Below are 57,671 nucleotides of genomic sequence, written 5' to 3' on the forward strand. Positions count from 1 at the left end.
CAAGTAAAGCATATCAGGTTAACAATGGAAGAGATGAGAAGAAACTATGACGAAGCTATTATGCTACAGCGTAAAAATGAAAAGTTGTATAAAAGTCTCGGAGTGTTGTTTGGATTAACAGTCGTAATTGTTTTCTTTTGATTTATACAAAAGGTTAAATAGAGGAGGTAAAATCATGATTATGAATGTAGATTTAATTTTTAAAATAGCGGCAATTGGCATTGTTGTGGCTGTTTTAAATCAGGTGTTAATCCGAGCAGGAAGAGAAGAACAGGCTATGATGACTACTTTAGTGGGAATTGTTGTTGTGTTGACCATGGTTATTAATCTAATCAATAATCTATTTGACACAGTTAAAACAATGTTTCAATTGTATTAAGGATGTGATGAAATGGAAATTTTTCAAGTTGTTGCTATAGGCTTGGTTGCTGCTATTTTATCAGTCGTATTGAAAAATCAGAAGCCAGAGATTGGTATGTACATTAGTATTGTTACTGGGCTTATCATCTTCTTTTTTATTGCAACTAAACTGCAGGCAGTTATTGAAATCTTAAGTCAGCTAGCAACTAAAATTAATCTAGATAGTGTCTATCTTTCTACGATTCTGAAGATAGTGGGGATTGCATACATTGCTGAATTTGGATCACAAGTTTGTAAGGATGCCGGTGAAGGATTAATTGCTTCTAAAATAGAATTTGCAGGTAAAATTTTGATAATGGTGATGGCAGTTCCAATTTTGGTTTCGTTGATGGATTTAATTATAAATATGGTGCCCTAGGATGTGAAGCATATGAAGAAGCTTATTTTTCTTGTAATAGGAATAATGATAATGATGTTATCAGTAAGCTGGGCTGATGAAGGAAGCTTAACTACAGATGACATCATTGCAAGTCAAATTAACAAATTAGATACCGACGAATTACAACAGATTATGAATAGCATTAACCAAGATGCAGAAGGATATTTTCCTAGTATAGAAATAAAACCACTCATCTTTAAAATCATTAAAGGTGAAGAGGTCTTATCCCTGAAAGAGATCAGCCAAGCTGTTTTAGGATACTTATTTAAAGAAGTTCTCATCAACTGGAGATTACTTGGACAAATTGTTATATTGGCGGCTATATATGCTGTTTTAAGTAATTTGCAAAGTGCATTTGAAAATGATGCTGTGGCTAAGCTAGCCTATACTGTATGCTATTTGGTCATCATTTCTATCACAATACAAACCTTTATGATTGCTATTAATATAGGAAGAGACGCAATTACATCAATGGTCACTTTCATGCAGGTTTTATTACCCATACTACTTGCATTATTGATGGCCATGGGAGGCATCGCAACCTCAGCTTTTTTTCATCCCGTATTATTAGCATCAATCGGTTTAATTGGAACCATTATACAAAATGTAGTTCTACCCTTAATCTTTTTTTCGGCTATTCTGGCAGTTATCAATAACTTTACACACAAGATCCAAATCACAAAGCTAGCTAGTCTACTGAAACAAGCAGCCATAGTCATTCTTGGGTTCGTACTAACGACTTTTGTTGGAATCATTACAATCCAAGGGATAACAGCATCAACGGTGGATGGCATTACCATTAGAACAGCAAAGTTCGCTGTAGATAAATTTATACCTGTTGTGGGTGGGTTCTTATCAGATGCTGTTGATACTGTAATCGGCTGCTCTTTGCTACTAAAGAATGCTGTTGGCGCCATTGGATTGCTCACTATATTCTTAATTTGTTTGATTCCCATGATCAAAATTTTAGCATTGGTCATTATTTACAAATTAAGTGCAGCGATTATAGAACCCATTGCAGATAAACAATTAGTTGATTGTCTCAACAGTATGAGTAACTCATTGGTAATACTTTTTGCAACTGTATCCTCTGTAGCCATTATGTTTTTCATAACCATAACAATTATTGTTGCAACAGGTAATATCACAGTGATGATGAGGTAGGTGATAAGATGGAAATGATTAGAGAATGGGTTGTAACGATATTGTCTGTCATTATTTTTGTAACCTTCATAGAAATTTTAATCCCTAATTCAAATTACAAAAGGTATGTCAATGTCGTAATAGGGTTATTGGTGATGGTTATTATTCTAAGTCCTCTCAATAAGCTAATAAGAGGCGACGTAGATATGACGGAAAGTATGCTTGAGACCTCTCAAAAAATAGAACATTTAACGATGGAAAAAAGACTTGATAGCTATGAAGCACATCAAAGTGAAATGATTATTGGAGTATATGAGGATAATCTAAAGAAACAGATTAAAATGCGAATCGAAGATAGAATGGATTATCGTGTGGCATCTATAGATTTAGACATTGAAGTAAAGGATCAAGCAAATCTAGGACACATTAATGAAATATCATTAACTTTGCATTCCCAAGCAAATGAAGTGATTGAAAATGCAAATATAGAGCTCGTAAAAGTTAGTGTTCAAATAAGTGAAAAAAATAATAATACTCAGGACATTAAAAGCATATCCATAAGTAATGAAGAAGAGGATGTAATAAGGGAACTAAGTGACTATTACAACATAGCAAAAGACAACGTTTTTGTACAAATACTTAAGGAAAATTAGAGAACAAGGGGAGGATACAAATGAGTGAGAGAAAATGGGATGAAGTACTAAAGGGGTTACTGTCAAAAAAGTATGTGGCTAATATAATTGTACTTATGGCGATAGCAGTTATTGCATTAATTGTTTCCAGTGATTTTCTTGCCCCAAACACGAAGCCAAATAACATTCAAAGCGACCCATTGGGAGACACACTGGTTCAACAAAATCAAGGTAATCTAACAGATGAAGAGCGGATAGAAGGGAGGCTAAAGGCAATATTAGAGAATATTCGTGGAGCAGGAACTGTAGAAGTCATGATTACCTTTGAGATAGGACCTGAAATTATTCCTGCTTCAAATGTTGTACAATCTCAGGATTTGACTGAGGAAAAAGATGCCAATGGCGGCGAAAGGACTATCACTTCAACAAACACAAATGAGACAATCGTCACCACAAATGATAGTGGTGGGAATAACCCCCTGGTATTGAAAGAAATCAAACCACAGATCAATGGCGTGATTGTCGTTGCACAGGGGGCGGAAAATGCTGAAGTGAAAAGGAAACTGTATGATGCAGTTAGAACCGTTTTACAGGTGTCTGGACATAAAGTCCAAATTTATCCTAAAAAATAATAGAATTGATTGAGGGGGAATGGAAATGAAAATTAACATCCATAGAAGAAAAAACTTTGTAATATTGTCCTTGATTCTGATGTTGGGTCTCATTGGATATGTCAACTATAGTCTAAATAAGCAATCCTTACTTCAAACATCTAATGAACTTGAAAAATACGAACTGGGTATGTTAGAAGAGAGTGGAATGCTACGGGAGTTGTTAGATGATGAAGAAGAAGTGTTTAATGAAGAAGACCCCGAGGGGATAGAGGATGAATTAGGAGATATAGAGACAGAAGAATCAGGCGATGTAGAGACAGAAGAAATGTCTTTTGACGAACCACGTATGAACAATGCCACCATAGTAGATAGTTTAGACAATAATCAAGTAATAGATATTGCACAAGAAACCAGTGCAGAAATTGCACAAGTGATTACAAGTAAGGAAACCATGAGAAGTTCTGCCTATTTCATTGAAAGTAAGCTAGAAAGAGACAAAAAACGTAGTGAAATGATGAATAGCTTATCTGAGATGATAAATAATACCAATACCAGTCAAGCCATGAGAGGTCAGGCAGAAGACATAAAGCTACAGGTGATTGTTAGTACAGAAACAGAAGTATTTATAGAAAATATGATTATGGCAAAAGGCTTTAATGATGCAATTGTATACCTATCAGATGAATCAATTAGTATTGTGGTTCAAAGTCAGCAATTAACAGAAAAAGATGTTGCTCAGATCGTAGACATAGTCAGAAGAGAAACCGATATTACCATGGATAAAATAATTATAATGAATAAAGATTAGAACTGTTTGTCAATAAAGTCGGAATTTGGTATAATGAAGCTATAAAGAACACTCAGGAGGTGAAGAAGTGGATCATGTGGATAATTTAGAGTATGGAGAAGTGAAAATCGCTGATGAAGTAGTTGCCACCATAGCAGGCTTAGCAGCTACTGCAATAAAAGGTGTTGCCGGAATGAGTGGAGGATTAGCTGGTGGTATTGCTGAAATGCTCGGTAAAAAAAGTTTATCAAAGGGTGTAAAGCTAGAAGTGAAAGAACGCGATGCATCAATTGATCTATATATTATCTTAGAATATGGAACAAAGATTCCAGATGTTTCTTGGGAGATACAAAACAATGTAAAAAAAACCATTGAAACCATGACAGGTCTTTCGGTATTAGAAGTGAATATACACGTACAAGGAATCAACTTTCCAAAAGAGGAAAAAGAACAAGAAGTAAAAACGCAACCAAACAAATAATGCTAAAACTAACCCTCTGATACCAGAGGGTTAGTTTTAGCTATTCAACAAAATGGACAGGCTATATGGGGGTATCATACATCACTGGAAACTATTTTATCCCATGGTGTTTAAAATGCTTCACTATATCGAACAATATATACTAATAATATAGAATAACTGAGTGTTATATTTAGGAGGGAAAAACGTGAGTCGTAAATTAGCAAGGGAATTTTGTATGAAAGTTTTATTTGAAATGGAAATGAACAATGAAATGAATGTAGAAAGCATCAAATTATACATGGATAGAGAACCACAAAAAATAGAGCAACAGGAATATGTACATACCAGCATTACTAAAACAATAGAAAATTTAGAAGAAATTGACACCTATATAAAGCAGTATTCAAAGGGCTGGAAGTTGAATCGAATTGCAAATGTAGATTTGGCTATATTAAGATTGGCCTTAACAGAAATGCTGCATATGGGTGAAATTCCCTATCGTGTATCGGTCAATGAAGCCATTGAATTAGGCAAAAAGTATAGTGCTGAAGAGTCTGCCTCCTTTATTAATGGGATTTTAGGAAGATTTATAGAAGAAGAAGAAGGAATTAAGAATGACGACTAGGAAGCAGGCTATACTTGGAATTGATACTTCTAACTATATGACTTCACTAGCTATTATGAATTTACAAGGAGCCCTTTTAAGTGAAGAAAGAAGTCTCTTACCTGTAAAAACAGGAAATCTGGGATTAAGACAGTCCGATGCTTTATTTCATCATATTAAAAACTTGCCGGTGCTATGTAAAAAACTGATGCAACAAGTTGATTCCATTAATATTGTTGGAATCAGTGCCTCGGTAAAGCCAAGACCTTTGGCGGACTCTTATATGCCTGTGTTTTTAGCATCACAGTCTTTTGCAACTTCAATGGCAAGTTTGATGAATGTCCCATTCTATTCTTTTAGTCACCAGGAAGGTCATATTGAAGCTGGTTTCTGGTCACAAGCGAGAACCTGCACCCAAGAATTTTTAGTTTTACATATATCTGGAGGAACAACAGAAATGTTAAAGGTAGTACCCTATGACAACAGATATGATATAGAGATTGTTGGAGGTTCTAAAGATATTAGTGCGGGACAATTAATCGATCGAATCGGTGTCAGGTTAGACATGCCTTTCCCTGCAGGACCTCATTTAGAAAGTCTTAGTTTGGAATGGCAGGGCCCTAAAATAAAACTTCCTATATCAGTTAAAGAAGGATGGGTTAACTTTTCTGGATTAGAAACCCATATTACAAGATTGCTGAATCAAGAGTATAGTAGTCAACAAATTGCCAGTTCTTTATTTCATACAATCGGTCAATCTTTAGTGTTGATGATTAAGACTGCCAAGTTTCAGAGTCTTATTAAAACTGCACTGGTGGTTGGAGGTGTTGCATCGAACCAACAGATTAGGACTTTGATAGAAAAAGAATTATCTAGTGAAAACATCGAAGTACTTTTTGGACAAACCCAATATTGTTCAGATAATGCAGTGGGAATTGCAGCATTAGGAGTAAAGTCATATCTCAATAGAAATCAGACCCATTCTGAAAAATCAGAAACCTAATTATATTTACAATATCAATTAATAAGTTGAGTAATGGAGGATATTAAAAATAATGCAGATAAAAGCGCTGAGTGTATCGGAAATTAATCACTATATTAAGCGAATTATGATTAACGATCCAATCCTTTCTAACGTTTACATAAAGGGAGAGATCTCAAATTATAAACTCCATAGTAGTGGACATATATACTTTACCTTGAAAGATGAAAAGAGCAGAGTCAGTTCTGTGATGTTTAAAACCAATACGGAACAATTGAAATTTTTACCTGAAGAAGGAATGCAAGTCCTATGTAGGGGATACATATCCCTTTATGAACGAGGGGGACTGTATCAATTTTATGTAGATCACATGGAAGCTGCAGGTGTGGGTGCGTTATATTTAGCCTATCAACAGCTTAAAGAAAAGTTAGAAAAACAAGGTTATTTCGATGGAAAATTTAAAAAGGAAATACCACTTATTCCTAGAAAAATAGCTGTGGTGACATCGCCCACCGGGGCAGCGGTTAGAGATATTATCTCTGTTATAAAGCGAAGATTTCCCCATGTGGAGATATATTTGTTTCCAGTATTAGTGCAAGGGGACCGAGCAGCACCGTCCATTGCAAGGGCAGTGGAGTTGTTGAATTTGTTTGGAGGAATTGACGTTGCTATCATTGGTAGGGGTGGGGGATCTATAGAAGAACTCTGGCCATTCAATGAGGAAACTGTGGCTGAAGCAATATTTTCCAGTCAAGTCCCAATTATCTCTGCAGTAGGCCATGAAACTGATTTTACCATTGCAGATTTTGTTGCGGATTTAAGAGCACCCACTCCTTCGGTTGCAGCTGAGCGAGTTGTACCAGATGTAAAAGAGGTAGTAGAAAGATTAAATACACTTAAAGATAGACTAAATAAAACCTTAGTAAAAAGCATTGACGCAAAACGAAATCAATTGGGTATTATAAAAAGCAATTATTACTTTAAAAATCCTCTAAATATGATATATGATCGACAACAACATTTGGATATTCTGATGAAGGACTTGACAAGAAACATAAATGTTAAGAATAGTCTTTACTCAAATAACGTACATAGATTAGGAGAACGACTAAACAGCGTAAGCCCACTTTCTGTTTTTTCAAGGGGATATGCCCTTGCAGAGAACAAAAAAGGAGAACGAATTAAGACCATTAGTAATGTGAAATTAAAAGAGAGTATTACTGTTCAGTTAATAGATGGACAATTGTCATGTGAAGTGACAAATATTTTAAAGGAGGATAAGTTGGTTGGCAAAAATCAAATTTGAAGAAGGTATTAAAAAATTAGAAGAAATTATTAATCAATTGGAGAACAAAGAACAAGGCTTAGATGATGCCCTTGAACTTTTTCAAGAAGGGGTACGATTGTATCGGATTTGTAACGAGAAACTAACAGAAGCTGAAGAAAAAATTTCAGTTATGATAGAAGAAGGCAATCAATTGGTTGAAAGACCTTTTGAGGGTGGGGAGGAATAAAAATGGAATGCAAAGCGATCATGAAGGAATACCAAATTTTAACGGACAAGAAACTGCACCACTACCTAGACGTCAAAGAAGATAAAAACAAAACGGTCATAGATGCAATGAGATACAGCATTTTTGCAGGAGGTAAAAGACTAAGACCCATCGTAGCAATTGCTACTTATAATCTCTTTAAAGACAACCTAGAAGAAGTATTACCCTATGCCTGCGCACTGGAAATGATTCATACTTATTCATTAATCCATGACGATTTACCAGCCATGGATGATGATAACTACAGAAGAGGAAAGCTAACTAATCATAAGGTTTATGGAGAGGGAATTGCAATACTTGCAGGTGATGCGCTTTTGAACTATGCATTTGAAATTATGATTTCCCATGCTCGAACACAATCAAACGCCAATGTCCACCTTCAAGCAATAGAAGAAATTGCAAAGGCTGCTGGGATGAATGGCATGATTGGAGGACAAGTTGTAGACCTAGAGAGTGAGAATAAACAGGTCGATAAAAATACACTCAATTATATCCATTATAATAAAACTGCTGCTCTTATTATAAGTGCCTTCAAGGTAGGCGCAATTATTGCAGAAGCTACGGAAACAGACATTGCCCATATGAATTCTCTGGGAAAGAATATTGGATTAGCTTTTCAGATACAAGATGATATTCTAGATATTATTGGAGATGAAAAAAAATTAGGTAAGGATATTGGAAGTGATGTAGAAAATAATAAATCTACATATCCATCACTATATGGATTGCAAACTTCCATTGATGAGGTGAAGCGATTAACAACTAATGTAGATAAAGTACTCAATATCTATGGAAAAAGGTCACGCTTTTTACATGACTTGAGTCACTACTTGGTGAATCGAGAGGTCTAGTAAGGAGGAACAGTAGTGGGATTTTTTCATGGTATTGGTAATAATAAAATATTAGGGACTGCATTATTAGCTTGGTTTATTGCTCAAACGATAAAGGTAATTCATACCTTTATCGTAGATAAGCGATTTAACTTATCTAGATTTGTTGGCTCTGGAGGAATGCCTAGTTCTCATTCTTCCTTTGTAATGGGATTAACCACTGCGATCGGATTAGACAAAGGTTTTGATTCCGCTATTTTTGCTGTTTCCTTAGCGTTCTCTTTAGTGATTATGTATGATGCAGCTGGGGTTCGTAGAGCTGTTGGGAAACAGGCGATTATTTTAAACAGAATGATTGAGGATATCCATCATAAAAGAAAGTTAAAGTTAACAGAACAACGATTAAAGGAGCTTATAGGACATACTCCCATTGAAGTCCTAGCAGGAGCTATATTAGGGATTGTGGTGGCTAAACTAATGATTTGATAAATCCATTAAAATATGGTATAATATTAGGTGTTTTAGTAGTAGTGGTGCAGTATTCTAGTCAATTAACCTAGTTTGGAAGGCGGGGCTAAAAATCCGTTGAAGGGCACATCGATGAAGTTCCTGGTTTTGGCTGCCGACGCCCAGTTGGGGGTTATTTCTGGGAGTAAAGAGATGGGGGCGATCCACAATGGCATGTGGGCGATGACCCTCCCTCTGTGGAGACTACCTTAGAAACATTGTTTTAAAAGTGGGAGAAACCTGCAGAATATGAAAGACATAAACTGTAGTGTAGCCTGCCTTGAGTGGCATAGGTGGATAAGTAGATCAGTTTCTTGAAATCAGGGCCCGACGGAGAGGATCATCGCTATTTGAAACCTATGCTGCAAAAGAGGCTAAGAGTTAGCTTAATTGCTGAGGAAAACTCCTAGACTGTTCTTTTCTAGAAGTATATTAAGGATTACAGTGCGGACTAAGTGGTAATCCAGTCCTATCTCTGGCGACAAGATAGATATCATTTTAAAGGGAAACCGCTACTTTGGCGACAGGTAGTAGTGATTTGGGAAATCCAACTGGACCTAAGCCGTAAGATTTACTTAGTATACTACCACTACTATCAGCTGATAGCATAGAAGCTATCAGCTTTATATTTACATAAAACGAGACTTAATATATATAATCTTAATAATACACCAAATATAGGCGGTTACAATAATCATTTACAGGGGGGTATAATTTGTCCGATAAAAGCAACGGCGCTAAAAAAAGTAACTATAAATTGACTCATTACTGGGAAAAATATAACTTGAAATGGAGCGTTGTGATATCGATTTGGACTTTTTTCTTAGCAATGATTATAAGTGTCGCAGCTGAATTAATACTACGTAATACTGAAGTGCTTTTTTCTTTTTTTATACTTTTAATAATCATATTTGTTGGGGTGCTTAGCGATATCGTTGGTATAGCAGTTACCTCATCCTCTATAAAACCTTTCCATGCCATGGCTGCAAATAAGGTGGCCGGAGCCAAGTATGCAATTCAATTGGTGAAGAACGCTGGTCCAGTTTCTAATTTTTGTAATGATGTAGTGGGAGATATTTGTGGCATCATTAGCGGTGTTGCTGGAGCCAGTATTATATTACAAATGCCAAATCTACTGTTTCCTCTATCTAAGACCGTCTTAACAATTGTGATGAGTGGATTTGTCGCTTCATTAACAGTAGGAGGAAAGTCTATAGGGAAAAGTATTGCAATAGATCACTCAGAAAAAATTGTTTTTCAAGCAGGTAGATTTCTCAGTTTTCTTAATCGAAAACTTGATATAGAAGTGATTCCTAATAAAAGGGTAAATAAGAGGAAAGAGAGATGAGAAAAGTGTATCGATATTTAGAACAGATAAACTCTCCAGAGGACTTGAAGAAACTTAAGGAAAATGAAGTGAGATTATTAGCACATGACATTAGAAAATTCTTAGTTCAGTCAGTTTCAAAAACAGGGGGGCACTTAGCTTCAAATCTTGGGGTTGTCGAGTTAACATTAGCATTGCATACAATATATGATACACTGAAGGATAAAATCATTTGGGATGTGGGACATCAAGCCTATGTTCACAAAATATTGACTGGAAGAAGAGAGCAATTTAAAACATTGAGACAGTACAAAGGACTTAGTGGATTCCCTAAACGACATGAAAGTTCTCATGATCATTTCGACACGGGACATAGTAGTACATCCATTTCAGCTGCCCTAGGGTTGGCTAGTGCCCGGGATCTAAAAAAAGAAAAGCATGAGGTTGTAGCAGTAATTGGTGATGGCGCATTGACTGGCGGTATGGCATTTGAAGCCTTAAATCACGGAGGTCAAAGTAAAAAGAATATCACAGTTGTATTAAATGACAATGAAATGTCCATTTCACAAAATGTAGGTGGTTTATCTAACTACTTGAGTAAAATACGCACAGCACCTATCTACGCTAAAGTTAAAGATGATCTGGAGTTATTGTTGGGTAATATACCAGCAATAGGAAAAAGCGTGAAGAAAACAGCAGAAAAAGCAAAGGATAGTATCAAGTATTTTTTCGTACCAGGGATATTATTTGAGGAGCTTGGGTTTACATATATTGGGCCAATTGATGGTCATGATTATAATGCCTTATGTACAGCCATTAAAAATAGTAAGAATATCAAAGGACCGAAACTAATTCATGTGATTACTAAAAAAGGAAAAGGATATAAGCTAGCTGAAAAGTCACCAGCTGAATTCCATGGAGTCAGCCCATTTAAAATCGAAACAGGCAAGCCTATTTCTTTAACAAAAAACCTATCTTTTTCAGAGGTTGCAGGAAACACTTTAATAGAAGCCGCAAAAACCAATCCACGTATTGTTACGATTACAGCTGCCATGCCTTCAGGAACAGGACTGGCTGATTTTGCTGAACAGTTTCCTGAACGTTTTTTTGATGTTGGCATCGCTGAACAGCATGCTGTGACCTTTGCAGCGGGTATGGCTGCTGAAGGGTACAAGCCTTTCTTCGCTGTGTACTCAACGTTTTTGCAACGGGCTTTTGATCAAGTGATTCATGATGTATGCATACAGAATCTTCCTGTTACATTTCTCATCGATCGAGCCGGATTAGTTGGAAATGATGGAGAAACCCATCATGGTGTTTTTGATATTTCATTTTTATCGTGTATACCTAATCTGACTATTTTAGCGGCAAAGGATGGCAATGAACTTCAGGCCATGATTCAGTTTGCTGAAAAGCATGAGGGACCTGTAGCCATTCGATATCCAAGGGGCACCACGGCACTTGATAAAGAAAAGAGCATTTTGCCTATTCAACTAGGTAAAGGGGAAGTAATCTGTGATTGGGGTAAAGATGCACTTATTCTCACTGTAGGGAACATGAATGAAATAGGAGTGGCATTATGCCAGCAATTGAACAATAAAGGAATTGGAGCAACAGTCATTAATCCTAGATTTATTAAACCGATAGATCAACATTTAATTTTACAACATGCTAAATCTCATAAACGCATTTATGTACTAGAAGATAATGCTAAAATCGGAGGATTTGGAGAGCAAATTAGGTCTTTCTTAAATGAATACGAAGTCTACAAACCAGTCAAGCTTTTTGCTCTTCCAGATGCATTTATTGAACAAGGAAATGTTGCTCTTCTTTATAAGGATTGTAAATTAAATCAAGAAGAAATATTCACTGAAATTTATCAAGACTTTACAAAGGGTATCATAGGAAAATTGGCAATAACACGATAATTAGGAGTGTGCTTATGGGTAAGAAAGTAAGGATTGATTTGCGATTAGTAGAAGAAGGCTACTTTGATAGCAGGGAAAGAGCTAAAAGCTCTATTATGGCAGGGGTTGTTTTAGTTGATCAGCAGGTGATTGATAAACCTGGTACAAAGGTTGACGAAGATCTGCCTATTAAAATAAAGGGTAATCCCATACCCTATGTAAGCCGTGGTGGCTTAAAGCTACAAAAGGCCATGGAGGAGTTTCAATTGAATTTGCAAAATAAAGTTTGTATGGATATTGGAGCTTCTACCGGAGGATTTACAGATTGTATGCTTCAAAAAGGTGCTAAAAAAGTGTATGCAATTGATGTTGGATATGGTCAACTAGACTGGAAGCTTAGACAGGATGAGCGTGTCATCTCGATGGAAAGAACAAATATTCGTTATGTGACTCCTACAGATATAACTGAAGAGCCGGACTTCGCATCAGTTGATGTATCCTTTATATCCCTAAGGCTTGTTCTACCGGTCATCAAAAATCTCTTGTGCTCCAATGGAGAGATTATTGCATTAATCAAACCTCAATTTGAAGCAGGTAGAGAAAAAGTTGGGAAAAAAGGTGTTGTGCGTGATATTCAAGTGCACGAAGAGGTTGTGAAGGAAATTTATGACTTCGCAAAGGAACATGAATTGTATACCCACGGATTGAGTTACTCACCAATTAAAGGGCCTGAAGGAAATATAGAGTATTTGATATATTTGAAAACCAACAGTGAAGGATCTATTATTAGTGAAGATCAAATAAAAGCGGTCGTTCAAGCTTCTCATAGCCAGCTATAGTGGGAGATAATTAAGTGATTTATGAAGAAATTTGAAGGAATTTATTTTCCTGTGGAGAATAGTTAATCGTAAGGTATATGATTATACAAAAAATTCCATACTTAAGATGAATAATGATAGGATTAAATCATTTAAGAGGAGGCTTATTATGAAATATAGCAGGCATGCGAAGATATTGGAAATTATTGATACCATGGAAATTGAAACACAGGAGGAATTATCAGAAGAATTACGAAAAATTGGATTTAATGTAACCCAGGCTACAGTATCAAGAGATATAAAAGAGCTACGCTTGATAAAAGTTTTATCCAAAAGCGGTAATTATAAATATGCTACTTTACGAAGTCAGGAAAATGTCTTATCAGATCGACTGGTTAGACTATTTAAGGATTCAATCTTATCTATTGAGTATGCTGGAAATATAATGGTTATGAAAACCTTGGCAGGTGCTGCCCAAGCTGCTGCATCAGCAATTGATGCAGTAGATTTAAAAGGCGTAATGGGAACGATTGCAGGTGACGATACAATATTTGTTGTAGTTAGAGATCAGGATCAAATGCAGGAGATTGAAGAGAAATTTAGAAGGTTAACAAAATAGATTGGAGGGGCCGTATGCTGTTAGAACTAGAGGTGAGCAACTTTGCATTGATTGATCAATTACATATACAGTTTGAAAACGGCCTAAATATTTTAACTGGTGAAACCGGTGCAGGAAAATCCATTATTATCGATGCGGTCAATATGGTCATCGGTGCTAGAGCAGACCGAGAACTAGTTAGAACAGGGGCTAATAAGTGTACAATACAGGGAATTTTTAGCTTGGAAAATAAGGTAGAATTAGTAAGAATGCTTAGTAATTATGGAGTTGATATAGATGAAGAGGAAAATTTAATTATTACAAGAGAAATTTATGCCAGTGGCAGAAGCATATGTCGTTTGAATGGTGTCATTGTTCCACTGAATATATTAAATAAAGCCACAAGAAGACTGATCGATATCCATGGACAACATGAGCATCAATCTTTACTTGAAACCCACAATCATATTGATATGTTAGATGCCTATGGAGGCGAAAAAACTGCCGACTATTTATCTAAAATCAATGAGAGATATCAGCGACTTATTCAAGTGCAAAACAAACTAAAAAGTATTTGTTATGATGAAATGGAAAGAGAGCGTCAGATTGATCTCTTACGATTTCAAATAGAAGAGATTGATATGGCGGCCCTCATTCCTGGTGAAGAGGAGGATTTGTCAAAACAAAAAGAAATTGTTGCCAATAGCGAGAAAATTTTTTCTACTCTTTCAAATGTATATAATAACTTGTATGGAGGCACATCGGATTCTGCCATAGTCGATACCCTTGCCACAATTATAATTGGAATTGAACAGATTGCAAGCTATGATCCTGCACTTCGAGAATTTCATGAGTCTTTGCAAGAATTGCAATATAAAATAGAAGATATCACAATGGGTGTTAGAAACTATCGTGATACAATTGACTTTGATCCATTATTATTAGAAGACATTGAACAAAGACTCGACACCATTAACCATCTAAAAAGAAAGTATGGTGTATCCATAAAGGAGATACTAAATTACCGTCATAATATTCAAGCTGAATTAGAACAATATGAAAACAATGAATTTGAAATTATAGGACTAAAAGATGAAATAGTGCTTATGAAAAATGAGTTGAAGGAACTTGCTTTAGCCATGAGTCAGCTTAGGATAAAAACAGCTGATATATTTGAAAAACAAATTACGGCTATATTAGAAACCCTAAATATGGGGAAGGTTTCTTTTGAAGTATCCATTATCCAACGGCAAGATCATCTAGGCGAAATGCTTTTTACTTCTAAGGGAATAAATGATGTGGAATTTTTGATTTCAACTAATTTAGGAGAGCCATTAAAATCATTATCAAAGATTGCCTCTGGTGGTGAAATGTCTAGAATTATGTTAGCATTCAAAACAATTCTGGCTGATGTAGACCATATGCCGACTTTAATATTTGATGAAATTGATACAGGAATCAGTGGCAGGACAGCACAAATCGTAGGGGAAAAATTATATGACATTTCTAAAAAACATCAAGTGCTTTGCATTACACATCTTCCACAAATAGCAAGCATGGCAAATTATCACTATTTAATCGAAAAGAAGGAAAAAAATGATACAACACAAACAACAATCAGTAAATTAGATAAAGAACACCGGGTTCAAGAATTAGGAAGATTGTTGGGGGGAGAATTAACCGAAATCACCCTAAAGCATGCAGAAGAAATGATTAATCAAGCTTACCTTAAACGAAACGCTTAGGTTTCAGGTAAGCTTTTTTTATGTTTGAAATCATAAAATACTGAAAAATAAAAGTTAAAAAAGGAGGATAGTGACAACTTTAATATATTTTATATATTATAATCAATCTCCAAATAAGCCAAATTAATAGTAATCATAAAACAATGCTTTTTATTTTAAAATGATTACATTTGGTAGGAGCGTGATTCCTGTGAATTATTTCAAAAGAAAATCAATATTTGCTATTTCTTTTTTTTGTATAATAATTATCGCACTGGTTTATGGATTTACATTTCAAGTATTAAAGCAAATTCCACAAGAATACAATATCTCCGTAGGGGATGAGCATATACTCAATGCACATTTCCCTCTTAGTTTTTCTATGACAGTGGATACTGAGTCAATTATAGAATTAACCAAGTTAAATCAGAAAAGAAGAATCCAAAATCAATTTGAACTTAGAACCGTGGATAAGGGAACTGCACATTTAGACTTGAAAATATTAGGGTTTGTACCCTATCGAACCATTAAAGTTAATGTGGTACCGAAATTACACTTAATACCAGGTGGGCAATCTATTGGCGTAAAACTGAATACAGAAGGCGTTTTAGTTGTGGGTATTGCAGAAATCCAAGATGATAACAGTATCAATCACAATATAGCAGAGGCAAACGATATACGTATAGGAGATTCTCTGATGTACATTGATGGAAAATCCATTAATGACGCAGGACATGTGGCTGAATTAGTTCAAGGAAGTGATGGATCGGAGATGAAACTTACTTTTAAGAGAAATGGAAATGAGTTCACAAAAAATATTAATCCAGTCAAAGCTGCTGAAGGAGAAACTTATCGTTTGGGATTATGGGTTCGAGATAAAACTGCAGGAGTGGGAACGCTTACATTTTATGATCCAGTAAGCTACAAATTTGGTGCACTTGGCCATGGCATTACAGATATAGACACAGGAAATTTAGTAGCCATTAGAGATGGAGATATGATGAAATCTAGAGTTATATCTGTTGAACAAGGGCAAAGAGGTAAGCCAGGAGAAATAAGGGGCGTATTTCATGAAATGCATAATCCTATCGGGAGATTAGAAAAAAATACTGCTTTTGGAGTCTATGGAGAACTTTTTTCTAGTCTTGACAGTGATTTATATAATAATCCACTTCCCATAGCATTTCAACATGAAATTCAACAAGGACCTGCCCAGATACTAACCACAACAGAAGATAACGAAGTAAACATATATAATATTGAAATCGTAAGATTAAACGGTCAAAGCAAAGCTGACTCAAAAAGCTTAGTGATTAAAGTAACCGATGATACTTTATTGGAAAAAACAGGAGGTATAGTTCAGGGAATGAGCGGAAGTCCAATCATCCAGAATAATAAAATTGTGGGTGCAGTAACCCATGTGTTAGTAAACGATCCAACCAGAGGATATGGGATTTATATCGAATGGATGCTGGAACAAACCAATTATTAGAATAAAATGTTGTAGTATTTACAAGAATAGTATCGAATAAAGTATTACGCTTTTTTGGATAAAATTTCTGTAAAGGAAGGAAAAGATACTACATTGTCGAATCAATAAATAGAGTAGAGAAAAGAAAAGAGAAATTCAGGGGGGTTTATAGTGAAAAATAATATTAAAGTTTTAATTGCCGATGATAATAAAGATTTCTGTGATATTTTGAAGGAATATCTCCAAAGGCAAGCAGATATCGAAGTGGTTGGGATTGCAAAAGATGGTCTTGAGGCTGTAGAGCTTATTCAAGAAATGACACCAGATTTAGTTGTGTTAGATATCATTATGCCACATCTTGATGGACTAGGGGTATTAGAGCGATTAAATAAGCTCAATTTAGAAAGTTTTCCTAAGGTAATCATTCTATCTGCTGTTGGACAAGATAAGATCACCCAAAGAGCGATTAACCTTGGCGCTGATTACTATGTTATTAAACCATTTGACTTTGAAGTATTTATAGAAAGAATCAGAGAAATGACCAGTGGCATATCCCTACCAACAGAAAACAGAAGATACAATATGTCTGGGCAGACACCATTAGTAACGAATAACAGAAGCCTAGAAGCGGAAATTACAAACATTATACATGAGATTGGAGTTCCAGCTCACATCAAGGGATATTTATATTTAAGAGAGGCAATTACAATGGTTGTTGAAGATGTAGGACTTTTAAGTGCCGTTACTAAGGAATTGTATCCTTCCATTGGTAAGCGTTTTAACACAACCTCGAGTAGAGTAGAAAGAGCGATTCGCCATGCAATTGAAGTTGCGTGGAGTAGAGGTAAGGTAGACACAATAAACAACTTATTTGGATATACAGTTCATAATGATAAAGGAAAACCAACTAATTCAGAATTTATTGCAATGGTAGCAGATAAACTAAGGTTAGAACAAAGAATTGGATAGGACAGATTAAAATCACTGTAATTGAAAATGTATAAACACTTGATAATATTGGTGGTAGATTAATATTATCAAGTGTTTATTTTTCATGAAGATGTTAAAGAATAGTAATAGCAAATGAAAATTGAAATAGTAGGTGATTATAGAATATGAAATATATTATATTTGATTTTGAATTTAATTCTGCATTCCGAATAGATAGGAAGACAAAAAGACTGATGAAAGGAAATACAAATCCTTTATGTCCACAAGAAATCATTGAAATTGGTGCAGTCAAAACAAACGATGAATTTGAGATTGAAGAGACATTTCAAATGTTTGTTAGGCCTGTACTGTATACCAAACTCCATCCTAAGGTAAAGAAGAAAACGCAAATAACAAATGAGGATTTGTTAGGCGGAAAGTCCTTAAATTCTTCAATTACAGCACTACAACATTGGATTAATGAAGATGAATTCATTATGTGCTCCTGGGGCAAAGATGATATAAATGAATTAAAAAGAAACTGTAGTTTTTTTGAAATCCAAACCAATTGGATTGATAAATATTGTGACATACAGAAAATGTGTATGAATTACTTGGATTTGCCCAAGGGAAAACAAATAGGATTAAAAAAAGCAGTAGAAACTTTCAATATAGAAATAGACAGTCGTTTCCATAAGGCTTTAAATGACTCTATTTATACTGCTAAGATACTAAAGAAACTCAACTCTGATTGTTTGCTGTAAAAAGGTTATGTAAACTAATCGAGTGACCCTTTGAATTCGTTAAAGTGAGTGAAAAACATAAAAGATCCCTATGTGAGTGTTCATCCTTACATAGAGATCTTTTTATTAATCCAACAATTGTCTTGTGATCTGGGAAATAAGATCTTTCTCAAAGCCTTTTTGGTATAGTTTAGAAGAAATGATCTGTTTTAATTGGTAATTATTATCTACCTTGCTTTGGTGTTTTTGCAACACTTTTTCACCGATTTTTAATGCTTCTGTTTCATAGATATCTGATTTAGAAAAAATGATTGATTGCACTTCGGTATCGTGATCTAAAAAATTCTGGCACTGGTGAATAATCTCCCAGGAAAATCCTTTTGATGACAAACGAGCACTTAGTTTATTCTTCAGTTCTTTAATGGGTAGATTAGATTTGGCTAAAAAGAATTTTTTGCTTAGGTTCTTGGCAATCAAAATCTCGTCTTCTAGAGGTATGGTTTCAAGAGCTTGCTCTATATGTTCGTTTTTTACGCCCTTCTTCATCAGATCCTGTTTAACCAAAGACTTCCCCTTTCCTTGGTAGTTGATCTTGCTCTTTGTAAAGTCTATTGCAAACTGCTGATCATCTATATATTGATAATATGATAACTTAGCTAGTACCTCCTGAATTATTTCAGTACGATACTCTTTCTTTTCTAAATAATCATAAACTTCTTGCTTAGTTCTAGAACGATAGGATAAGTATGTTAAGGCTTTTTGAAATCCTTTTTTAATCTCGTCTTCTTTTATAATCTGTGAGAGCCTCACTGAATCCACTTGATCTCCTGTATGAATATGAAATTTAATGATCACTTCTTTATGGCATGAAAAAGCATATTTTTGATCAATATACACATTAACTCTGGTATCAGTTGATTTTTGAGGCTCAATTGCAGTTATTTGATTCAATCAATCACTCCCTTTTTGTAAAACGCTTTCACTTTTCAGTTTCGAACTGCCACTACCCTTATTATATTGAAAAAAAGTACAAAGTAAAAGGATGAAATCGTAATTAAATACAAAGCTCCTCAAACAGGTTCTCAGCTATCTTACCATTGTTTTAGAATATAAAAGTGATGCTAAGATGGAATCCTGAGAATGTTTATTAAAATTATACAAATACTAACTATAGAAAAAAGTGGAGGTAGCATTGATGATAATAAAGGGCAGAGTCAAAATGGATGAGAAAACCAAAGTATTGGTCAGTAGAATCAATACTGGCGAAATAGCAGTAATAAACCATAGGGACATCGATGAAGTCGCTGCTAACTCACTAGTCAAAAAAAAAATTGCTGCTGTTGTCAACTGTGAGCCTTCAATAAGCGGGCGTTATCCTAATCTAGGTCCTGGTATATTAAATAAAGCTAATGTTCCAATTTTTGATGTGAAGGAAGGAGATTTATTCAAAATACTTAAGGAAGGTCAGCTAATTAAAATTGAATCAGATAGCCTCTTCTATCAAGAAAAAAAAATTGCTACAGTTGAAGAGTTAACCAGTGCGAAAGTTGAAAGGTTACTCTGTGTGGCGGAAGAAAACATTGAAAAAGAATTAGGGAAATTTATTGTGAACACACTACGGTATGCATACAAAGAGAAAGATTTTATATTAGGAAAGTTATTGATACCAGATGTTAAAACCAGAATTAAAGGAAAGCATGTTCTTGTTGTGGTTAGAGGACAAAATTATCGTGAGGACCTAGGCACGATTCGCTCTTATATTAGTGAAGTCAAACCAGTTCTAATTGGTGTAGACGGAGGAGGGGATGCATTGCTTGAGTTTGGATTGATCCCGGATATGATTGTTGGAGATATGGATAGTATTACGGATGAATGTTTAATAAAGAGTAAAGAAATTATTGTGCATGCCTATCCAGATGGAAGAGCCCCAGGGATGGAGAGGGTACAGGATTTAAATCTAGAAGGGATTATATTTCCTGCACCAGGTACAAGTGAAGATATTGCCATGCTACTGGCATACGATAAAGGTGCAGACTTAATTGTGGCAGTAGGGGCACATTCAAACATGATCGATTTTTTAGAAAAAGGGCGTAAGGGTATGGCTAGTACTTTTTTAGTTCGAATGAAAATCGGTGGGAAATTGATTGATGCCAAAGGGGTTAATAAATTATATAAAAGTGTGTTTGAATTTAAACACATTATATGGCTAGTCTTAGCAGCCCTAATTCCTGTACTCATTATATTACTCATTTCACACCCCATACAAAGCTTAGTTAGGTTGTTGAGTATCAGGATTAGAATGTTTTTAGGTGTATAGATGGAGGAATGAGCCATGCTTAACATAAAATATTTTGTCATTTCTATTGCTGCAATATTTATAGCCCTGGGTATTGGTATGTTCATCGGGTTTAATATGAATGGACAAGAAATTTACTTTAAACATCAGGAGGCTTTAATAGATAGTTTAGAAAATCGCTTTAGTGAGTTTAAGATAGAAAAAGAGTTGTTAGAACAAAACATACAACAAATAACCATTGAAAACAATAAGAAGGATAATTTTATTGAAAAAGTATATTTAGAAGTTATCTCTGAGCGACTATTAGGAATCAACGTAGGGATTATTCAAACAACAGATCAGTTTTATTATAACAATATTAGAGAAACCTTAGAAAATGCTGGTGCATTGATTCCAATGGAAATCGTTTATACAGATAAACTCTTTAATGTTTCTGAATCCTATATTGACGAAATCAATTTAGTGTATCAACTAGATCTTGTGGGTAGAAGTGATTGGTTATCTTATGTGAATCATCAAATAACAGGATATGTAAAAAGTGGCGAAGCCAGTCATTTTATTGTTGAATTGGTTGATAATCAACTCATTCAGGTAGTGACTTATTATGATGATCTAACAGTCTATCCCATTAATCAAGTAGTACTTGCAGGAGGACATATTAGTGAAGACAAAAACAAACCCAATATGATTGATATAGATTTGATTAATCGGTTTAGAGAAAATAACTTGCCAACCATAGCTGTGGAGCGTTTAGACGTAGGGTATTCTTATATTTCATACTATAAGCAAGCTACTGTTTCAACGATAGATAATGTAAATACAAAAATCGGGGAAATCTCATTGGTTTTAGTGCTAAATGGAGCTGATGGGAATTTTGGAGAAAAACCCACGGCTGATGAGCTCGTCCCTTCGGTAACAAATATTGAAGAATAGGGGGCTAAAGGTTGAAAAATCATATTTCCATCGTTATTCCTGCTTATAATGAGGAAAAAAGAATTATTAAAACCCTAACAACATTAAAGAAAAGTAAAATGGTTGATGAAATAATTGTGGTAGATGATGGCTCTACCGATAAGACCTATGAGTATGCCTCAAAAGTCGAAGGAATTCAACTACTTAAACAATTAAAAAACCGTGGGAAAGGTTATGCACTGACAGTGGGCATCAATGAAGCATTGAAAAATTCAAATATCATTCTCTTATTGGATGCCGACCTAGAAGAAAGTGTCATAGATTTCTCTAAACTCATTCTTCCCATCAGCGAAGGAAGGGCTGATGTGACAATAGGCAAATTTCCACCTTCAAAGAAAAAAGGAGGCTTTGGATTTGTTAAAAAATTAGCCAAATATGGTGTTTATATACACACAGGTCATAAACTAGACACTGTACTTTCAGGACAGCGGGCCTTAAAAAGTAATGTATTGAAAAATATTAATACAAACTTTCAAGGTTACGGTGTTGAGCTTGGTATGACAATTGACATATTAAAGAAAGGATACCATATAGAAGAGGTTGAGGTGAATATGCTTCATAATGAAACCGGAAGAAACCTCACGGGATTTATTCATAGAGGAAAGCAGTTTTGGCAAATACTATGTGTTCTACTAAAACATTCTTTCAAAGAAAAGCAAAGGTGATAAAATGGAAATAATGTTACTAATCCTAAGTGCAACCCTGACTTATGTCATGAAACCCTATTTAAGACAACTGTTAATCGAATCAGGAATGATTGGTAAAAACTATGAAAACAAAGAGATCCCAGTAGGTATGGGTCTATTACTTATCCCGATTATGACCATTCAATTATTCTTAATCCAAGCCATATATCCGTTTTACTTTAAAGTTGAAAGGTTTCAACTTAATGTACTTCTGTTGTTTTTCATTGGTATATTAATGATGGCCTTTTTAGGCCTATTAGATGATACAGTAGGGAGTAGAGACACTTTAGGCTTCAAGGGACACCTTGGACAATTAGTAAGGGGACGATTAACCACAGGGGGCTTAAAGGCAGTCTTAGGGGGTCTGACGGCTTTACTGATCAGTAGCATATTATCCAGTAGTATTATAGAACTCATCTTAAACACCTTATTGTTAGGGTTATTTACTAATTTAATCAATCTACTTGATTTAAGACCAGGTAGGGCTATGAAGGGATATATTAGTCTATTGATGGTGTTTTTAATCCTTGGAATCACATATGAGTCTAGAATCATTTTCTTCACGATACTTGGATATTGTATTGTGTACCTTCCTCAGGATTTACGAGCAGAGTATATGATGGGAGATGTAGGATCTAATACACTGGGAATGACATTGGGTATTATGAGTATGTTAAGTTTTTCAAGCATCGTAAAGTATTTGCTATTGTTTATTTTAATCATCATACATATGATTGCAGAAAAATATTCAATATCAAAAATAATAGACGGTAATTCGATATTGAGGTTTATAGACAATTTAGGAAGAAAGACACATTGATATAAAGCCAGTGGCTTAATAGATGATTTAAGTGAGTAAAGATTGCAAAAGTGGGATATATAGCTAAAGATATGAGAAAAGTGGTGAAAAGATGATGATGAGTTTGAGAAGAGGTATTGTAACGTCACTTGAAAGAAAATTTAAGGGACGAACAGATATTATGGTGAAAATCAATGAGAATGAAGAAAGAGCCATCAATTATAATAATTTAACAGGAGAAGTGGAATTCAATGACGAAGTAATATTAAATACAACAGCTGTTGACTTGAAACTAGGGACAGGTGGATATCACTATGTTGTTGCTAATTTAAGATATTCAGAAATACCACTTCACGGACAAGGACATATTATGAAGTTAAGGTATACACCCTATCAGCTAAAAGTGCTAGCAGCTGAGGAACAAACCAGTCCTCACCACGATGTTTTCAAGAATTTCAAGTCATTAGAAGGATTACCAGTCATTGTTGCCACATTACACAGCATGTTAATCCCGATTGCATGCACATTGAAACAATTGAATCATCGTATACGCATTGCTTATATTATGACTGACGGAGCAGCATTGCCTATTGACTTTAGTAATACAGTGTACGAGTTGAGGTCGAAAAAAATAATTGACCACACGATTACCATAGGACATGCCTTCGGAGGAGAATTAGAGTGTGTTAATATTTACAATGGACTCATTGCAGCTAAGGAATTAACACAGTGTGATGTCATCATTGTATCCATGGGGCCTGGTATTGTGGGTACAGGAACAACCTATGGATTTAGTGGTATAGAGCAAGGAAGCATCTTAGATGCAGTTGATTTGCTAAAAGGAACAGCAATAGCTGTTCCAAGAATAAGTTTTGCAGATCCAAGAATAAGACATAAAGGAATGAGCCACCACTCCCTTACAGTGCTAGATAAAATTACTAGAAGTAAATCCAAGGTTGTGCTTCCTCATTTGAACAAAGAACAAAAGGGTTGGATTAGTCATCAGATTCAAACGTTAGGTTTAGATTCAAAGCATGAATTCATAGTGGAAGATGGTAGTATACTTGAAGATGCATTACAAAATTTTAATTTATCTGTCAATTCAATGGGGAGAAGCTTTTCTGATGATCCAGCTTTTTTCTTAACTTGTAGTGCCGCGGCTACTTATGTTCATAAGATGCGGTATGGCTTTGAAGAAAATCTGCAAGTGTAATTTGTTGGCCCTTAAAATTTGTAAGCATTTGTCTTAGTATGCCTACCTTACCGCAATAGAATAATTTCTCACGAGAGATTTTTAACACGTTAATCCACCCCTATTTTTAATTGATGTTTGTCCTATTATATTCATTGGGAGGTTAAATTATGACCATGGAAGAAAAAACGATGAAAACCGAGCGGGTTTATGAAGGGAAAATTATAAACTTGAGAGTGGATACAGTTGAATTGCCAGATAAAAAATACTCTAAAAGAGAAATTGTAGAGCACTCTGGGGCCGTAGGAATTATTGCCCTAACAGACTCAGGAAATATTGTACTGGTTAAGCAGTTCAGAAAACCTGTAGAAGATAGTCTATTAGAAATTCCTGCAGGAAAGATTGAGAAAGATGAAGAAGCTGATGCGTGCGCATTAAGAGAACTTGAAGAAGAAACAGGATACCGTACTTCTAATATGCAAAAGCTTATTTCTTTCTATACAACACCTGGTTTTTCAAATGAGGTCATACACCTCTATCTTGCCTTAGATTTGGATAAGGGAATCGCAACACCAGATGAAGATGAATATATTGAAGTAGTTGAATTAAGCATTCAAGATGCCCTTGAGATGATTGAACTTGGTGAAATTAAGGATGCAAAAACAATTATCGGTATTTTAACTGCCAATCAACGTTTTTTAAAGAAAGCCAACTCGTAAAGGACAAGGCATAAAAGTCTCCTTCTAAGCATAATGATTTTAAAAGTGATGCATTTAGAGGGGGAATAAATATGAAAAACAATCGTATAATCACATGGGTTGAGAAACACATTAAAGAACATATCTTTATATACGCCCTTGTGATTTTATGCTTTCTGATAGGAATTTCTGTAGGTGCCTTTACGGTTAAAGCGCTAGATGTCCATCAAAAACAAGAGCTTGTTTCCTATTTGAAAGGTTTTTTTCAGTTGTTTGACGCTAATGAATTAAATGGTGTGACGATTTTCAAACAATCCTTTACCAACAATTTTCAGTTACTAGCACTTAATTGGATACTAGGGATCACCGTGATTGGTATTCCTTTTGTGTTTATGATTGTTGGATTCAAGGGTTTTGTGATTGGATTTACCGTGGGGGTCCTCATTGAAGAATTTAAAATGATAGGGTTTCTATTATTTTTATTTGCTATTTTTCCACAAAACATACTCATCATAGGAATCTTTATTTTGTCAGGTGTAATCTCAACGTCTTTCACAGTACGATTAATTAAATCAAAGGTTAATAAAGTAAGAAACTTTAGCTTCGGAAAACAATTTATTCAATACAGTATACTCAATCTCATTCTGTTCGGTCTCATTATCATTCCAGGCTTGATAGAAGCATTTTTAGCGCCGATTTTTATACGGTTAATCAGTCGGTATATCTAACAAAAGCCATCAATGAAGACATAACCTAATATTAAAGCGCATTCTTAGCAGGAAATAAACACAATATGTAGAATACGTATATATATGTAAAATACTAGATTCAAGTAACGTAAATACATGCCGTATAGGGGAGTTTTCGTATGGATATATTAATAAACAATTTTATCATTTACTTAAAAAATGAAAAGCATCTGTCAACAAATACATTGGAGTCATATAAAAGAGATGTCAAGCAATTTACAAGCTACTTAGCAGGAAGTGATATCCATGATATAGAAGAAACAACAAAAACCACGATTATTACGTATCTATTTTACTTACAAAAGGAGGGGCGTGCTGCCTCTACGATTTCAAGGAGTTTAGCTTCCCTTAGGAGCTTTTATCATTATTTATTACTACATAAAAAAGTGGATATAGATCCTACGTTTAATTTAGAATCTCCTAAGATGGTGAAAAAACCACCTAACATATTAACACTTGAAGAGGTGGAATTGTTGTTACAACAACCATTAAATACTACGCCAAAAGGAATAAGGGATAAAGCTATGTTAGAATTGCTCTATGCCACCGGAATTCGTGTGACAGAGTTAATCTCATTAAATCTAGAGGATGTTAATGTAAATCTTGGATATATTAGATGTTGTAATAATACTAAAGAAAGAGTGATACCTATTGGGACCCTTTCTTTGATCGCTTTACAGAAATACATAAATTATTATCGGGATGCTTTTACTAAAGATAATGAAGAAAAAAGTTTGTTTCTTAATTATCATGGGGGCCGTTTAACGAGGCAAGGGTTTTGGAAAATTATAAAGGTTTATACAAAGCAAGCAGCTATCGAAAAAAGTATTACACCCCATACATTAAGACACTCCTTCGCAACACACCTCATTGAAAACGGAGCTGACCTTAAATCTGTGCAAGAAATGTTAGGCCATTCTGATATTTCAACAACTCAGGTATATGCACAGTTAACTAAACATAAAATCAAGGATGTATATAATAAAACCCATCCCAGGGCCTGATATCAGGTCCTGTTTTATGGATTAAATCTCTCTTATAAAAGATAAGGTGATAAAGTTCATTTTCACTTGGGTATAATAGAATTAAAAAGAGGAGGTAAGTGATGATTAATAGAGTTGTTTTATTCATTATGGATAGTGTAGGAATTGGCGCTTTACCAGATGCTGACCAATTTGGTGATGTTGGTTCCAATACCTTAGGCAATATTTCTAAGGTAGAACAAGGGATTGCCCTCCCTAACTTAACAGCATTGGGCCTTGGTAATATCGAAGACATTCAAGGTGTGAATCCGGTTGAAAGTCCCAAGGGGGCCTATGGTAAGTCAGCAGAAGTTTCTAATGGAAAGGATACAACAACAGGTCACTGGGAGCTGGTAGGCTTAGAGGTCACCGAACCCTTTAATACCTATCCACAAGGGTTTCCAGCTGATGTGGTTGAAAACTTTGAAAAACAAATCGGGAGGAAGATGTTAGGCAATAAGCCTGCTTCGGGAACGGTTATTCTTGATGAACTGGGAAAAGAGCATATGCAAACGGGCCATCCAATTGTTTATACATCTGCTGACAGTGTGTTTCAGATTGCAGCCCATGAAGAGGTGATCCTCCTAGGGGAGTTATATAAAATGTGTGAAATCGCTAGGGAGATTATGAGGGGCGACCATGCCGTTGCAAGGGTAATTGCTAGACCCTTTGTTGGGGATCCAGGCAATTTTATTCGAACATCAAACCGTAGGGATTACTCACTAGATCCATTTGGGAAAACCCTGTTAGATATAGCAAAAGAGGCAGGCAAGGATGTGATAGGTATTGGGAAAATCGAAGATATCTTTAACGGAAATGGCATTACAGAAGCAATACATACCAAGGATAATATGGATGGTATTGATCAAACCATAGCATATTTAAAAAAGGAGAATAAAGGAATTATTTTCACGAATCTAGTTGATTTTGACTCGAAATATGGCCATCGTAGAGACCCAAAAGGATATAAACAAGCTTTAGAAGAAATGGATCGTCGTATTCCTGAAATTTTAAGCCATTTAAATGATGAGGATTTAATTATATTTACTGCTGATCATGGAAACGATCCTACTTTCAAAGGGTCAGATCATACAAGGGAGTATATTCCTATTGTCATTTACGGAAAACAGGTTAAGGCCGGTGTCAATATTGGCACAAGAAAGTCTTTTGCAGACATAGCTGCAACGATTTCAGACATTCTCAATATCGATGATACAGGCAATGGTGAAAGTTTCAAAAAATTCATTTTAGAGTAGAAAATTATTAAATGTAACTAAAATGTGATATAAGGAGTTTAATATAATGGAAAATTCATATCAACAAATCAATGAATCTATTCAATATATAAAATCAAGGATTAAGAATAATCCACAAATAGGACTCATTTTAGGATCCGGGCTAGGTGTTTTAGCTGAAGAAATTAAGAATCCTGAAGTGATTGCTTACCAAGATATTCCTAATTTCCCTGTCTCTACAGTAGAAGGCCATGCAGGAGAATTGGTCATGGGAGAAATAGAGGATAAATACGTGATTGCAATGAAGGGACGTTTTCATTTTTATGAAGGCTACTCTATGAAAATGGTGACATTTCCCGTACGAGTGATGATTGCTTTAGGAATTGAAAACTTAATTGTAACAAATGCTGCTGGCGGAGCGAATTATGATTTTACTCCTGGAGACTTAATGATCATCACAGATCATATTAATTTTTCGTTTGATAACCCCCTTATCGGTATTAACGATGAGAGGTTTGGCGTCAGGTTTCCTGATTTATCAAATGCATACGACGAAGGCTTGATCGATATTGCAAAAAATGCTGCCGTTGATTTGGACATGAATATTCAAAATGGCGTCTATGCTTTTATGACTGGTCCAACCTATGAAACGCCAGCTGAAGTAAGAATGATGCGAATCCTTGGAGCTGATGCAGTGGGGATGTCAACTGTGCCCGAAATAACCGTAGCTGCCCATGGAGGGGTTAAGGCACTGGGTATTTCATGTATTACAAATATGGCCGCAGGGATACTAGACCAACCATTAAATCATGATGAGGTAATGGAAACCGCTGCCAAGACAAGAGATAACTTTGTGAATTACATCAAACGAATTATTGAAACCATTTAAGGGGGAGCTGCGATGAAGGACTTACTAGCTAAAATTCAAGAGTCAAAAGCATTTATCCTGTCAAAAACTGCATTAAAGCCAAGTATTGGTCTCATATTAGGGTCAGGATTAGGGACATTAGCAGATGAAATTGAGGATAAAGTCATAATTGATTACAAAGAGATACCCCATTTCCCCACTTCTACTGTTGAAGGTCACGCTGGACAATTAGTGCTTGGCCGATTAGAAGGAAAGTACGTTGTAGCTATGCAGGGAAGGTTTCACTACTATGAAGGGTATTCCATGCAGGAGATTACTTTTCCAGTACGTGTTATGAAGGCAATTGGGGTGGAATTGTTATTGGTGACCAATGCCTGTGGCGGGTTAAATGCAAAACTCCATCCAGGAGCACTAATGGTCATTGAAGATCATATTAATCTTACAGGAGCCAATCCGTTGATCGGCCCAAATATGTCTGAACTTGGACCAAGATTTCCAGATATGTCATCGGCTTATGATCGAGAGTTAATTGAATTAGTCCATCGGGTAGGGGCTAAACACCAGATTGAGATTCATCAAGGTGTTTATCTTGCAATCAGTGGACCAAATTACTTGTCTAAGGCGGAATTAAACATGGTGAGAATTTTAGGGGCAGATACTGTAGGTATGTCGACAGTACCCGAGGTAATTGTAGCTAGACATGCTGGCATCAAAGTCTTGGGATTATCCTGTGTAACAGATATGGCGATCCCTGAAGAACTAGAGTCGGTTAGTCATGAGCAAGTCATTGCAATTGCAAATAAAACACGTCCCCAGTTCATTTCTTTAGTGAAGGGGATTTTAAACGAGGTGTTAGAAGGGTGAGAATGGTAGATATTATTTCTAAGAAAAAGGAAGGATCTGCTTTATCTAGGGAGGAAATCATTTATTTTATAGAGGGTTATACAAATGGGAATATTCCAGATTATCAAGTTTCTGCACTATTAATGGCAATTTTCTTTCAAAAAATGAATAAAGAAGAAACTGTATATTTAACTGAAGCCATGATGAATTCAGGAGATTTGATTGACCTCAGTGATATTGAAGGAATTAAGGTGGATAAACACAGTACCGGAGGCGTTGGAGACAAAACATCCATTGCCCTAGGAGCTATGGTAGCCGCCTGCGGTGTTCCAGTAGCCAAAATGTCAGGAAGAGGATTGGGACACACCGGAGGAACCATTGATAAACTAGAGGCAATCTCAGGCTTTACTGTAGATATGACAAAAGAACAATTTGTTAATAATGTGAATGAGATAAAGTTGGCCATCGGAGGTCAAACTGGAGATTTAGCTCCCGCAGATAAAAAGTTGTATGCATTAAGAGACGTGACTGCAACTGTTGATAATATTTCATTAATTGCAAGTAGCATTATGTCTAAGAAACTGGCTTCAGGAGCAAATGCCATTGTTTTAGATGTCAAAACAGGTAGTGGTGCTTTCATGAAAGACTTAGATGACTCATTTGATCTTGCTCAGGAAATGGTTCAAATAGGCTGTCAAATGAATCGAGAAACTGTTGCCTTAATTACGGATATGGATCAACCCTTAGGGTGCGCGGTTGGAAATAGTTTAGAGGTAAAAGAAGCCATTGAAACCTTGAAGGGTAATGGACCTAAAGATTTCACAAACCTATGTATACACCTAGGTGCATATATGCTATTGCTAGCAGAGAGGGTTGCCACTGTAGAGGATGGAAAGAAAATGATACAGGATACAATTGATCAGGGCACGGCCCTTATGGTATTTGAAAAGTTCATTCAAGCCCAAGGCGGCGATCCAAAGGTGATCTATAATACTGATTTATTGTCTAAATCCAAGGGCATTTATAGACTTCAAGCCCTAGAGCAAGGTTATATACATAAAATTCAGGCCGATATCATCGGAATGAGCGCATTAGTCCTAGGGGCTGGACGAGAAACAAAAGAGAGTGTGATTGATTTATCCGTTGGGATTGTCTTGAATAAGAAGATTGGCGATTTCGTTGAAAAAGGCGATATCTTAGCCTACGTTCACTATAATGACGAATCTAAAAAAGAAGATGCTTTACAATTACTTGAAAATGCATATGAAATAAATGAAATAAAAGTTCAGCAAAGACAACTGATTTTTGGGATAGTCAGTAAAGAGGGAATGAAGAGACTGTAAGTACAGTCTCTTCATTTTTTTATATCTCTTTGTGTAACAGGAGGGTAATTTTTACATTAGCTGTGTCTTCTTCTCTCTGTATAACTATGTTTCCTGTTGGAGAATATAATATTGACAAAACAATAAGGAGGAGACGATATGCAGAGGAAAAAGTTTTTAAAGCTGATGAGTGGGTGTTTGATCTTAATGACAGTACTGGCATTAAATACCACAACCCTATTGGCTCAGCCCTTTGAATTACAGAGTAAAGCTGGAATTTTAATTGATGCTGCCACAGGTGAAGTCTTGTATGAAAAAAACATTCATGAATCATTACCACCAGCCAGTGTTACTAAAATTATGACAATGCTCTTAACTATGGAAGCGTTAGACACAAATAGAATTACTTTGAATGACAAAGTAGTCGTTAGTGAAAGAGCATCTAGTATGGGTGGCACCCAGCTTTATTTAGAACCTGGTGAGGTTAAAACAGTAGAGGAATTAATGAAAGGAATTGCCATACGATCAGCTAATGATGCCTGTGTTGCAATAGGTGAGCATATTTCAGGCTCAGAAGATGCTTTCGTTCAAAAGATGAATGAAAGAGCTAAGGAGCTGGGAATGAAAAACACGACTTTTATAAATACAAATGGACTCCCAGCAGAAGGACATGTGACTTCAGTTTATGATATCGCTTTAATGTCTAAGGAACTACTCAAGTACCCAGATGTGCAGAAATGGTTGACAACATGGATGGATACAGTGGTTGTAGGTAAAAGAGAATCAACCCAAGAGTTAGTAAATACAAATCGATTAATCCGTACTTATAAAGGTGCTACTGGACTAAAAACAGGATTTACACAAGCAGCCCTACATTGTTTATCTGCTTCAGCCACAAGAGGCAATAACACATTTATAGCTGTTGTGTTAGCGGCCCCAACCTCACAGGTTAGATTTAGTGAAGCTGCTCAATTACTTGACTTTGGATTTGCAAATTATAATACAATAGAAATTGCTGAAAGAGATGTCTTCATTGGTAATATCAACATTCAAAAAGGTCAAGAATCAATCGTTAGAGGTGTAGCAAAGGAGGACCTAAAGGTTCTTGTGAAAAAGGGTGAAGAAGACCAAGTACAAAAGGAAGTGATCTTACCACAGTTTGCTAATGCCCCTGTTCTAAAAGGTGATAAAATGGGGGAAGTGATTGCCACTATCAATGGGAAGGAAGTAGGGCGAGTAGACATTATTAGTGAGAGTGACATAGAAAAAGCTAATGTGGTCAATATGTTTACTAAAATGATAAGAAGTGTTGTTGGAGAGTAGAGCAGTGTACTATACTGCTCTACTTTTTCTTAGGAATGATTTATGCTATAATTAAATAATGTAGTGCAAAGGGGTGATGTAATTGAAGGTAATTATTAGTCATGAAAATTTAGATTTTGATGGATTGGCTAGTATGGTAGCTTGTTCAAAGTTGCATCCTGATGCAAGATTATTCTTTTCTGGCAAATTGAATGATTATGTAAAGCAATTTTTTAATTTATACAAAAATTCACTATCAATCAATCATGCTAATCAGGTGGATTTAGATGAAATAGAGGAACTCATTATTGTAGATGTGAGTACACCAAATCGAATTGGTAAGTTTAAAGAGCTCGTGGATAAAAATATAAAAATAACAATTTTTGATCATCATATTCAGGGTGATAATGTGATCGATTGTGAAAACAAAATAATTAAGCCCTATGGTGCATGTACAACTATATTGGTTCAGGAAATCATAAGCAAAGAGATCTCCTTGACTTCTTTTGAGGCAACATTACTTGCTATTGGTATTTATGCAGATACAAACTGTTTAACATTTAATGGGACAATTGATAAGGATGCGGAAGCTGTTGCCTTTCTCTTAAGCCAGGGTGCTAACATACAAATCGTTTCACAATATGTACAGGCATCTTTAGAGTATGAGCAGAACCAATTATTAAATGAATTATTAATGAAGTGTCAAGAGATTAATATCAAGGGTAATGAAGTTGTCATAGCTGTATCAACCTATGATCACTTTATTGGGGGATTAGGAAGTATCGCACATAGAATAATGGATATTAAAAGATGCGATGGGGTTTTTCTAATCGTTAAAATGGACAAGAATTGTTATGTAGTTGGAAGAAGTGGAAGTGATAACCTTAATATTCCTTATATTTTAACCCCATTTAATGGAGGGGGTCATGAACGGGCGGCCTCTGCAACTGTAAAAGAAGCAGATCCCCTTGATCTAAAAAATCAACTCATAGAATCATTAAAGGAAAGAGTTAATCCCCAATTAACAGCTGGAGAAATGATGAGCCACCCCGTAAAAACAGTGTATGAGCACATGAAAATACAAGAAGTAAATAAAATTATGCTAAGATATGGACATACTGGAATGCCGGTTCTTGAAGGAGATCAAATGATCGGTATTATTTCTAGAACTGATGTAGATAAGGCCATTATTCATGGATTAGGACATGCACCAGTAAAGGGTTTTATGACTAAGAATGTGAAAACAATTAACCCTAGCACTACCCTTAAAGAGATGAACCTATTACTAACTCGTAATAATATCGGAAGACTACCTGTAGTAGAAGATAACCAATTAATTGGAATTGTCACCAGAACAGATGTTTTGAAAATCATGTATGGTGCCGGGAGTCCCTACTGGTATAAAGAAACCTATGAAAAATCACTGAAATCCTATAATTTTAAAAAAGAGCTAGCGCAACTCCCGATGGATATACATACTATGTTCCAACAGGTAGGGCAGCTAGGAGATACAATGGGCAATGATGTTTTTATTGTGGGTGGTTTTGTAAGAGACTTTTTATTGGGTGAAGAAAATCAAGACTTGGATTTTGTTGTGGAAGGAGATGGGATTGCCTTTGCTCAAGCTTTAAATGAGATTATTCAAGGACGCCTAACGATCCATGAAAAATTCGGTACTGCAACAATCCAATTGCCAGATAAAAGGACATTGGATGTTGTCACAGCCCGAAGAGAATATTATGAGTATCCTGCAGCAATGCCCCAAGTAGAAAAGAGCTCTATTTGGAGTGATTTATTTCGAAGGGACTTTACAATTAACGCCATGGCAATTCAATTAAACAAATCCAAATTCGGTCAACTGATTGACTACTTTGGGGGAATTCAGGACTTAGAGGATAAGAATATTAGGGTTTTATATAATTTAAGCTTTGTTGAAGATCCCACACGAATATTTAGAGCAATTAGATTTAGTACACGACTTAACTTCAACATCGAAGATGAGACCAAGACATTTATACATGAAGCCATAAAAGATGGCATGTTAGATAGACTGAGTGCTGAGCGTTTAAGAGAAGAGATTTTAAACACGATTCTAGAAAAGAACATCCAAGAGAATATACTTTCACTTGATCGTTTTAAGGTATTAGAAATAATCCACCCTAAGCTTCAAGCCTCACAGGCAAATGTTGAAAAACTACAAACCTTAAAAGAGACAATAAACTATTTTAGGACATATGAGTCCAGGCCTGATGAAATTGAGGTGGTCTTAATCGTGTTAATGCACCTTTTATCTGATTTAAATGAGCATGACTTAGTGGAGAGTCTAAACAAATTGATTGCAAATAAAGGAAACTATTCAAAAATAAAAGAAACATTGGAAAATAGAAAGATCATTTATGAGCAATTAAAGCAAGAAGATCTCAATAGCTATGATCTATATCAACTCCTTAACCAGTTTTCATTAGAGAGTATCATCTATTATTATAACGACTGTGATCATTCCTATGTGAAACATTATTTACTGTTCTATGTTTTAAAGCTAAAGGAGATTCACGTAGAAATATCAGGTGAAGATTTAATTAAATTGGGGATTAAACCTGGTCCGATTTTTAGGATTGTATTAGAGAGGGTACTGGAGGAGAAGGTGAAGGGCAACATTTACCGTCGAGAAGAAGAAATTCAATTTGCTCAGCAACTTTATAGGAGCCTGAAGGGGGAGAAGAATGCCTAGTTTAGATTTAAATAGAATTTTAATGACCTTGCCAGGCATATTAATTGCATTGAGTGTTCATGAGTTTGCCCATGGATATACAGCCTATCTCTTAGGTGACCCCACTGCAAAACAGTATAAAAGATTAACACTAAATCCAATTGCCCACATTGATATAATTGGATTTTTAATGCTAATATTTGCAGGATTTGGTTGGGCTAAGCCCGTTCCCATTAATCCAAATTACTTTACAAGAAGAAAGTTAGGATACTTTCTTGTTTCCATAGCAGGACCTTTATCTAATGTCCTTTTAGCAATTTTCTTCTCCTTCGTTCTAGGGTTTCAAGTTCAATACTTTAGCAATGCCATTCTCAACAACATTTTGGTTTATACTATCTTTATTAACCTTGTTTTAGCTGTTTTTAACATGTTTCCTATTCCACCGTTAGATGGCTCTAAGTTGCTCTTAATTGCTCTACCAGATAAATATGAAGCAAAGTTTTTTGGATTAGAAAAATACTCCTATATTATTTTAATTTTACTCTTAGTATTTAATATTATTGATAAGGTACTTTTTCCTATTGTCAATTTCCTATTCCAATTACTGATGATTATGCTAATGTACGTTTTTTAGGAGGGATCTTATGGCATACAATATTAAAATAGAAGCATTTGAAGGGCCCTTCGATCTTTTGTTCCATCTTTTAGAGAAAAATGAGATTGAAATATATGATATCCCTATTCATGATATCACTGAACAATATGTGGATTATCTAAAACAAATGGAGCACTTGGACCTGGATGTAACAAGTGAATTTTTATTAATGGCAGCTACATTGTTAGAAATAAAGTCAAAAATGCTACTGCCTCGACCTATAATAGATGATCAACAGCTTGAAATAGGGGAAATAGACCCGAGAGAAGAACTAGTGAAACGGCTCTTGGAGTATAAAAAGTATAAAAATGCAGCTGGAGAATTAAGAGATAAAGAGGATTCTTTGAATAGGCTTTATTTTAAACCAAGGGAAGAATTCATAATTGAAAAAGAGATATATGATGAAGTATTAGAGGGTATGGATCTAACGGATTTGATAGGTGCCTTCGAAAAGATAATCCAGGGTAAGTTCAAACATCACGTTAAAGTCCAGCAAATTAGAGAAATGCAACGTGAAGAAGTATCCATTGAAAAAAAAGTTCAAGATTTGATTCATCTGATTAATGAGAACGGAACGGTAAGTTTTCACTCATTATTTAGTGACACCACTAGTAAGATCGAGGTAATTACAACTTTTCTAGCTTTACTAGAATTAATCAAAATGAATAAAATCATTATCCAACAAACAAAAAGTTTTGAAAGTATTATGATCAAAGAGAAAAATCTGTCACAATAACATAGAGGTGTATGAAATGGATAAAAACTATATAAAAGCAGCGATAGAAGCAATCTTATTTGCTTGGTCAGATCCGATATCCTCAAGTGAATTAAGCAATATACTCGATATCAAGGTAACTGAAACAAAAGAAATAATGAAGGAAATGATAGATGAGTTCAACTTTCACAAAAGAGGAATCCAAATTATACAGATGAATGATCATTATCAAATGTCTACTAGAGCGGAGTATCATGAAATTTTGCAGAAATTATTTGAACCTAAGCAAAATAAGGGCTTAACCCAGGCATCTTTAGAAACCCTTGCGATCATCGCATATAGACAACCGATTACTAAGACGGAAATTGAAAGTGTACGAGGTGTAAAATGTGATAAAGCAATTAGTACATTGTTTGAAAAAAACTTAATTGAAGACAGAGGAAGACTAGAGAAGACAGGAAGGCCCATTTTATTTGGGACGACACTGCATTTCTTGAAAAACTTTGGTCTTAAATCACTAGAGGATCTTCCGAAAATCACAGAGATAGATCAAGCAAATGAGGAAGAGTTAATTAAAGATATATATAATCAGCAATTAAAGGGGCGATAGGAACAATGAAACAAAGGATTGGATTTATTGGAACAGGAAACATGGCGACTGCCATTGTTCAAGGGTTAGTCAAAGATTATGTGGGCATGGAGAATTATATATCTGTAAACAACAGACCTACAACTCAAGATAAAATGTCAAAGGCTGAAAGTTTACATAAAAAATTTAATGTAAACCTAGAAGCCAGTAATCTTGATATTGTAAAAAAAAGTAAGATAATCTTTTTAACAGTAAAGCCAAACATCTACCCAAAAGTATTAGAGGAAATCAGAGAATTTATCACATCAGAGCATGTTATTGTATCGGTAGCAGCGGGTGTGAGTATTGCATTAATAGAAGGTTTTTTTGATAAGCCTGTCAAAGTAATCCGAACGATGCCTAACACACCTGTCTTTGTAGGTGAAGGAATGACGGCGGTTACACCTAATAATTACGTCACTGATGATGAGTTAAGGACAGTTGTTGAAATATTTAGTAGTATGGGTGAGGTTGAGATAATAGGGGAGGGAATAATGGATGCAATTCCAGCTATTAGTGGTAGTAGTCCCGCCTATGTTTATACATTTATTGAAGCATTGGCAGATGGAGGCGTGTCATTGGGCATTCCCAGAGATAAAGCCTATAAATTTGCAGCCCAAGCAGTTTATGGTGCCGCGAAGATGGTCTTAGAAAGCAATGAACACCCTGGAGTGTTAAAGGACCAGGTATGCTCTCCAGCAGGGTCTACCATTGAAGCACTTTATGTTTTAGAAAAAAATGGATTTAGAGGAACCATTATTGAAGCAATGAAGGCATGTACCCATAGAGCCAAGGAATTAGGCCTTAGTGAGCACAAGACACATATCGAATAAAAAAGTAGAGCAGAAATCGCTCTACTTTTTTATTGTCTTGATTTAAGTATGGATTTTATAAATAAATAACTCAATAATCTAAGTTGTTTCTAAATTTTCTTTTGACAACGATTTTAATTTATACAATTGAGTAGAATCATCTGGAAGCTTACTAAAAGACTTATAAGTAATTGTTTTGTTAGGTGATCCGCTGTGTAGTCCTAAAGCGATGGCCACATATCCTAAATTGATTTTCATAAATACTTCACCTCAGCCGTTATAGAATGTATGATAGACCTATTCATATGAATGGTACGTGATATTCATTATCAATTGATAGGGTGGTATTGATAAAACAATTAATTTCGACATCCGCAAAATAGAGTTGGAATTTATGTCGAACTTTAAAAAGCAATATTTAGAAATGAAGTCGAAAAATCATGTCGAATGAAAATGATATCGACAAATCGACACGACAAACATAGACAAAGTATTTGTCGAATAAAACTAAAGCGTTTGTCGAAATTCAGATATGTCAGTTTAAGGATGGTTATTGTCGAATCACTAACATTATGATAACCAGCAATTCGTATTCATAACCGGAGTTTTAAAAGAAAGTTACTTAAATGCGTAGTTGTTTGTAGTTGTTTGTAGTTGTTTATAGTAGCTATGGTAGTTCAATGATGATTCAAGAGGGCTTCATAGATAAACTGACAATTACATGGTAAGCGTAGACAGATTTGGTAAGATAGGTTATAATTGATACACCCTTAACTATTCTTTAAATGCATATTTAGGGAATAGTTAAGGGTGGATTAAATTGGGGCTTGCTAAATTCCCCGTTTATACTACACACGCCTACTACCATCATTTGTGGTGTCTCTACTTTACTTATTCGTTATTTGTGATAAAATTTTTATAGTTGATGCTCTTATATGTCGTCAACGTTCCCTAGTCTTTTTAATAAGCCCCAAAGGAGTGAATGTCATGTCTAGAAAAAAAAACATCTCAGTTCATAATAAGTCAGATAAACCAGATAATATTGTCACAAAAGAAAATGAAATCATTGAACAATGTTTGAAAATTGAGTCACAACTCCCCCCTTTTATGAAGGATTTCTTCTTATACTTAAAAAATGGCGTTGCCCTTACCACGCGATTGGCCTACTCAGAGGATGTCTTATTTTTTTGTAAGTACCTGGTAAGTCATACGGAATTAACTGATGCAGACCATACTACTCTTATTAAAATTGAAACGTTTCAGCAAATGACAGCCAAAGATATTAATCGCTATTTAGGTGATTTTTGTTCTAGATATAGTATAGAAAAAGAAGAATCAATTAAAATAATGGAGAACCATAATCGAGCCTTAGCTAGAAAGAAATCCTCTTTGGCGGTTTTATTTAAGTTTTTATACCGTGACGGATTAATCAAACAAAATATTTCAGATGGATTGAATCCGATTCGACTACCAAAGCCACAGCCTGATGCAATTAAGCGATTAGAAATTGATGAGGTGGCTCGAATGATTGATTGTGTGGATCTAGGTGAGGCGTTTACCGAAAAGGAAAAGACATATTGGCAAAAAACTAAATTAAGAGATAAGGCCATTTTAATGCTCTTTCTTACCTATGGGTTAAGATTAAGTGAACTTGAGCAATTAAACATTTCTTCTTTTAACTTTAATAGAGGTGAGTTCAAAATATATAGGAAGCGTGGAAAAGAAACTGCAATGCCTATTAATCGAACCTGTGAGACGGTCATCAAAGAATACATGGCAAATGAAAGACCTCAATCAAGTGCATTAGATGAGGAGCATAAGGATGCCCTCTTCCTATCGCTACAAAGAAAACGAATGACCACCAGGGCCATACGGAATATGGTGAAAAAGTATACTGCCCTAGTATTAGATACCACTGCTAAAAATGGCTATAGTCCCCATAAATTACGGGCAACTGCTGCTACGTCCCTAATTCAGCAAGGATTCTCAATTTATGATGTTCAAAATTTATTAGATCACGATGATGTCACTACCACACAGTTGTATGCAGCTCATAAAAAGGATGTTAAAAGACAAATTGTTAAAAACTTTGAGTGGCTTGATTAATAGGTTGATTAACAAAACATACAATCCGAACAAATGTTTGATGTTTCAATAGGCTTATGATATAATATAAAAAAATAGTTTAGGAGGCAGGACTCCATGTATGAGGATTTAAATGATAATCAGATTAAAATATTGCATTATATGAAATCGGAGATCAGTCAAAAGGGTTATCCCCCTTCAGTTAGAGAAATATGCCAAGCTGTTGGATTAAAATCGACTTCTACTGCCCATGGGCACTTATCGAAATTGGAGTTGAAAGGGTATATACGTAGGGATGCGACAAAACCTCGTGCAATTGAAATTTTAAGCCAGGGAGATGAACAATCCCCTTATATCCACAAGGAAATTATTAATGTCCCTATTGTTGGAAAAGTGACTGCTGGACAACCAATCTTAGCTGTAGAAAATATCGAAGACACCTTTCCTCTTCCAATCGATTTTGTTGATAGTGAGAGTACATTTATTTTAACAGTTAAAGGAGATAGCATGATTGATGATGGTATACATGAAAATGATTATGTTGTCGTCCGGCAACAATCTGATGCTCGAAATGGTGACATTGTTGTCGCATTAATTGATGATTCAGCTACAGTAAAAAGATTTTATCGTGAAAAAGATCACATTCGATTACAGCCGTCTAATACGTCCATGTCCCCTATTTTAGTTGATGATGTCACTATATTAGGTAAGGTTACTGGGGTTTTTAGGAAGATTTAGTTACTTAATAAGGAGAACTATAAAAGTAAAATAAAAAAGAAAGGAGATTTTATTCTCCTTTCTTTTTTATTTTACTTTTAGGCGTTTGCGAAACGCCATAACCCGCATTATTGCGGGACTTTTTTTAAGCATAAAAAATATAACTCCTCACCAGATTGTGGTAAAATTGAATTGTCAAGAAACAATTCCACACCATCTGAAAGGAGTTATATATGTCTATTTTAACACATAAACAGCTTTCTTTGGCTGAAATTCATTCCGATTGTGCCAATTATTTTGGAAATGATAAGCATCACTTTCTTTCTCTTTTAAAAGAAAACCTTAATCTTAATGAGATAATACCTCTTTCTTTTCATCGTAATTACTATGCATCCACTGGCAGACCTAGAAAACATCATCTTACATCAATGGTTTGGGCTTTGCTTCTGCAGCGGATTTTCTCCATTCCAAACGATACATTGTTGCTTACTTTTCTTCAGTTTTCTAAGGAACTTAGAGATTTTTGTGGTTTCACCAATGTTCCTGATGCTTCTAGATTTACTAGATTCAAACAAGATTTTTTGCTAGACTTACAATCATTCTTTGAGCATCTTGTGGATGTCACTGAACCTATTTGCCAGGCTATTGATCCTCATAAGGCCTCTATGACTGTCTTTGATACTTCTGGCATTGAAGCTTTTGTTACTGAGAACAATCCTAAATATGCTAATAAAATTATTAAACAACTTAAAGCTTTTAAAAAGAGCCATAACCTTGGTGATTCCTATGATCCATATAAAGTAGCCTATGGTTCCATGCCTTCTCATGCAGCTGCTAATCCAGAGATCAAGCAACTTTACATCAATGGTCATTTTTGTTATGTCTATAAATTTGGGATGATCACCAATGGTCTTGGTATTATTCGTGATATTACTTTTTATGACCAAGATTTTATGAATGCTCATCCTAACATCGTTGTTGACAAAAAGTCGGATTCTCCTGATGAGGATAAGTCCCTTGGTGATGCAAAAGCTCTTTTACCAGTGTTATCTGACTTTTTTAATAAACATCCACTCATTCAACCTAATATCTTTATCGGAGATGCTGCTTTTGATACCATTTCTATCTACAAAGGAATTTTTTCGGATTTAAAGTTCAATAAAGCTTATATTCCCTTAAATCCTCGTTCTTCCCTTAGCAGCTCTGAATACACTCTTACTGAAGATGGGATTCCCTGTTGTCCTCATGATCCAAAACTGCCTATGAAGCCTGAAGGCAATACTTCTCATCTTCGCTGTGGTATTCCTACTTTCAAGTTTGTCTGTCCGAAAATGTCTTGGACTAAATGTGAAGACGGCAAGTACCGACGCCGGCATAATTGCGATAATCCCTGTACTTCATCACCTTGTGGTAGAATGATTTATGTGTATCCTGAAAAAGACTTACGGGCATATCCAGGCGCCATTCGTGGTACCGATGATTGGGATAAAACCTATAAAGCCCGAGGTGTCGTTGAGCAAACCATTAACCATTTCAAAGATAGCTTTTGTATTGCTAATCGAAGAACACAGAATGCTAAAACATTGCATGCCGACCTGATTATTGCTGGTATAACGCAGCTTGTTACAGTTATCCTTGCTGACAAAATACATCAACACAAATATATCAGAAGTTTAAAACCACTTATTGCATAGTTAACCGGTACGCCTTGTCTCTTTAAAAAATTTAATCAGCACTCAATTTTCTGCCCTTCTAACTACTTTTCAAATTTAGTTTCGCAATTACCTATTATTTTACTTTTCTGAAACCAGTTCACTCTAAATAGTATATATCAAAATACTATTCATTAAGATCATAAATTGTTTGTAGTGCCTTCAGTGCTCCTAGTTTAGCATGTTCATAGGTTAATCCGCCTTGGAAATAAACAATATATGGAGGCTTGATAGGTGCATCTGCACTGAGCTCAATTGAAGAGCCTTGTATAAAGGCCCCAGCGGCCATTATAACAGACGAATCGTATCCAGGCATAGCCCAAGGTTCTGGTGTCACAAATGAGTCCACAGGCGCCGCTGATTGAACTCCTTTACAAAATGCAATTACCTTTAATTCACTACCCAATTTGATAGATTGTATGATATCACTTCTTGGGTCGTTATACTTGGGTTTCACTTCGTACCCTTCAGCTTCAAATAGCTTTGAACAAAAAACTGCACCTTTTATGGCAGCACTCACAATTTGAGGCGCCAGAAATAATCCTTGTAGCATTGTTCTTGATTGACCAAAGGTTAAACCACATTCCTTTCCTATGCCTGGGGAGGTAAGCTTATAGGATACCTCTTCTATTAAAGTTTTTTTACCCACGATATAGCCACCACCTAATGCGATGCCCCCTCCTGGGTTTTTAATAAGTGATCCAGCTAAGATATCTACCCCAACCCCTGTTGGCTCTTCGGTCTCCAAAAACTCTCCATAGCAATTATCAACCATGCATATGATATCGGATCTCCTACCCTTGATCAGTTTAACAATTTCTGCAATGGTTGAGATGGAGATAGCATCTCTAAATCCATAACCGGTAGAGCGTTGGATATAGATAAGTTTCGTTTTTTTGCTAATGGATTTATCTATTGCATCAAAATCTACCTGGCCTTCTCGAAAATCTACTTGTTTATACTTAACACCAATATTGATTAAACTCCCCTTATAATTACCACGAATTCCAATTAGTTCATCTAGGGTATCGTAGGGTTTACCCGTAACAGAAATCATTTCATCTCCTGGATTTAGTAAACCAGTTAGACATAGACTTAAGGCATGGGTGCCATTTGCGATAGTAGGTCTAACAATACTATCCTCTGCCTTAAAGACCATAGAATAAATCGCTTCTACCTTTTCTCGGCCGATGTCATTATAACCATATCCAGTTGTCCAGTTAAAGTGTTGGTCACTTAATCTGCATTCTTGCATCGCTTTTAATACTTTATATTGATTGGATTGATTGACTTGGTCTATCTGACTAAATACGTCCCCCAAAGTCTCCTCTACTCTAGTTGCTTTATCTAAAAGTCCCGCACTGATATTGAACAGTGTTCCTAGTAAATGATTTGCTGAATCCATCATTTTCATCCTCTTTTCTTTCGTGATTATGATCGAAGTGTATTAAGTTAATATTCCGTGGAGGTCATCGCTTCCTCTGAACTGGATTTCGCTTTATGTAGATATGCCTTATGAGTACTTAAACAAATTGGACATTGCTTGTGTCCAAAGTAATACGACTTATCGATTAATCGTTGACGCTTAAGTCCTTTATTTAAGCCCTCTTTCACACCGAAGCGTCTGCCAACGCCATATCCCATTAGAATTAATACAAGTGAATAACTTAATATATATCCATATAGCATTATATCCCTCCTAGAGGCTTGAATACAAGTAGTTTATTAGAATTGCCACCGGGATGATGATTAAGGTGTTAATCCAGCTCATCATAAAGGAGATAACAACTAAAATTAAGATTGTTATGCTCACTTCTACTTTCCCAAAACTGTTAACTAAATTGGGAAACCCATACTTGCGATCATAGTAACAATCCATCAGGTCATCCATGAGTTGAATGATCATTATAATGATCATACTATGTAAAAAAATCCATACTGGGATAAGTAGTAAATTTATAAATATGATTAATAGAAGTTCTTGATAAGATTTCAATTGACTAGGCAGCATTAAATTTAGTTTTCTAAACATACCTAGAGCATAGGCTGAAGTAAACAATCCAAAGCTATAAAATGGATCAAGTATCATGGCCATTGACATGAACAGCAGGCAGTAAGGAAGGCGGTGCTTCATGATTTCCAAGTAAAAATGACCTTTATGATAAAAATCTTGGTCTATTTCATCATCTAGTATTTTAATAATGACGCCAATGAGAAAAATTGCAATATAACGTCTAACTATTTCGCCCCACAAACATACTCACCTCTTTAAAGCCGATTTTTTTTGTGGCAGATATAGGAATGATATAGGTGCTAGGAAACTTTTTTTTGAGATCATGGAGAATGCGCTTATCTTGTACTTTGTCCATCTTATTAGCAAGAATACAATAAGCCTTCTTGAGGCTAGCAAATTCGTTAATTTGATAATCGATCTGACTTAATGAATTAATTTCATTTTTGTCCATTGCCCAAACATCAATGATATGTAATAGAATTTCTGCATCTTGTAACGTGCTCAGTGTCTGAATCATCGAAGTGCGCACTTGGTCATTTTGAGGAATGCCATCTATTAAACCTCCGGTATCTAAAAAAGTACAATTAACAGTTCCTTTATAAACAGGAATTGACAAGTGAATTTCATAAACTTCTTTGGTTTTAAAAGGTGTTGGACCGATTAACATATTCTTTGCAATGTCTATGGCGTAATGTCTTTTTCTTACTTCACCTTTATCGGTTAGTACATTGATTTCACAGGTGTCCACCCCTAAGTATTCTGCGAAATTTAAAAATAGAGTTGTTTTTCCCACGTTTGGTTTGCCAATTAATATGCAGTTAGGCATTTAATTCTCACCCTCCGTAAAATCAAAGTCGTTTCTTAACAAGATCATCAGATCATCTCGTGTGTAAATACTTTTGTGCCTCAATCGAACAGCTTGCTTCCTGATTGCTTTCTCAATTAGATTTCGAACAAGTCGTGCATTTCCAGAATTGATGCCATCCCTCTTCTTCTTGGAAGCCAGTAGACTATATAATTTGGCTTTAGCAGATTTAGATAGTACATATTCTTTTTGTTCAACCATTAATTCTGATATATCAATCAATTCTTCAATTGTATAGTCTTCGAAATCGATGTGTATAGGAAATCTAGACTGTAGCCCTGGGTTGATCTGAAGAAATTCATCCATTTCTTCCATATATCCTGCTAGAATCAGTATCAATTCATCCTTATGGTCCTCCATGGCCTTCACTAAAGCGTCTATGGCTTCCTTACCAAAATCCTTTTCCCCTCCTCTTGCTAAAGAATATGCCTCATCAATAAAAAGAATGCCACCTAATGCATCCTTTACTTGTTGTTTTACCTTTTGAGCAGTATGACCAATATACTCCCCAACAAGGTCTGCCCGTTCTATCTCAATTAAATGACCTTTTTTTAAAATACCCATGGCACAAAAAATTTTTCCTAAAAGTCTGGCAATGGTTGTTTTGCCTGTGCCCGGATTACCCTTGAAAATCATATGTAAAACTAAAGGTGCGGATTGAAGTCCAGCATTGCGTCTTATTTGCTGCATTTCAGTATAAGCTATCATTTCATTTACAAGTACTTTGACTTTTTTCAGTCCGATTAATTCATTTAACTCTTCTAATAGATTATCTAGAGATTGAATATCTTGTTCCTTTGATATGAATGGCTTTTCAGATTGAGATTGGGATTGCGAGGTCGTTTCAAAAACAATCATCTGACGGATTAATTCATTACTTGAAATATCACCTTTGCGAAAGGCATTAAATGGATAATTCATTATGATCCCTCACTTAAATACAAAGATACTATTGTATTCTATTCATATAAATTTAAAAAGTGACATAAAAAAATGCCTATTTATTTAAATTAAAAATAAATAGACATTTCAAATTCATAATATATCATAATTGTACACCAATAAAACAAAGGACATAGCATCAGCCTAGAATGCCCTAGGGTTTAGGTATTACTCACCTTGTTTTTTTGATGACTGCATAAAATTAATGGGTGTAATAGGCAGAATGGTTGAAATAGCATGTTTATAGATCAATTGTTGCTTCCCATCACTGTCTAGTACAATGGTATAATTGTCGAATCCTTTAACAAATCCCTTTAATTGAAAACCATTAACTAGGTATATCGTGATTTGTATGTTTTCTTTACGAACTTGATTCAAAAATACATCTTGAAGATTGATGTTGTTTTTCATTATACTCACTCCTTATATGGTGTTGTTAATACTATTCTATGATAAATTGAAATATCCTTCTACATTCTTCAGAATGGCTTCAATTATATTCGAAGAGGATTGATCCGTTAAATTATACCACTGAATTTCCTGATAACGATTAAACCAAGTTAGTTGACGTTTAGCATATCTACGGGTGTCTCTCTTTAAAATAGTGATTGCTTCCTCAAGATCATACTGACCTTCTAAGTAAGCAATGATTTCTTTATAGCCTAGACCCTTAAAAGCTATTAATTCTGGGGTATACCCACAATCTAGCAAATTCTTTACTTCTTCAATTAAACCAGTTTCAATCATTTGATCTACTCGATAGTTGATTCTTTCATATAACTCGCTACGGTCTCTGGTTAACCCAATGAGTAAGGGCTCATAACAGGTGTTCTTTTCAATGTCATTTTTAAAATCTCCGAAATTTTCACCGGATTCATAGTTCACCTCTAATGCTCGAATCACACGTTTCACATTGTTGGGATGAATTTTGGTTGCAGCATTAGGATCGATGTCTTGAAGCTTTTTATATACATATTCATTACCATATAATTGAGCGTCTTTCTGGAGTTTCTGCCTAAGATTCCAGTTTGAAACCGCACTGGTAAAATCCATATCATAAAGAAGTGAATTGATGTACAATCCAGTACCTCCAGCAACAATAGGGAATTTATTTCTTTTCGTTATGGCATCAATCAGTCGTGCTGCCTCTGACTGAAAATCAGCCACTGTAAATGAAGCATCAGGTTCAATAATATCAATTAGATGATGTGGAATACCCTGTTGTTCCTCTAAAGAGGGTTTTGCGGTGCCTATATTCATGTGGCGATAAAGTTGCATAGAGTCAGCAGAGATAATTTCTCCCTTTAGTCGCTGACATAAAGCAATACTTGTTTCCGTTTTACCAACAGCTGTAGGACCTACAAGCATTAATATTTTTTTTTTCAAGTTACCCCTCCTATTCTATTGTATCCGTTTAAATAATTTTTCAATCTGATTTTTTGTTAGTGTTAATAAAATAGGTCGACCATGGGGACAAGTTAAAGGTGGTTCTAACTTCTCTAAGTCCCTAATTAATTGCTGTATTTCTTGAATATCTAAAATATCCATTGCTTTAATCGCCTCTTTACAGGATCTTTGAATGATTTTTTCTCTAATATAGTCAGGTTTGACGTGCTTTTCGTTCTTCACTTGATCAATGAGTTCAAAAATAAAATTGTAATCCTTGGGTTTGTCCAACAACAGAGGAACAGCTCTTATAATGATACTATTTTGTCCAAAGGCTTCTAATTCAAAACCCAGTGGAATAAACTCAGAAATGTTTTCTATGAGTGTTATATAATCCTCATGAGAAAATTCTAATACAACTGGTGTTAAAAGCTGTTGAGAAGCAACCGTTTCTTTTTTGAGTTCTTCATGAAATTGGATATACAATAGCTTTTCATGGGCAGCATGTTGATCTATTAGATACACGGACTGATCCTTTTCAATGACAATATAGGTATTGAAAAGTTGTCCCACCACTTTATAATTCTGTAAGTACGTTTTGATAAAGTTCTTCTGTAGTTGAGGGTTTGTCCTTATCCCTCTTGATTCTACAGGCAGTTCATTAGATATAATAGATGCAACATTTAACTGGGTATCCTCAGTTTTCAAAGTATTGACCATGGGTGGAGGCTGCACCTTGGGTCGACTATCCATCACATATTGAGAATTGTATTCTTTTACTTTTTCCTGCTCATCGGCTACCATGACCTTATCCTGCTGTTTAACCCCAATGGATTCTTTAGACTGAATATTTTCTTGAGACAAATTAATCTCTTTTAAATGATGGTGCTGCTGATGTTGATTTTTTGTGGAGGGAATCATCATTATTTCTGAAATGGTACTACTTTCAGAGAGCACCTGAGTAACGTAATTGTAAATATAATGATATATTTCCTTCTCTTTGTGAAATTTGATCTCGGTTTTTGAAGGGTGGACATTGATATCTGCATCCTCAGGATCAATTTTGATATTTAAAACACAAATCGGGTACTTATTGATTGGTATTTTTCCTTTATAGGCCTCTTCTATTGCTTGACTGATCAGTTTACTTTTAATATACCTTCCATTAACATAGAATATTTGAAAGCTTCTATTCCCACGCACAAAATCTACTTGACTAATGAAGCCATCCAACTCAAGAGCTGGTTTGTTAACAGATAAGGGGATGAGATTTTGAAAAAAGTTTTTTTCGAATACCGATAAAATAACACTAGATAGCGTCCCATCCCCTGGAGTTGTGAAGATCGTTGTCTGGTTATTTATGTATTTAAAAGCAATATGTGGGCTGCTTAAGGCTAAGCGAGAAATCATTTCACTAATGCGAGCAGTTTCAGCCTGTGTACTTTTCATAAACTTATAACGTGGAGGCGTGTTGAAAAAAACATTTTTGATAATCATTGTTGTTCCCGTTGGACATCCAACTTTTTTCTGATTAGTAATCTCGCCACCTTCAATCTCAGTTAAAATTCCATAGCTTTGATCCTTAGGCTTTGTGATCATTTCTACTTGAGATACAGCAGAAATACTTGCTAAGGCTTCTCCCCGAAACCCCAAAGAAAAGGTTGTACTTAAATCCTGCAATGAGGAAATTTTGGAAGTACTATGGCGCATAAATGCTCGGTTCACATCATCACTGGAGATGCCGATACCGTTATCGGTTACCCGAATGTACTTCTTACCACCCTCTTTTATTTCGAGAGTAATGGCAGTTCCCCCAGCATCTATTGCATTTTCAATTAGTTCCTTAACAATCGAATAAGGACCTTCAACCACCTCTCCAGCAGCAATTTTATTAATAGTTAAATTATCTAGCAGTTTAATCTGAGGCATCTCTTTCACTCCTTAGTCTCTAGGGTGGGTGTACAGGAACTATAAGCTACTAATTCTTTTTTGCAGTTGGTATAAAAGATTCATTGCCGTCATCGGCGTGGTTTCCAATAGATTAAGAGAACGAATATCTTCAATAATTTCATTGTAAGAGAAGCTAGTTAAATCTAATTGTATACCGTTAGTATCTCTTGAATTTCCTTCTGACTCTCGAGATAACGCAATTTCTTCTTCAGCAGGAATTTTTATTTCATTATTCTTTTTCTCTAGATCACTTAATATTTCTTGAGCTCTTATAAGGGTGTTTAGTGGTAGGCCTGCTAGCTTAGCTACTTGTATGCCATAGCTTTTACTGGTACTACCCGATACTACTTTTCGAAGAAACACAATTTCCTCTCCATCCTCTTCTACTAATATATTATAATTTTTAACACCCTGGATTTTCCCTTCCAGCTCTGTTAGTTCATGATAGTGGGTTGAAAAAAGTGTCTTACTTTTTTTATATTGCTGCATATACTCAATAACAGCCCAGGCGATGCTTAATCCATCAAAGGTACTTGTACCTCTTCCGATTTCATCTAGGATCACTAAACTGTTGGCAGTGGCGTTATTTAAAATATTAGCCATTTCACTCATTTCAACCATGAAGGTACTATGGCCCTGGGCAAGGTCATCGCTAGCGCCAATTCTTGTGAAAATCCGATCAACAATTCCAATAGATGCTTCAGATGCAGGCACAAATGAGCCTATTTGAGCCATTAATACAATCAATGCGACTTGCCGCATATAGGTTGACTTTCCTGCCATATTAGGACCTGTAATGATAGACATAGAACAATCCCGATTATCCATATAAGTATCATTTGGGACAAAGGACTCTTTGTTGAAGGTTAATTCCACAACTGGATGTCTGCCTTCCACAATCTTAATTTCATTTGAAGTGTTTATATGTGGCTTAATAAAATTGTTTTCAGCAGCAATTTCAGCAAAGGAGTAGAGTACATCTAACTCAGCGATGGCTCTAGCAGTTTGCTGTATTCTTGTTATTTCGTGGGCAATTTTTTCCCTAACTTCTATAAATAAGTGATACTCCAGTAGGATGACCTTTTCCTCAGCACCTAATATCTTTGACTCAATTTCCTTTAGTTCTGGTGTCACATAGCGTTCACAATTGGCTAATGTTTGTTTTCGGATATACTCGGTGGGAACCATAGATAGATTTGATTTAGTGATTTCTATGTAATATCCAAAAATCTTGTTGTATTTAATTTTTAAAGATTTAATGCCACTGTTCACTCTTTCCTTTTGTTCTAGTTGAGCAATCCATTGTCGTCCCTCTGTGGACGCATTTTTAAGCTCATCTACCTCTTTGTGGTAGCCCTCTTGGATGATTCCACCGTCCTTAGAAGAAAGAGGTGCATCCTCAAGAATGGACAGTTCCACAAGAGAATGAACTTCGTCTAAAGGATCAATGCTCTGTACTAAGCTTTGAAATGTTTCACCTTGAATTTTTTCCAACCCATTGATAATGGAAGGTAAATATGAGAGGGAATTTTTTAAGGCAATTAAGTCACGGGGCGTCACTGAGCCATATGAAATTTTTCCTGCTAGACGTTCTAGATCATATATTTTTTTTAAGGACTCCTTAAGTTCTTGACGCAACTCTATTTGCTCCTTTAAAAGCTGGACAGCCTCTAGTCTCTTATTAATGATGACAGGATCAATAAGGGGCGCCTCAATCCATTTTCTCAGCATTCTCCCCCCCATAGCCGTTGATGTTTTATCCAGAACACCTAATAAAGAACCTTTTTTACTCTTTGATCGTATTGTTTCAGTCAACTCCAAGTTCTTTCTCGTGTTAATGTCTAATGTCATCTTTTCATGGATACTATAAACGTTAATGTGATTAATATGTTCTAGTGCTCGTTTTTGTGTTGTTTTTAAATAATGAAATAAGGCTCCTGCAGCATTAATTCCTAAATGTGAAGGGTGGAAACCTAAACCTTCCAGACTAACGACATTGAAGTGATCTTTAATTTGGTTTAAGGCAAAGGTGTCTTCATAGCTCCATTCCTCATAGCCATTGGTATAAAAATCAAATCTTTTTTTAATCATACTTATAATGGTTGGATCTTCTTTATCTGTTTCAATAAAGTACAGCAACTCTTGGGGTAAGACTCTACCCATTTCGTCAATCAGCATTTGAGGATGAATGTTTTCTTTAATTTCTGTTGCAAAAAGATCGCCAGTGGAGATATCCACATAAGCCAGTCCAAATCCAGTACGAGAACCAAAGACAGACATTAAATAGTTATTCTTTTTATCATCTAATAATTGGGTATCAATCAAAGTTCCAGGTGTAATGACTCTGACGACATCTCGTTTAACGATCCCCTTTGCTTGGGAGACATCTTCTATCTGTTCACAAATTGCTACCTTGTAACCATTGCTTACAAGTCGATCTATGTATCCTGTAGCTGCGTGATGAGGGACACCACACATAGGCGCACGCTCCTCAAGACCACAGGAACGCCCTGTTAGGGTGATCTCTAACTCTCTAGAGGCAGTTTCGGCATCTTGAAAGAACAATTCATAAAAGTCTCCCATTCGAAAAAATAAAAGTGAATCTGGATACTGTTTTTTGATATCAAAATATTGTTGCATCATTGGTGTCAAATTAGCCAATATATACGCCCTCCGATCTTTTCATCATATTTATATTATAACAAAAGTCAAGACTCAAAACTATGACTCAACTCATTAAAATAGAATGCTATTTAGCATTCTATTTTAATAACTCTCCGTTTAAGGAAAAGGTCTTGGGCTCCGTAATTTTCACCCTAACAATTTGACCGATATCTTCTTTATTACCAGCAAAGTTGACCAACTTACTTTGTGGGGTTCTTCCCATTAATTTGGCGTCATCGGTTTTACTTGTTCCTTCTACTAAAACTTCAACAACTTTATTTAAGTATGCTTTGTTTATTTCACCACTAATGCGATTTACAGCCTCTATTAAGCGATTAAATCTTTCGTGTTTTACATCGTCTGGGACATGGTTTTCCATCTTTGCTGCTGGAGTTTCCTGTCTCAGGGAATATAAATACGTATAGGCAGAGTTAAATCTTGCTTTTTCAACGACATTCAATGTTTCTTTAAAATCATCCTCTGTTTCTCCAGGGAAACCGACAATAATATCCGTTGTCAGGGCAACATTTGGGACCTTAGACCTTACTTTTTCAACAAGCTCTAAGTATGCTTCTTTCGTATATTTACGATTCATTGCCTTAAGAATGTCATTACTTCCTGCTTGAAAAGGAAGATGTAAGTGTGCGCATACTTTAGTGCAAACAGTCATCGCACTAATGAGAGAATCTGATAAATCTTTAGGGTGGGAGGTCATAAAACGAATTCTCTCAATCCCCTCTATTTTATTTAGTACTTTTAATAGATTTCCAAAATCAGTTTCTTCTTCTAATGTCTTACCATATGAATTCACATTTTGTCCTAACAGGGTAATTTCTTTTGTACCATTTTTTGCCAGTTCTTCTACTTCATCTATAATTTCCTGAACTTCTCTGCTACGTTCTCGCCCCCGTGTATGGGGAACAATACAGTATGTACAAAAGTTATTACAACCGAACATAATGTTGATAAAGGCTTTTAATCCATACTTTCGCGTAACAGGCAGACCTTCTACAATATCACCTTCTTTGTCCCATACATCAATGATCATATTATCGGACTCCATGCTTGTTGATAATAACTCAGGAAACTTATGTAGGTTATGTGTGCCAAAAACAAGATCTACATGGCGGTATTTTGATTTAATTTCTTTTACAACATGGGGCTGTTGCATCATGCATCCACATACTGCAATGGTTAAATCATGTTTTTCCTTCTTTAGGTTTTTTAATGAACCGATATTTCCGTATACCTTTAACTCAGCGTTCTCTCGCACACAGCATGTATTATATATAATTAAGTTTGCTTCGTTCTTATCATTCGTCTCTATATAGCCTATGTTTTGCAAAATGCCCGCTAATTTTTCTGAATCATGCTCATTCATTTGGCAGCCGTAGGTTACAGTGAGATGTTTCTTTCTCTTGCCAGTCCTCTCGTACTCTGCATCGTTTATTTCCCTTAATTTATTTATGATTTCACGTTGTTTATTTAGATCTTCTTCTGAAATCTTAACTTCTTCTCGTTTACTCATAGCAATTCCTCCTCTTAAATATCATTATATATTATACCAAAATTATTCAGTCTTGTTAAATAAAAAAAAGACCAGGATATTAACCCTGGTCAAATAACTCTTTTGGTTTATTTATGACCTCTTCAACTACAGCATCGATTAGTATGCTTAGTTGATCCTCTGAAATATTGAAACCTTGATTCACGATGAAATCAATTACATATTCTTTTTTCAAATCGCCTTTTTGAGACTGCCCTTTGTAATATTTCTCCACAGCTAAAACAGCCACTTCGATCCAGAAGGTTAAATTGTCTCTTTGCTCCTTGGTGGTCTTTTCTTTTATCCATGGCACCAGGATATACGTTACCACCGCTCCAATAATAGGAATAATAATTTTAATAGCTATATCAATATTCATCTTGAACATCTTCCTTTCTCACCTTAGATTTTTTAATGCTGGAAAGCATCCAGAGTTCTCCTGTTGTGAAAGCAAACCATGCAGCAATAAGAGTTGTTGGTTCATGCCCAACATTCTTGAATGTGTACAATACCGCCACCGTGAAGGTTGTGTTAAGCAATATAACCAGGGTCACCATAAACTTAGAGAACCGGTTTTTCTTTTTTTGTTTACGCCTTTGTTTTATTAATTTCTCAAGCTCCTTGTCTGTTATATGGTCCAAAACTTACACCTCCTTACTGTAGTATTAAATCATTCTTTTTCATCGCTGCAGTCACTTGGCCATTAGAACTTATAACCACCCTGTCTCCGCTTATATGCTGCACGTCATAAACTCTGGCATATACAAAACTGGCAAGGTTGCCTCCTGTATATGTTTTAGCTCCATTTCTAACCTTCACTCTGCTACCTTTTTTAATCGTTGCTGCACTGGATCCAGGAGAAACAGGTTCTCCAGATTGGGTAGTTATGAAAGTATCGAAACCTTTTGACTTTAGCTTTCTAGCTTGCGATTCTGCATTTGATTTATTGCTGTATGCACCTACTTGCACTTTATACAATCCGTCTACCTTGACCATATAGGTGTCAAAACCTGCAGCTTCTACCCTTGCAGCTAAAGCGTCTGCATTCGCCCTGTTGCTAAAAGCACCTGTCTGGACTCTATACAGTACATTTCCATTAGGTGGTTTTGTGGCGGGTCCGCTCAGCCTTTTGTTTACCTCATCTGCAATATAAGGAAACTTGCTTTCTAGGTATGGCCCAGGACAATTAGTTGCTGCAAACCATTTATGCATGGTTAGGTTGCCTCTTTCGTCTCCTGTAAAGTTCAGCTTTTCTATGCCGTTACGCTTACAGATATCTACACATAGCTCTACTGTTTTTTCTAGAGCTACATCAGATACAGGCCAATTAGGGGCTCCGCCGCTGTTTGCCACTTCTATAGTAACCGCTTGGTTGTCATTTGCAGCACTTGAACTTGTCCATGCACGATTTTTTTCTTCTACGTACATTCCGACTCTACCTCTATTGTCTACCCCGTAGTTGGAGCTGGCCCTTCTACTTGATGGCTTAAATATTTCGCCAACTCGCTCGACTGATAAATTACCAGCCACATGATGAATGGTGATTTTTCTTATTTTGTCTCGTCTTGGATTTGTGCTATTGGGTGAAATATTGGTGTGATTTACTAATGGGCTGTTGCTCATTGTCAATTCCTCCTTTACATATTTTGGATATACCAAACAAAAAAGCCTAACAACGTAGTAATCGTTAGACCCATAGCCCACTTTATAGTGGTTACAAGTGACTTTATTTGCTCGCAAAGATTTTCTATTTTTGTTTCAGTGCGAGACTGATGTTGTTCGAGTTTATCAATTCGCTCGGAATGATTGTTAAGTCTCTTGTCTTGAGTATTGAGCCTTTGTTCTATACTCCTGTGTTTTTCAACGCAAACCATGTTATCCATAAGCTAACTCCTTTCACATTTTATAATAATGGATTAAATGTTTTGTCTGCCTCACCTCCCTTCTTTATCTTATGAACCTCTGATGAGGGTAAGGTTTTTCAATACGGAACACTTCAAGTAGTAGCTGTCGCAATGTTGCAGTATGCCTAAATAGCTCTGCACGCAAGTGTTTACATCTTCAAAAGTTACATCGTTCCTGCCATAAGCTTTCTGCAGATATTTTAACCTTCTCTTCATTTTCTTGGCGGTTTTTTTCTTAAGTTTCATGTGTGTTGGCCATATTCTAAATCCAACAAACTCAATACCTACAGGTGTGGGTCTTATACAAGTTTTTCTATTTAGGTGTAGTTCTAGTTCGCTATTCAGGAAGTTCTCTATTTCCACCTTTAACCTGTGCAAGTATTTCTTGTCATGATGCAAAACAATAAAGTCATCCATATATCTTATGAAATACTTTATTTGCAGCTTGTGTTTACAAAATTGATCTAATTCGTTGAGGTATATATTTGCTAGGAGTTGACTTGTAAGATTACCTATAGGCATACCCTTATCGTGGAGCCTCATATATTTAGGACAATCTCCCGGTTCCATACCTAACGGTAGCCCAAAGGCCATATCTTCGCTTTGAATTATCTCCTCCATCAACCAAAGTACGTCTTTGTCTTTTATCTTTTTTCTTAAAATTTTCAAGGCTATAGAATGATCTACCCTGTAAAAATATTTAGATATATCCATCTTTAGGTAGTAATATTTTTGTGGCTTTCTGTCTATTTGCCTTAACCAATACTGCAACTTTTTAGCCGCTTGATGAGTGCCTCTTCCTATTCTGCAAGCGTAGCTATGTTCTGTATAGGTTTTTTCAAACAAAGGGTTGAGAACCCTATAAATTGCCCACTGAACCACTCTATCCTTAAATGGCAGAGCCATAATAAGTCTTTTTTTAGGTTCATGAACATAGAACTCTCTATACCTGCCAACTTTATATGCTTTCCAGATAAGCTCGTTTTGTATCTGGATTAGATTCTCTTCAAGATTCGCACTAAATTTAAGTATTTCATCCCTAAACCGTTTATCTTTTCTAGCCTCTAAATAAGCAAAATACAAATTCTCAAAGTCGTATATTTGTTCATACAAGTAGCCATATCTTTTCATGTCTTTTCATATCTTGTCCTTTCCTTGTTGTAATTTGTGCTATGTGTAATACTCTTCGAGAATAAACCTACTAGCTATTTCCATAGCAATATATTTTTTTGCCTTTTAGGCAGGGAAATGGACCCCTTATTTTCCATGCACTGTGCAAGCTCCCTTGGGAATCTTGCCTTCTGGCGATGAAAATGAGCGGAGCGGAACCCAATGTTCGTACTCACGTTAGACCGAGGGTTGTTCAAGTTCACAGCGAACACCCCAGCATTGGACGTGTTGTTCCAGTTGCCACCGAAATACGGCAACGATGATCCATTCCCTATATTTATGTTTACTTGGCCGACTTCATCCAGCCTCCAAGCATTCTTCCTATTTCATTTAACATCTTGGACCAGTGTTCATACTTTCTTAAAGGCAGGTACCTTACCTTTAAATCTGCCGCAAGTCTTATTTGCATTCTAAGCCACTCTAATTCGATATCTATTTCTTGCAGCGTTGTTTTCTTGTGATATTTTTTATTAGCTCTAATGATAAGGTGGGTTATTTCACTCATTGTTTTTCTTATATCTGCAGCCATAACATGCTTTTCGTGTTTTGGGAATTGTCGCAAGCATTCGTTCCCGTAGAGAATCATGTCATAAGTTTTTTGCAATATTTTAAAGTCTGCATTCATATCAAATATCTCCCTATTTTTTAAATAATAAAGGCCCGCTATCGCAGGCCTTTCAGATTATCAGCTCCACAGATTACAGATCTACATAAGCGGAGCGGAACCCAATGAGCGTACTCACGTGAGACCGAGGGTTGCCCAAGCTCACAGCGAACACC

General features: G+C 35.7%; 62 protein-coding genes (2 of these 62 only partly in view). 43 read left to right on the top strand and 19 right to left on the bottom strand.

The features are described 5' to 3' along the window. The 22 genes from spoIIIAB to AMET_RS12420 all read left to right on the top strand — a co-directional run. Window positions 1–141: the 3' portion of a stage III sporulation protein SpoIIIAB gene (spoIIIAB, locus tag AMET_RS12315; protein WP_012063621.1), read on the top strand. It extends 381 nt beyond the left edge of the window; 141 of the gene's 522 nt are visible here — the last part of the coding sequence; its start codon lies beyond the left edge, outside the window; it ends in the stop codon at window positions 139–141. Between the two features lie 34 nt (window positions 142–175). Further along, entirely contained in the window at window positions 176–379 is a 204-nt protein-coding gene (gene spoIIIAC, locus AMET_RS12320) for a stage III sporulation protein AC (protein WP_012063622.1), read from the top strand. A gap of 12 nt (window positions 380–391) precedes the next feature. Further along, window positions 392–778, top strand: coding sequence for a stage III sporulation protein AD (spoIIIAD, locus tag AMET_RS12325; protein WP_012063623.1), 387 nt, complete (start codon window positions 392–394; stop codon window positions 776–778). 12 nt (window positions 779–790) lie between these two features. Beyond that, window positions 791–1,963 (top strand): stage III sporulation protein AE, encoded by a 1,173-nt coding sequence (gene spoIIIAE / locus AMET_RS12330; RefSeq protein ID WP_041720764.1) that lies wholly within the window; start codon window positions 791–793, stop codon window positions 1,961–1,963. Window positions 1,964–1,971: 8 nt separating this feature from the next. Then, the gene (spoIIIAF, locus tag AMET_RS12335; protein WP_012063625.1) at window positions 1,972–2,595 is read left to right on the top strand and encodes a stage III sporulation protein AF; all 624 of its coding nucleotides are present in this window, start codon (window positions 1,972–1,974) and stop codon (window positions 2,593–2,595) included. 20 nt (window positions 2,596–2,615) lie between these two features. After that, the gene (gene spoIIIAG, locus AMET_RS12340) at window positions 2,616–3,206 is read left to right on the top strand and encodes a stage III sporulation protein AG (protein WP_012063626.1); all 591 of its coding nucleotides are present in this window, start codon (window positions 2,616–2,618) and stop codon (window positions 3,204–3,206) included. A 25-nt stretch (window positions 3,207–3,231) separates the two neighbouring features. After that, window positions 3,232–3,996 (top strand): SpoIIIAH-like family protein, encoded by a 765-nt coding sequence (locus AMET_RS12345; protein WP_012063627.1) that lies wholly within the window; start codon window positions 3,232–3,234, stop codon window positions 3,994–3,996. A 67-nt stretch (window positions 3,997–4,063) separates the two neighbouring features. After that, window positions 4,064–4,456: an Asp23/Gls24 family envelope stress response protein gene (locus AMET_RS12350; RefSeq protein ID WP_012063628.1), complete on the top strand. Its 393-nt coding sequence runs from the start codon at window positions 4,064–4,066 to the stop codon at window positions 4,454–4,456. Between the two features lie 187 nt (window positions 4,457–4,643). After that, a complete protein-coding gene (nusB, locus tag AMET_RS12355) occupies window positions 4,644–5,063 on the top strand; it encodes a transcription antitermination factor NusB (RefSeq protein WP_041720767.1) in 420 nt (139 codons plus the stop codon). Continuing rightward, window positions 5,053–6,045 (top strand): Kae1-like domain-containing protein, encoded by a 993-nt coding sequence (locus tag AMET_RS12360; protein WP_012063630.1) that lies wholly within the window; start codon window positions 5,053–5,055, stop codon window positions 6,043–6,045. The genes nusB and AMET_RS12360 overlap by 11 nt, the downstream gene beginning before the upstream one ends. Before the next feature lie 52 nt (window positions 6,046–6,097). After that, complete coding sequence (xseA, locus tag AMET_RS12365; RefSeq protein WP_012063631.1) at window positions 6,098–7,330, top strand: exodeoxyribonuclease VII large subunit; 1,233 nt, start codon at window positions 6,098–6,100, stop codon at window positions 7,328–7,330. Continuing rightward, window positions 7,311–7,538, top strand: a complete 228-nt coding sequence (gene xseB / locus AMET_RS12370) for an exodeoxyribonuclease VII small subunit (protein WP_012063632.1) — start codon at window positions 7,311–7,313, stop codon at window positions 7,536–7,538. Before xseA ends, xseB begins: the two co-directional genes overlap by 20 nt. Window positions 7,539–7,540: 2 nt before the next feature. Next, window positions 7,541–8,428 carry a polyprenyl synthetase family protein gene (locus AMET_RS12375; RefSeq protein WP_012063633.1) on the top strand — a complete coding sequence of 296 codons (888 nt, stop codon included), beginning with the start codon at window positions 7,541–7,543 and terminating at the stop codon, window positions 8,426–8,428. 15 nt (window positions 8,429–8,443) lie between these two features. Then, window positions 8,444–8,893, top strand: coding sequence for a divergent PAP2 family protein (locus AMET_RS12380; protein ID WP_012063634.1), 450 nt, complete (start codon window positions 8,444–8,446; stop codon window positions 8,891–8,893). A 736-nt stretch (window positions 8,894–9,629) separates the two neighbouring features. After that, complete coding sequence (locus AMET_RS12385) at window positions 9,630–10,262, top strand: hypothetical protein (protein ID WP_198135340.1); 633 nt, start codon at window positions 9,630–9,632, stop codon at window positions 10,260–10,262. Next, a complete protein-coding gene (gene dxs / locus AMET_RS12390) occupies window positions 10,259–12,169 on the top strand; it encodes a 1-deoxy-D-xylulose-5-phosphate synthase (protein WP_012063636.1) in 1,911 nt (636 codons plus the stop codon). Before AMET_RS12385 ends, dxs begins: the two co-directional genes overlap by 4 nt. Window positions 12,170–12,183: 14 nt before the next feature. Beyond that, window positions 12,184–12,987, top strand: coding sequence for a TlyA family RNA methyltransferase (locus AMET_RS12395; protein ID WP_012063637.1), 804 nt, complete (start codon window positions 12,184–12,186; stop codon window positions 12,985–12,987). Between the two features lie 148 nt (window positions 12,988–13,135). Continuing rightward, a complete protein-coding gene (locus tag AMET_RS12400) occupies window positions 13,136–13,585 on the top strand; it encodes an arginine repressor (protein WP_012063638.1) in 450 nt (149 codons plus the stop codon). Between the two features lie 14 nt (window positions 13,586–13,599). Continuing rightward, complete coding sequence (gene recN, locus AMET_RS12405; RefSeq protein WP_012063639.1) at window positions 13,600–15,309, top strand: DNA repair protein RecN; 1,710 nt, start codon at window positions 13,600–13,602, stop codon at window positions 15,307–15,309. 190 nt (window positions 15,310–15,499) lie between these two features. Beyond that, on the top strand, window positions 15,500–16,780 hold the full coding sequence (gene spoIVB, locus AMET_RS12410; RefSeq protein ID WP_012063640.1) for a SpoIVB peptidase: 1,281 nt from the start codon (window positions 15,500–15,502) through the stop codon (window positions 16,778–16,780). A 150-nt stretch (window positions 16,781–16,930) separates the two neighbouring features. Beyond that, on the top strand, window positions 16,931–17,728 hold the full coding sequence (spo0A, locus tag AMET_RS12415) for a sporulation transcription factor Spo0A (protein ID WP_012063641.1): 798 nt from the start codon (window positions 16,931–16,933) through the stop codon (window positions 17,726–17,728). Between the two features lie 146 nt (window positions 17,729–17,874). Beyond that, window positions 17,875–18,453, top strand: a complete 579-nt coding sequence (locus AMET_RS12420) for a 3'-5' exonuclease (RefSeq protein ID WP_012063642.1) — start codon at window positions 17,875–17,877, stop codon at window positions 18,451–18,453. A gap of 105 nt (window positions 18,454–18,558) precedes the next feature. Here AMET_RS12420 and AMET_RS12425 read toward each other — a convergent pair whose 3' ends face one another. Continuing rightward, window positions 18,559–19,383, bottom strand: a complete 825-nt coding sequence (locus AMET_RS12425) for a RecX family transcriptional regulator (protein ID WP_012063643.1) — start codon at window positions 19,381–19,383, stop codon at window positions 18,559–18,561. Between the two features lie 244 nt (window positions 19,384–19,627). Between AMET_RS12425 and steA the strand changes: the two genes are divergently transcribed. The 18 genes from steA (at window position 19,628) to proC (ending at window position 37,957) form a co-directional block, all read left to right on the top strand. After that, window positions 19,628–20,749 (top strand): putative cytokinetic ring protein SteA, encoded by a 1,122-nt coding sequence (gene steA, locus AMET_RS12430; protein WP_012063644.1) that lies wholly within the window; start codon window positions 19,628–19,630, stop codon window positions 20,747–20,749. Window positions 20,750–20,764: 15 nt separating this feature from the next. Beyond that, window positions 20,765–21,661, top strand: coding sequence for a copper transporter (locus AMET_RS12435; protein ID WP_012063645.1), 897 nt, complete (start codon window positions 20,765–20,767; stop codon window positions 21,659–21,661). An 11-nt stretch (window positions 21,662–21,672) separates the two neighbouring features. After that, on the top strand, window positions 21,673–22,365 hold the full coding sequence (locus AMET_RS12440) for a glycosyltransferase family 2 protein (protein WP_012063646.1): 693 nt from the start codon (window positions 21,673–21,675) through the stop codon (window positions 22,363–22,365). Window positions 22,366–22,369: 4 nt separating this feature from the next. Next, a complete protein-coding gene (locus tag AMET_RS12445) occupies window positions 22,370–23,206 on the top strand; it encodes an MraY family glycosyltransferase (RefSeq protein ID WP_012063647.1) in 837 nt (278 codons plus the stop codon). A gap of 91 nt (window positions 23,207–23,297) precedes the next feature. After that, entirely contained in the window at window positions 23,298–24,398 is a 1,101-nt protein-coding gene (locus tag AMET_RS12450) for a DUF3866 family protein (RefSeq protein ID WP_012063648.1), read from the top strand. Window positions 24,399–24,547: 149 nt separating this feature from the next. Beyond that, entirely contained in the window at window positions 24,548–25,096 is a 549-nt protein-coding gene (locus AMET_RS12455; protein ID WP_012063649.1) for an NUDIX hydrolase, read from the top strand. A 71-nt stretch (window positions 25,097–25,167) separates the two neighbouring features. Further along, complete coding sequence (spoIIM, locus tag AMET_RS12460) at window positions 25,168–25,803, top strand: stage II sporulation protein M (RefSeq protein WP_012063650.1); 636 nt, start codon at window positions 25,168–25,170, stop codon at window positions 25,801–25,803. A 140-nt stretch (window positions 25,804–25,943) separates the two neighbouring features. Further along, window positions 25,944–26,828, top strand: coding sequence for a site-specific tyrosine recombinase XerD (xerD, locus tag AMET_RS12465; RefSeq protein WP_012063651.1), 885 nt, complete (start codon window positions 25,944–25,946; stop codon window positions 26,826–26,828). A 101-nt stretch (window positions 26,829–26,929) separates the two neighbouring features. Further along, a complete protein-coding gene (locus AMET_RS12470; protein ID WP_012063652.1) occupies window positions 26,930–28,102 on the top strand; it encodes a phosphopentomutase in 1,173 nt (390 codons plus the stop codon). 46 nt (window positions 28,103–28,148) lie between these two features. Then, window positions 28,149–28,970 (top strand): purine-nucleoside phosphorylase, encoded by an 822-nt coding sequence (locus AMET_RS12475; RefSeq protein ID WP_012063653.1) that lies wholly within the window; start codon window positions 28,149–28,151, stop codon window positions 28,968–28,970. A gap of 12 nt (window positions 28,971–28,982) precedes the next feature. Further along, window positions 28,983–29,813: a purine-nucleoside phosphorylase gene (locus tag AMET_RS12480; protein WP_012063654.1), complete on the top strand. Its 831-nt coding sequence runs from the start codon at window positions 28,983–28,985 to the stop codon at window positions 29,811–29,813. Window positions 29,814–29,815: 2 nt separating this feature from the next. Beyond that, on the top strand, window positions 29,816–31,135 hold the full coding sequence (locus AMET_RS12485) for a pyrimidine-nucleoside phosphorylase (RefSeq protein ID WP_012063655.1): 1,320 nt from the start codon (window positions 29,816–29,818) through the stop codon (window positions 31,133–31,135). Window positions 31,136–31,273: 138 nt separating this feature from the next. After that, on the top strand, window positions 31,274–32,437 hold the full coding sequence (locus AMET_RS12490; protein WP_012063656.1) for a D-alanyl-D-alanine carboxypeptidase family protein: 1,164 nt from the start codon (window positions 31,274–31,276) through the stop codon (window positions 32,435–32,437). A gap of 82 nt (window positions 32,438–32,519) precedes the next feature. Continuing rightward, entirely contained in the window at window positions 32,520–35,147 is a 2,628-nt protein-coding gene (locus tag AMET_RS12495; RefSeq protein ID WP_012063657.1) for a CBS domain-containing protein, read from the top strand. Beyond that, window positions 35,140–35,760: a site-2 protease family protein gene (locus AMET_RS12500; RefSeq protein WP_012063658.1), complete on the top strand. Its 621-nt coding sequence runs from the start codon at window positions 35,140–35,142 to the stop codon at window positions 35,758–35,760. Before AMET_RS12495 ends, AMET_RS12500 begins: the two co-directional genes overlap by 8 nt. 10 nt (window positions 35,761–35,770) lie before the next feature. Then, the gene (locus AMET_RS12505; protein WP_012063659.1) at window positions 35,771–36,517 is read left to right on the top strand and encodes a segregation and condensation protein A; all 747 of its coding nucleotides are present in this window, start codon (window positions 35,771–35,773) and stop codon (window positions 36,515–36,517) included. Between the two features lie 16 nt (window positions 36,518–36,533). After that, complete coding sequence (scpB, locus tag AMET_RS12510; RefSeq protein ID WP_012063660.1) at window positions 36,534–37,106, top strand: SMC-Scp complex subunit ScpB; 573 nt, start codon at window positions 36,534–36,536, stop codon at window positions 37,104–37,106. 5 nt (window positions 37,107–37,111) lie between these two features. After that, on the top strand, window positions 37,112–37,957 hold the full coding sequence (gene proC, locus AMET_RS12515; RefSeq protein WP_012063661.1) for a pyrroline-5-carboxylate reductase: 846 nt from the start codon (window positions 37,112–37,114) through the stop codon (window positions 37,955–37,957). A 78-nt stretch (window positions 37,958–38,035) separates the two neighbouring features. Here proC and AMET_RS25810 read toward each other — a convergent pair whose 3' ends face one another. Next, entirely contained in the window at window positions 38,036–38,194 is a 159-nt protein-coding gene (locus tag AMET_RS25810) for a hypothetical protein (RefSeq protein ID WP_157047252.1), read from the bottom strand. Window positions 38,195–38,923: 729 nt separating this feature from the next. On the opposite strand from AMET_RS25810, the gene AMET_RS12520 reads away from it, so the two are divergent. The 3 genes from AMET_RS12520 (at window position 38,924) to AMET_RS12530 (ending at window position 42,432) form a co-directional block, all read left to right on the top strand. Next, window positions 38,924–40,042 carry a tyrosine-type recombinase/integrase gene (locus tag AMET_RS12520; protein WP_012063662.1) on the top strand — a complete coding sequence of 373 codons (1,119 nt, stop codon included), beginning with the start codon at window positions 38,924–38,926 and terminating at the stop codon, window positions 40,040–40,042. A 96-nt stretch (window positions 40,043–40,138) separates the two neighbouring features. Further along, window positions 40,139–40,759: a transcriptional repressor LexA gene (gene lexA / locus AMET_RS12525; RefSeq protein WP_012063663.1), complete on the top strand. Its 621-nt coding sequence runs from the start codon at window positions 40,139–40,141 to the stop codon at window positions 40,757–40,759. 218 nt (window positions 40,760–40,977) lie between these two features. Continuing rightward, window positions 40,978–42,432, top strand: a complete 1,455-nt coding sequence (locus tag AMET_RS12530) for an ISNCY family transposase (RefSeq protein ID WP_041721570.1) — start codon at window positions 40,978–40,980, stop codon at window positions 42,430–42,432. 145 nt (window positions 42,433–42,577) lie between these two features. Here the strand turns inward: AMET_RS12530 and AMET_RS12535 are convergent, their stop codons facing one another. The 17 genes from AMET_RS12535 to AMET_RS12615 form a co-directional block, all read right to left on the bottom strand. Next, complete coding sequence (locus AMET_RS12535; RefSeq protein ID WP_012063664.1) at window positions 42,578–43,858, bottom strand: methionine gamma-lyase family protein; 1,281 nt, start codon at window positions 43,856–43,858, stop codon at window positions 42,578–42,580. 44 nt (window positions 43,859–43,902) lie between these two features. After that, window positions 43,903–44,139 carry a hypothetical protein gene (locus AMET_RS12540; protein ID WP_041720773.1) on the bottom strand — a complete coding sequence of 79 codons (237 nt, stop codon included), beginning with the start codon at window positions 44,137–44,139 and terminating at the stop codon, window positions 43,903–43,905. A gap of 10 nt (window positions 44,140–44,149) precedes the next feature. Next, the gene (locus tag AMET_RS12545; RefSeq protein ID WP_012063665.1) at window positions 44,150–44,704 is read right to left on the bottom strand and encodes a hypothetical protein; all 555 of its coding nucleotides are present in this window, start codon (window positions 44,702–44,704) and stop codon (window positions 44,150–44,152) included. After that, on the bottom strand, window positions 44,685–45,290 hold the full coding sequence (locus AMET_RS12550) for a GTPase (protein ID WP_012063666.1): 606 nt from the start codon (window positions 45,288–45,290) through the stop codon (window positions 44,685–44,687). Before AMET_RS12550 ends, AMET_RS12545 begins: the two co-directional genes overlap by 20 nt. Beyond that, on the bottom strand, window positions 45,291–46,250 hold the full coding sequence (locus AMET_RS12555; RefSeq protein ID WP_012063667.1) for an AAA family ATPase: 960 nt from the start codon (window positions 46,248–46,250) through the stop codon (window positions 45,291–45,293). A gap of 189 nt (window positions 46,251–46,439) precedes the next feature. After that, window positions 46,440–46,682: an RNA chaperone Hfq gene (gene hfq, locus AMET_RS12560; RefSeq protein WP_012063668.1), complete on the bottom strand. Its 243-nt coding sequence runs from the start codon at window positions 46,680–46,682 to the stop codon at window positions 46,440–46,442. 36 nt (window positions 46,683–46,718) lie between these two features. Beyond that, complete coding sequence (gene miaA / locus AMET_RS12565; protein ID WP_012063669.1) at window positions 46,719–47,657, bottom strand: tRNA (adenosine(37)-N6)-dimethylallyltransferase MiaA; 939 nt, start codon at window positions 47,655–47,657, stop codon at window positions 46,719–46,721. A gap of 15 nt (window positions 47,658–47,672) precedes the next feature. Further along, entirely contained in the window at window positions 47,673–49,586 is a 1,914-nt protein-coding gene (gene mutL, locus AMET_RS12570; RefSeq protein WP_012063670.1) for a DNA mismatch repair endonuclease MutL, read from the bottom strand. A 39-nt stretch (window positions 49,587–49,625) separates the two neighbouring features. After that, a complete protein-coding gene (gene mutS / locus AMET_RS12575; protein WP_012063671.1) occupies window positions 49,626–52,268 on the bottom strand; it encodes a DNA mismatch repair protein MutS in 2,643 nt (880 codons plus the stop codon). 100 nt (window positions 52,269–52,368) lie between these two features. Continuing rightward, window positions 52,369–53,799 carry a tRNA (N6-isopentenyl adenosine(37)-C2)-methylthiotransferase MiaB gene (gene miaB, locus AMET_RS12580; protein ID WP_012063672.1) on the bottom strand — a complete coding sequence of 477 codons (1,431 nt, stop codon included), beginning with the start codon at window positions 53,797–53,799 and terminating at the stop codon, window positions 52,369–52,371. Window positions 53,800–53,878: 79 nt separating this feature from the next. Further along, window positions 53,879–54,196: a phage holin, LLH family gene (locus AMET_RS12585; RefSeq protein ID WP_012063673.1), complete on the bottom strand. Its 318-nt coding sequence runs from the start codon at window positions 54,194–54,196 to the stop codon at window positions 53,879–53,881. After that, a complete protein-coding gene (locus tag AMET_RS12590) occupies window positions 54,186–54,458 on the bottom strand; it encodes a hypothetical protein (protein WP_012063674.1) in 273 nt (90 codons plus the stop codon). Before AMET_RS12590 ends, AMET_RS12585 begins: the two co-directional genes overlap by 11 nt. Before the next feature lie 13 nt (window positions 54,459–54,471). After that, a complete protein-coding gene (locus AMET_RS25060) occupies window positions 54,472–55,440 on the bottom strand; it encodes an SPOR domain-containing protein (protein WP_012063675.1) in 969 nt (322 codons plus the stop codon). Between the two features lie 14 nt (window positions 55,441–55,454). Beyond that, entirely contained in the window at window positions 55,455–55,700 is a 246-nt protein-coding gene (locus AMET_RS12600) for a hemolysin XhlA family protein (protein WP_012063676.1), read from the bottom strand. A 69-nt stretch (window positions 55,701–55,769) separates the two neighbouring features. Next, window positions 55,770–56,852, bottom strand: a complete 1,083-nt coding sequence (locus tag AMET_RS12605) for a reverse transcriptase/maturase family protein (protein WP_012063677.1) — start codon at window positions 56,850–56,852, stop codon at window positions 55,770–55,772. Window positions 56,853–57,174: 322 nt separating this feature from the next. Further along, entirely contained in the window at window positions 57,175–57,516 is a 342-nt protein-coding gene (gene avd / locus AMET_RS12610; RefSeq protein ID WP_012063678.1) for a diversity-generating retroelement protein Avd, read from the bottom strand. Between the two features lie 73 nt (window positions 57,517–57,589). Beyond that, window positions 57,590–57,671, bottom strand: the 3' portion of a protein-coding gene (locus AMET_RS12615) for an SUMF1/EgtB/PvdO family nonheme iron enzyme (RefSeq protein WP_012063679.1). It continues 977 nt past the right edge of the window; the window shows 82 of its 1,059 coding nt (coding positions 978–1,059); its start codon lies off the right edge, out of view — the gene reads right to left on this strand; it ends in the stop codon at window positions 57,590–57,592.

The sequence above is a fragment of the Alkaliphilus metalliredigens QYMF genome, assembly GCF_000016985.1.
Lineage (GTDB): Bacteria > Bacillota > Clostridia > Peptostreptococcales > Natronincolaceae > Alkaliphilus_A > Alkaliphilus_A metalliredigens.

What these genes read in the sequence shown, in the direction of transcription:
- spoIIIAG (WP_012063626.1), top strand. Translation starts at nt 2,616, where the DNA reads ATGAGTGAGAGAAAATGGGATGAAGTACTAAAGGGGTTACTGTCAAAA.
- spoIIIAD (WP_012063623.1), top strand. Translation starts at nt 392, where the DNA reads ATGGAAATTTTTCAAGTTGTTGCTATAGGCTTGGTTGCTGCTATTTTA.
- dxs (WP_012063636.1), top strand. Translation starts at nt 10,259, where the DNA reads ATGAGAAAAGTGTATCGATATTTAGAACAGATAAACTCTCCAGAGGAC.
- steA (WP_012063644.1), top strand. Translation starts at nt 19,628, where the DNA reads ATGATAATAAAGGGCAGAGTCAAAATGGATGAGAAAACCAAAGTATTG.
- hfq (WP_012063668.1), bottom strand. Translation starts at nt 46,682, where the DNA reads ATGAAAAACAACATCAATCTTCAAGATGTATTTTTGAATCAAGTTCGT.
- recN (WP_012063639.1), top strand. Translation starts at nt 13,600, where the DNA reads ATGCTGTTAGAACTAGAGGTGAGCAACTTTGCATTGATTGATCAATTA.
- AMET_RS12375 (WP_012063633.1), top strand. Translation starts at nt 7,541, where the DNA reads ATGGAATGCAAAGCGATCATGAAGGAATACCAAATTTTAACGGACAAG.
- AMET_RS12535 (WP_012063664.1), bottom strand. Translation starts at nt 43,858, where the DNA reads ATGATGGATTCAGCAAATCATTTACTAGGAACACTGTTCAATATCAGT.
- xerD (WP_012063651.1), top strand. Translation starts at nt 25,944, where the DNA reads ATGGATATATTAATAAACAATTTTATCATTTACTTAAAAAATGAAAAG.
- spoIIM (WP_012063650.1), top strand. Translation starts at nt 25,168, where the DNA reads ATGAAAAACAATCGTATAATCACATGGGTTGAGAAACACATTAAAGAA.
- AMET_RS12485 (WP_012063655.1), top strand. Translation starts at nt 29,816, where the DNA reads ATGGTAGATATTATTTCTAAGAAAAAGGAAGGATCTGCTTTATCTAGG.
- AMET_RS12435 (WP_012063645.1), top strand. Translation starts at nt 20,765, where the DNA reads ATGCTTAACATAAAATATTTTGTCATTTCTATTGCTGCAATATTTATA.
- AMET_RS12450 (WP_012063648.1), top strand. Translation starts at nt 23,298, where the DNA reads ATGATGATGAGTTTGAGAAGAGGTATTGTAACGTCACTTGAAAGAAAA.
- AMET_RS12555 (WP_012063667.1), bottom strand. Translation starts at nt 46,250, where the DNA reads ATGAATTATCCATTTAATGCCTTTCGCAAAGGTGATATTTCAAGTAAT.
- AMET_RS12345 (WP_012063627.1), top strand. Translation starts at nt 3,232, where the DNA reads ATGAAAATTAACATCCATAGAAGAAAAAACTTTGTAATATTGTCCTTG.
- AMET_RS25060 (WP_012063675.1), bottom strand. Translation starts at nt 55,440, where the DNA reads ATGAGCAACAGCCCATTAGTAAATCACACCAATATTTCACCCAATAGC.
- spoIIIAF (WP_012063625.1), top strand. Translation starts at nt 1,972, where the DNA reads ATGGAAATGATTAGAGAATGGGTTGTAACGATATTGTCTGTCATTATT.
- proC (WP_012063661.1), top strand. Translation starts at nt 37,112, where the DNA reads ATGAAACAAAGGATTGGATTTATTGGAACAGGAAACATGGCGACTGCC.
- AMET_RS12455 (WP_012063649.1), top strand. Translation starts at nt 24,548, where the DNA reads ATGACCATGGAAGAAAAAACGATGAAAACCGAGCGGGTTTATGAAGGG.
- spoIIIAE (WP_041720764.1), top strand. Translation starts at nt 791, where the DNA reads ATGAAGAAGCTTATTTTTCTTGTAATAGGAATAATGATAATGATGTTA.
- AMET_RS12400 (WP_012063638.1), top strand. Translation starts at nt 13,136, where the DNA reads ATGAAATATAGCAGGCATGCGAAGATATTGGAAATTATTGATACCATG.
- avd (WP_012063678.1), bottom strand. Translation starts at nt 57,516, where the DNA reads ATGAATGCAGACTTTAAAATATTGCAAAAAACTTATGACATGATTCTC.
- xseA (WP_012063631.1), top strand. Translation starts at nt 6,098, where the DNA reads ATGCAGATAAAAGCGCTGAGTGTATCGGAAATTAATCACTATATTAAG.
- AMET_RS12480 (WP_012063654.1), top strand. Translation starts at nt 28,983, where the DNA reads ATGAAGGACTTACTAGCTAAAATTCAAGAGTCAAAAGCATTTATCCTG.
- miaB (WP_012063672.1), bottom strand. Translation starts at nt 53,799, where the DNA reads ATGAGTAAACGAGAAGAAGTTAAGATTTCAGAAGAAGATCTAAATAAA.
- AMET_RS12395 (WP_012063637.1), top strand. Translation starts at nt 12,184, where the DNA reads ATGGGTAAGAAAGTAAGGATTGATTTGCGATTAGTAGAAGAAGGCTAC.
- AMET_RS12500 (WP_012063658.1), top strand. Translation starts at nt 35,140, where the DNA reads ATGCCTAGTTTAGATTTAAATAGAATTTTAATGACCTTGCCAGGCATA.
- mutL (WP_012063670.1), bottom strand. Translation starts at nt 49,586, where the DNA reads ATGCCTCAGATTAAACTGCTAGATAATTTAACTATTAATAAAATTGCT.
- AMET_RS12475 (WP_012063653.1), top strand. Translation starts at nt 28,149, where the DNA reads ATGGAAAATTCATATCAACAAATCAATGAATCTATTCAATATATAAAA.
- AMET_RS12550 (WP_012063666.1), bottom strand. Translation starts at nt 45,290, where the DNA reads ATGCCTAACTGCATATTAATTGGCAAACCAAACGTGGGAAAAACAACT.
- lexA (WP_012063663.1), top strand. Translation starts at nt 40,139, where the DNA reads ATGTATGAGGATTTAAATGATAATCAGATTAAAATATTGCATTATATG.
- spoIIIAC (WP_012063622.1), top strand. Translation starts at nt 176, where the DNA reads ATGATTATGAATGTAGATTTAATTTTTAAAATAGCGGCAATTGGCATT.
- AMET_RS12420 (WP_012063642.1), top strand. Translation starts at nt 17,875, where the DNA reads ATGAAATATATTATATTTGATTTTGAATTTAATTCTGCATTCCGAATA.
- AMET_RS12360 (WP_012063630.1), top strand. Translation starts at nt 5,053, where the DNA reads ATGACGACTAGGAAGCAGGCTATACTTGGAATTGATACTTCTAACTAT.
- AMET_RS12490 (WP_012063656.1), top strand. Translation starts at nt 31,274, where the DNA reads ATGCAGAGGAAAAAGTTTTTAAAGCTGATGAGTGGGTGTTTGATCTTA.
- AMET_RS12470 (WP_012063652.1), top strand. Translation starts at nt 26,930, where the DNA reads ATGATTAATAGAGTTGTTTTATTCATTATGGATAGTGTAGGAATTGGC.
- AMET_RS12540 (WP_041720773.1), bottom strand. Translation starts at nt 44,139, where the DNA reads ATGCTATATGGATATATATTAAGTTATTCACTTGTATTAATTCTAATG.
- AMET_RS12445 (WP_012063647.1), top strand. Translation starts at nt 22,370, where the DNA reads ATGGAAATAATGTTACTAATCCTAAGTGCAACCCTGACTTATGTCATG.
- AMET_RS12505 (WP_012063659.1), top strand. Translation starts at nt 35,771, where the DNA reads ATGGCATACAATATTAAAATAGAAGCATTTGAAGGGCCCTTCGATCTT.
- scpB (WP_012063660.1), top strand. Translation starts at nt 36,534, where the DNA reads ATGGATAAAAACTATATAAAAGCAGCGATAGAAGCAATCTTATTTGCT.
- AMET_RS25810 (WP_157047252.1), bottom strand. Translation starts at nt 38,194, where the DNA reads ATGAAAATCAATTTAGGATATGTGGCCATCGCTTTAGGACTACACAGC.
- AMET_RS12605 (WP_012063677.1), bottom strand. Translation starts at nt 56,852, where the DNA reads ATGAAAAGATATGGCTACTTGTATGAACAAATATACGACTTTGAGAAT.
- AMET_RS12600 (WP_012063676.1), bottom strand. Translation starts at nt 55,700, where the DNA reads ATGGATAACATGGTTTGCGTTGAAAAACACAGGAGTATAGAACAAAGG.
- AMET_RS12520 (WP_012063662.1), top strand. Translation starts at nt 38,924, where the DNA reads ATGTCTAGAAAAAAAAACATCTCAGTTCATAATAAGTCAGATAAACCA.
- AMET_RS12585 (WP_012063673.1), bottom strand. Translation starts at nt 54,196, where the DNA reads ATGAATATTGATATAGCTATTAAAATTATTATTCCTATTATTGGAGCG.